The following is a 57,671-nucleotide window of genomic DNA, read 5'->3' as shown; positions in this document are numbered from 1 at the left end:
CTGCCACCACAGCGCAAGGAACGTCACCATGCCGATCACACCCAGCATCAGCCACGGCAGCTCCGGCTGGCCGCTGGCTTTACCGGCGTCATAAAACCAGCCGCCGCCGGTATAGCCCAGCGCGCCGCCAAAGGCCAGGCCGAGGCGGCTGAAGCCCATATAGCTGCCGCGCGCCCGGTAGTCGGCCAGCGCAGCGCTGAGGGTTTCCCGCGCTGGCTCAGCGATGATCGCCCCGAGATAGAACAGGCAGATCAGCATAAACAGCTGCTGCAGGGAGGTGGTTAGCCCCACCGGTAGCAGGCTAAGCGTCATCAGCAGCAGGCCCGCCATCAGACGGTGCTCCAGGCGAAAATGCTTTTCGGTCAGGCGCGCTATCGGGTAGAGCAGGGTCAGGGAGAGCGTCGCTTCGATGGCGTACATCCACTTCACCGCCGCCGGGGTGCCTGCCAGATCGTTGACCATAATGGGCAGCATCAGCATCACCTGCACCGCCAGCATGTAATAGCCGGTGAGCGTCAGCACGTAGGTGACGAAGCGGCGATCGTGCATTACGCGCCCCAACCCCTCGCGCACCGGGATCTTCACGGTCGAGAGCTTCCATGCCGGCAGGTAGATGGCATTAAACAGGGCGCACAGCACAAACACCGCTGCCCCCAGGGCGCACACCAGCCGGAAGTCGTACTGCAGAAGCCAGCTTCCCAGCAGCGCGCCGATCACCGCCCCCGCGCTGTCCTGCATCATCAGCAGCGAGAAAAAGCGCCCGCGCTGCGCGGCCGGCACCAGTTTCACCACCAGCGCCGAGCGCGGCGGATCGAACAGCGTGCCGCCCAGGGCAGAGAGAATGCAGGAGAACCACAGCATCCAGGGGTCCACCGCAATGGCCATGGTCGCGAACCCGGCCGCCCGCATCAGCATGCCGGTGACGATCATCGGCTTGGCGCCGAAGCGGTCGGCAATGGCGCCGCCGAAGATACCGAGGCCCTGCTGGATGAACTGGCGCAGCCCGAGCGCGATCCCCACCATCAGCGCCGCCCAGCCGAGCTGGTCGACAAAGCGGATGGAAATCAGCGGGAAAACCACGAAGAAACCGAGCACGACCAGCATATTGTCTACCAGCAGGAAATATTTACCCAGGCTCCGTGCCTGTGAAACGCTAGCCATTTCCCCTCCGGGAATGCGACGAAAAAGAGTTCTATTTTGCGGGGCCGCCGGTGCTTTTCCCACCCCGCGGGCCACAATATTTTTTATCAAAAAGGCGCTTTGATAGACGCCTTTCATCGAACCCGGTCACGTCCGCTAAAAAAATGACAGGTTACTGTTTTCCTTGTTCTCTTTCCGGCAGGTATAGTTAGCGAATAAACACGAGAAGCGCGCAGGGTTCAGCTGAAGAAAGGAGCAGTAAACGATGTTTGGCTACCGCAGTAATGTGCCGAAAGTAAGACTGACCACCGACCGGCTGGTGGTTCGCCTGGTGTACGACCGCGATGCGTGGCGCCTGGCGGAATACTACGCTGAAAACCGCCAGTTTCTGAAGCCCTGGGAGCCGGTGCGCGACGACAGCCACTGTTATCCTTCGGGCTGGCAGGCGCGCCTGAGCATGATCAATGAGCTGCACAAGCAGGGCAGCGCGTTCTACTTTGCGCTGCTCGACCCGGACGAAACGGAGATCCGCGGGGTGGCCAATTTTTCCAACGTGGTGCGCGGCTCGTTTCACGCCTGCTATCTCGGCTACTCCCTGGGGCAAAAATGGCAGGGGCAGGGGTTAATGTTTGAAGCCCTGACCAGCGCGATTCGCTACATGCAGCGCACCCAACATATTCACCGCATCATGGCGAACTATATGCCGCACAACCAACGCAGCGGGGATCTGCTGGCGCGCCTCGGCTTTGAAAAAGAGGGCTACGCCAAAGACTATCTGCTGATCGACGGCGAATGGCGCGATCATGTCCTCACCGCGTTGACCACCCGCCAGTGGACGCAGGGGCGATAAGGAGAACGGATGAAACATCAGCTGTCAGCTTACGAAACGCGCGTCATCGGCGTGCTGCTGGAAAAACAGGTTACGACCCCGGAGCAGTATCCACTGTCGCTTAATGCAGTGGTAACCGGCTGCAATCAGAAAACTAACCGTGAGCCGGTGCTCAATCTCGACGACGGGCAGGTCCAGGAGGTGCTGGATGCGCTGGTGAAGCGGCACTATCTGCGCACCGTCAGCGGCTTTGGTAATCGGGTCACCAAATATGAGCAGCGCTTCTGCAACTCGGAGTTCGGCAACCTGAAGCTTAGCCCGGCAGAAGTAGCGCTCCTGACCACGCTGCTGCTGCGTGGCCCCCAGACGCCGGGCGAGCTGCGCTTTCGCGCCGCGCGAATGCATGAGTTTGCGGATCTGAACGAGGTGGAAACCTGCCTTGAAGGCCTCGCCGCCCGCGAGGACGGCCCGTTTGTCGCCCGGCTTGAGCGGGAGCCGGGTAAACGTGAGAGCCGCTATATGCACCTGTTCAGCGGCGACGCGGTGCCGGTTGGGGATCAGACCGCGGAAAGTGAGGCGACACACGCCACGCCGGACGTGGGTCTGGAAGCGCGCGTTGCGGCGCTGGAACTGGAGGTGGCCGAGCTGAAAGCGCGGCTGGACTCTCTGCTCGGTCACCTGGGAGAATAAGCATGACGACATTACGCATTGGGGTAGTAGGGCTCGGCGGCATCGCGCAGAAAGCCTGGCTGCCGGTACTGACTCACGCCAGCGGCTGGACGCTGGAAGGGGCATTCTCACCGACCCGTGAAAAAGCGCTGCCGATCTGCGCCGCCTGGCGGATACCCTACGTCGACTCGCTGCAAAACCTGGCGGCGCGCTGCGATGCGGTGTTCGTCCACAGCGCAACGCAAAGCCATTACGAGGTGGTGAGTGCGCTGCTCAACGCCGGGGTTCACGTCTGCGTGGATAAGCCGCTGGCAGATAACCTTGCGGACGCCGAACGGCTGGTGGAGCTGGCCGCGCGCCGCAACCTGACGCTGATGGTGGGCTTTAACCGTCGCTTTGCGCCGCGCTATCAGGCGCTGAAAGCGGTGGTGGGCAACGCCGCTTCGCTGCGCATGGATAAACACCGCAGCGACAGCGTTGGCCCGCACGATCTGCGCTTCACCCTGCTGGATGACTATCTGCACGTGGTGGACACCGCGCTGTGGCTGGCGGGCGACAATGCCCGGCTCGCCAGCGGCGTGCTGCGTACCAACGACCAGGGGCAGATGCTCTACGCCGAGCACCATTTCGCCACCGACGCGGGGCAAATCACCACCAGTATGCACCGCCGCGCGGGAAGCCAGCGCGAGTGGGTGCAGGCGGTGACCGACGGCGGCCTCTATGAGGTGACCGATATGCGCGAGTGGCGCGAGGAGCGGGGCGCAGGAGTGGTCACCGCACCGGTGCCCGGCTGGCAAAGCACCCTTGAGCAGCGCGGTTTTGTTGGCTGCGCCCATCACTTTATTGAGTGCGTGACAAATCAGACGGTTCCGCAAACCGCCGGCGAGCAGGCGCTGATGGCGCAGCGCATCGTGGAAAAGCTCTGGCGCGCGGCGATGAACGAATAAGGCGTGTAGTAATTCCGCTGGACTTGAGTAGACTAGGCGCTTCGCTGATGACCGACGCCTGCTTTTGCCGGCGTCTGCCCGCCTTTTTCGATCGCTACGCGTAGCGCAGCTGGCCTGCAAGGCCAGTCTCTATCCGGGCGGGCATGTGTGTTTATGGATCCTGACACTGATGAACCTGTTAAAATCGCTGGCCGCCGTCAGCTCGATGACCCTGTTTTCGCGCGTGCTGGGTTTTGCACGCGACGCCATTGTGGCGCGGGTGTTTGGCGCCGGAGTGGCGACCGACGCCTTCTTCGTGGCGTTCAAGCTGCCCAACCTGCTGCGCCGCATCTTTGCCGAAGGCGCCTTTTCCCAGGCGTTCGTGCCGATCCTCGCAGAGTACAAAAATAAACAGGGCGAAGACGCCACCCGGGTGTTTATCGCCTATGTATCGGGCCTGCTGACCCTTGCGCTTGCGATTGTCACCGTGGCCGGGATGTTGGCTGCGCCCTGGGTGATCCTGGTCACCGCGCCGGGCTTTGCCGACACCCCGGACAAGTTCGCGCTCACCTCCCAACTGCTGCGCATCACCTTTCCCTATATTCTGCTGATTTCCCTGGCGTCGCTGGTGGGGGCCATCCTCAATACCTGGAACCGGTTTTCAGTCCCGGCCTTCGCGCCGACGTTTTTAAACGTCAGCATGATCGGCTTTGCGCTGTTTGCCGCGCCGTACTTTAACCCGCCGGTGCTGGCCCTGGCCTGGGCGGTGACCGTGGGCGGCATCCTGCAGCTGGTGTATCAGCTTCCGCATCTGAAAAAGATCGGCATGCTGGTGCTGCCGCGCATTAACCTGCGCGATGCCGGGGCGATGCGCGTGGTCAGGCAGATGGGGCCGGCGATTTTGGGCGTCTCCGTTGGTCAGATTTCACTGATCATCAACACCATCTTCGCCTCGTTCCTCGCCTCCGGCTCCGTCTCCTGGATGTACTACGCCGACCGTCTGATGGAGTTCCCGTCCGGCGTGCTGGGTGTGGCGCTGGGTACCATCCTGCTGCCGTCGCTGGCGAAAACCGTCTCCAGCGGCAACCAGGATGAATACTGCCGCCTGATGGACTGGGGGCTGCGCCTGTGCTTCCTGCTGGCGCTGCCGTGCGCCGTGGCGCTGGCGATCCTCGCCGGGCCGCTGACGGTTTCCCTGTTCCAGTACGGTAAGTTCACCGCCCATGATGCGGCGATGACCGAGCGGGCGCTGATCGCCTACTGCGTCGGGCTGATGGGCATCATTATGGTGAAGGTGCTGGCGCCGGGCTTCTACGCCCGCCAGGACATTAAAACGCCGGTGCGGATTGCTATCGTTACGCTGATCATGACCCAGCTGATGAACCTGGCGTTTATCGGCCCGCTGAAGCATGCCGGTCTGGCGCTGTCGATTGGTCTGGCGGCCTGCCTGAATGCCAGCCTGCTTTACTGGCAGCTGCGCAAGCGTGATATTTTCACCCCGCTGCCGGGCTGGCGCGGTTTTCTGCTGCGTCTGATCGTTGCGGTACTGGTGATGGCCGCCGTGCTGTTCGGCGTACTCCACCTGATGCCTGCGTGGGGCGAGGGCACGATGCTCTGGCGGCTGCTGCGCCTGATGGCGGTGGTGGTTATTGGGGCAGGGAGCTACTTCGCGACGCTGGCGCTGCTCGGTTTCCGACCGCGGGACTTCGCCCGCCGCACGGTGTAGCGCACGCGCAATGGATTTACGCCGTCACGCTGTGGCGGCGTCGTCTTCGCAACGTCTCCGCGTTGATGAAAGCGGCACAGCACCGCCAAAAAAAGCCAACAACAAAGCCCGGCATATCCGGGCTTTGTTATGTCCGATCGGCAGCGTCCGGGCAGGACGTCGGGTCAGATAGAGATCTTCTTGCCGCCGCGACTGAGGGTCGAGGCGTGACCGTCTGCACCATAGAGCCCTGGCTCCTGGTGCGGCTTAAGCACTTCAAGGGCGCGCTGATTGAGTGCGATCTGCCCTTCAAGCAGCCAGCCGTTGTGTTGGTTCAGCTCCCGCAGATGCTGGGTCTTACGGGTAATCATCTGCCAGCGATCCGCGATGTCATCGCCACGATTAACGCTCTGCTCCGCGCGCCGCTGCTGCTCGAGATAGTCGAGCGTCGCCAGCAGCGAGCTTTTTTCTTCGGTAATACGCTGGAGCGTACTGCTGTTAATCTGTCCGGCGGATAAGTGTAGCTGCTCGGCGTCCATCACCTCTTTGAGTGAATTCAGGACGGTGGTCATTTGGTCCAACACTTCTGACAGACGGCTCATACCATTAATTATCCTGCAGGTAACTCTGTGCTTCGGAAATCAGTGCGTCAGCGATCTTACCGGTATCCATTTTCAACTCACCGTTACGGATAGCGGTTTTCAGCGCTTCAACTTTTTCCATGTTGATATCGCTTGCGCCCGGCTGCATCAGGCTGGACTGCGCCGTGCTGAGGGTCACATTGGCACTGCTGGCGGTCAGCGCTTTTTCAAGACGCGTTTTCTGCGGCAGGGCTTCGTTTGGTTCACGTGACTGTACGGTGCTAACCGGTTTTACAGGTGACGTACGATCAATGCTCATTCATTAGTCCTCATCGAGGGGGCTCAGGGGTCAACAGAGCCTGTCATCATCAGTTGTTGATTATCTATCGGCAGCATTCCTGAAACCTTTACGCTATTACAGGTTTATAAGAATATTCCCATCAGGATTGACCGTTCCGCTCACCACCTGACCCGATGCCATACGTACTCTGGCGTTCTGCGCCACGGCGGCATTGTTCAGCGCCTGGCCCTCGCTGTTGACGCTAAACCCGTCTCCGCTGGCGACCACCATCACGCGCTGACCCGCCTTCACGCGCCATGCCTGGCGCACCATCGACAGCATCACTGCCTGACCTGGCGCCAGATCGCGCAATGTTACCGCATCCTGTGCCTGAGTGATATCCAGCATGGCGCGCGGCGGCAGCTGATCGAGCCGCCCACGCGTCAGGATCACGCTGCGTTCGTTAAGCGTGGTCCCGCGCGGGATGGCTTCCGACGCCACCACGTAATTCCCTGTCGCCTGCACCGTCACCTGAATATAGCGTTTCTCGCCGGGGCAGCGCGCCACCACGTTGAGGTTGCCCCACAGCCGCGCGTTGCCAGGCATGCTCAGCGCCGGTTGCTCACAGGAGGGCAGCAGATTGTCGGGCGTACGCACCGTAACGTTAATTTCATCGCTGATACCGGCGAGACGCGTCGCGAAAAACTGTGTGAGCTGCGGCTCAATAGCAGACGCAAACGCTACCTGACTTAACAGTAGAAAGGTTGCGGCAGTAAGGCGGAGCAGGTTTTTCATCGTGGCCCTCCGGTAATGAATGACGAAGAGTGTACAAGGTTGGTCAAACCTTCAACGCAATAAATAGCGACGCATTTTGCGCTTATTCCGTCGATAACGCGCGCGCCATGAGAATTAAGCTGTCGGCCATAACTTTGCAATCAGCGGAGGAACCATGATCGACAAACTCGACGCTACGCTGCGTTTTGAACAAGAGGCGCTCAACCTGCGTGCTCAGCGTCAGGAGATCCTGTCAGCCAATATCGCGAACGCGGATACCCCCGGGTATCAGGCGCGCGATATTGATTTTTCCAGCGAGCTCAAAAAAGTAATGGAGCGGGGACGTGCCGACGGCAGCGGTGTGGCGTTGTCGATGACCTCCGCGCGCCATATTCCTGCCCAGACGCATACGGCACCGTCGCTTGACCTGAAGTACCGCATTCCCGATCAGCCGTCGATGGATGGCAACACCGTCGATATGGATCGCGAGCGTACCCAGTTCGCCGACAACAGCCTGAAGTATCAGTCTGACCTCCAGTTCATCGGTGGGCAGATCAAAAGCATGATGTCCGTCCTCTCCAATGGTGGGTAACCGATGGCTTTACTGAACATTTTTGATATTGCCGGTTCGGCGATGACCGCGCAGTCCAAGCGCATGAACGTGGCGGCCAGTAACCTGGCGAACGCCGACAGCGTCACCGGCCCGGACGGTCAGCCGTACCGCGCTAAGCAGGTGGTGTTTCAGGTTGATGCCCCGGCAGGCGCTGCCACCGGCGGTGTGAAGGTCAGCAGCGTGGTGGAAAGCCAGGCGCCGGACAAGCTGGTGTACGAGCCGGGTAATCCGCTGGCCGACGGCAACGGCTATGTGCGTATGCCGAACGTCGATGTGGTCGGCGAAATGGTGAACTCCATGTCAGCGTCCCGCAGCTATCAGGCCAACGTTGAAGTGCTGAACACCGTCAAAACCATGATGCTTAAGACGCTGACCATCGGTCAATAAGGGGCGATAAATGGCCATTGAACCAACCATGAACACGACCTCCGGCGTTAGCAACACCAGCGCAACGACCTCAGGCAGCAGCATTACCGGCAGCAATGCCAACGACCTACAGAGCAGCTTTCTGACGCTGTTGGTGGCCCAGTTGAAAAACCAGGACCCCACCAACCCGATGGAAAACAACGAACTGACCACACAGCTGGCGCAGATCAGCACCGTGAGCGGTATCGAAAAACTGAACACCACGCTGGGTTCAATCTCAGGCCAGATCGATAACAGCCAGTCTCTGGCGGCCAGCGCGCTTATCGGTCACGGCGTGATGATCCCGGGTTCCACCATCCTTGCTGGCAACAAGACCACGACGCCGTTTGGCGTGGAGCTGGTGCAGAGCGCGGATAAAGTCACCGCCACCGTTACCGATAAGAGCGGGGCAGTGGTGCGCACGATTGACGTCGGCGCACTGACGGCGGGTGTTCATACCTTTAGCTGGGACGGCACGCTGGCCGACGGCTCTGCCGCACCGGACGGATCCTACAACGTATCCATCAGTGCCAGCAGCGGTGGCACTCAGCTGGTTGCGCAGCCTCTGCACTTTGCACTGGTGAACGGAATTACCCGCAGTAACGGAGAGAACCTGTTGGACCTGGGTACCTACGGGACCACGTCTCTCGACAAGGTTCGTCAAATTATTTAAGCCTTTTATCTTATCAGGAGTAAGACATGGCCTTTTCACAAGCGGTCAGCGGCCTGAATGCTGCGAGCACCAACCTCGACGTAATTGGCAACAACATTGCCAACTCCGCGACCTATGGCTTCAAATCCGGTTCCGTCTCGTTTGCCGACATGTTTGCCGGCTCTAAAGCGGGCCTCGGCGTAAAAGTTGCCGGGATCACCCAGGACTTCGGCGACGGCGTTACCACCAACACCGGCCGTAAGCTGGACGTGGCGGTAAGCCAGAATGGTTTCTTCCGCCTGGTAGATACCAACGGTTCCGTCTACTACAGCCGTAACGGCCAGTTCAAAGTAGACCAGAACAGCAACCTGGTGAACATGCAGGGCATGTCCGTGACCGGTTACCCGGCTGCCGGTACGCCGCCGACCATCCAGCAGGGCGCTGACCCGATTGCGCTGACCATCCCGACCGGCCAGATGCCGGCCCGCGCGACCAATACCGCGCAGCTGGTAATGAACCTGAACTCGTCTGACGATGTGACCACGTTGACCGCCGCTAACCCGTTCGACCCGGCTAACTCCGACACCTATAACAAAAGCGTACCGCTGACCGTCTATGACAGCCTCGGTAACGACCACAACGTGAAGCTGTACTACGTGAAGACCGGCGCGAACACCTGGGACGTCTATAACATGGACACCAGCGTGACCACCGCCGCGCCGGCTACGCCGCTGACCACCCTGACCTTCACGCAGAGCGGCGCGCTGGAGTCCGTGGGCGGTGTTGCAGGCGCAACCCAGGTGAACATTCCTATGGCCAGCCTCAACGGCTCCGCTGCCGGTAACTTCACCCTGAGCTTTGCGGGTTCTACCCAGCAGAATACCGGTGCTAACACCCTGTTGAGCTCCAACCAGAACGGCTACAAGCCGGGCGACCTGGTGGGCTATGACATCAATGACGACGGCACCATCGTAGGTAACTACTCCAACGATCAGAAACAGCTGCTTGGTCAGATCGTACTGGCGGGCTTCGCTAACCCGGAAGGCCTGACCTCTCAGGGCGACAACGTCTGGTCTGCGACCACCGCATCCGGCGTTGAACTGCTGGGCGCAGCCGGTACCGGTAACCTCGGTAAGCTGACCAGCGGTGCACTGGAAGCCTCAAACGTGGATCTGAGTAAAGAACTGGTGAACATGATCGTCGCGCAGCGTAACTATCAGTCGAACGCGCAGACCATCAAAACCCAGGACTCGATCCTCAACACCCTGGTTAACCTGCGCTAAGCGACTAACGGGACGGCTTAATGGATCACGCAATATATACCGCCATGGGCGCGGCCAGTCAGACCCTGAACCAACAGGCGGTGACGGCCAGCAACCTGGCCAACGCCTCCACCCCAGGCTTCCGTGCGCAGCTCAACGCGCTGCGCGCCGTGCCGGTAGAGGGGCTGTCGCTGCCAACCCGTACGCTGGTGACGGCGTCAACTCCTGGCGCCAACATGACGCCCGGGGATCTGGACTACACCACGCGTCCGCTGGACGTGGCGCTGCAGCAGGACGGCTGGCTGGCGGTGCAGGGTGCTGACGGTGCGGAAGCCTATACCCGCAACGGTAACATCCAGGTGAACGCCACCGGACAGCTGACCATCATGGGTCGTCCGGTTATGGGCGACGGCGGCCCGATCGTGGTGCCGGAAGGCGCTCAGGTCACTATCGCCGCGGACGGTACCATTTCGGCGCTCAATCCGGGCGATGCCCCGAATACCGTGGCACCGGTGGGACGTCTGAAGCTGGTGAAAGCGGAAGGCAACGAGGTAGTGCGCGGCGATGACGGGCTGTTCCGTCTCAATGCCCAGGCGCGTCAGGCGCGTGGCGCGGTGCTCCAGCCGGACCCGACCATTCGCGTAATGGCCGGCGTGCTTGAGGGGAGTAACGTGAAGCCCGTCGAAGCGATGACCGACATGATTGCCAACGCGCGTCGCTTTGAGATGCAGATGAAAATCATCTCCAGCGTCGATGAAAACGAGCAGCGAGCCAACCAGCTCCTGTCGATGAGCTAATAAACAGGACTTACTATGATCAGTTCATTATGGATCGCCAAAACCGGTCTGGACGCGCAGCAAACCAACATGGATGTCATCGCCAACAACCTGGCGAACGTGAGCACCAACGGTTTTAAACGCCAGCGCGCGGTATTTGAAGATCTGCTGTACCAGACCATCCGCCAGCCGGGAGCGCAGTCCTCCGAGCAGACCACGCTGCCGTCCGGTTTACAGATCGGTACCGGTGTGCGTCCGGTGGCTACCGAGCGTCTTCACAGCCAGGGTAACCTGGCGCAGACCAACAACAGCAAAGACGTCGCGGTAAAAGGGCAGGGCTTCTTCCAGATCCTGCTGCCGGACGGCACCTCGGCTTACACCCGTGACGGTTCGTTCCAGGTTGACCAGAACGGCCAGCTGGTGACCGCCGGTGGTTTCCAGGTTCAGCCTGCGATCACCATCCCGGCGAACGCCCTGAGCATCACCGTCGGTCGTGACGGTGTGGTCAGCGTGACCCAGCAGGGTACCGCGGCACCGGTTCAGGTGGGTCAGATCAACCTCACCACCTTTATGAACGACAGCGGTCTGGAAAGTATTGGTGAAAACCTCTACACCGAAACCCTGGCGTCCGGGGCGCCGAACGAGAGCACCCCAGGCCTCAACGGCGCGGGCCTGCTGTATCAGGGGTATGTGGAAACCTCTAACGTTAACGTCGCAGAAGAGCTGGTGAATATGATCCAGGTTCAGCGCGCTTACGAAATCAACAGTAAAGCGGTCTCTACCACAGACCAGATGCTGCAAAAACTGACGCAACTCTAAGGTCGGACTCAGCGTGGCGGCTTGTCGCCACGCTGACCACCTAAACTGAAGATGAAAGCAATGCAAAAAACCGGTGCGCAATTCAACCCTTTAGTGATGACTCTGGCGCTTGCCCTGACAGGCTGCGCATGGGTGCCTTCAACACCATTGGTTCAAGGGGCGACAACCGCTCAGCCCGTACCTGCGCCCGCGCCGGTCGTTAACGGATCCATTTTCCAGTCGGTACAGCCGATCAACTACGGCTACCAGCCGCTGTTTGAAGACCGCCGTCCACGTAACGTCGGCGACACGCTGACTATCCAGCTGCAGGAAAACGTCAGCGCGAGCAAAAGCTCGTCAGCGAACGCCAGCCGCAGCAGCTCCAGCAAATTTGGCTTCGACGCCGTACCGCGTTATCTCGAAGGGCTGTTTGGCAACGCGCGTGCCGACATGAGCGCCTCGGGCGACAACGGCTTTAACGGTAAAGGCGGCGCCAACGCAAACAACACCTTCAGCGGCACGCTGACCGTGACCGTCGATCAGGTGCTGGCAAACGGCAACCTGCACGTGGTGGGTGAGAAACAGATCGCCATCAATCAGGGCACAGAATTTATTCGCTTCTCGGGCGTAGTTAACCCGCGCACGATTAGCGGCACGAATACGGTTCCGTCCACACAGGTGGCGGATGCCCGTATCGAATATGTCGGCAACGGCTATATCAACGAAGCGCAGAACATGGGTTGGCTGCAGCGCTTCTTCCTTAATTTATCGCCGATGTAAGCGGGGTGAAACATGCTTAAATCACTGCTCGGAATGGTTCTGCTGCTGGTGACTACGGTCAGCCAGGCAGAGCGCATTCGCGACCTTACCAGCGTGCAGGGCGTGCGCCAGAACTCCCTTATCGGCTACGGCCTGGTGGTGGGGCTGGACGGTACCGGTGACCAGACGACGCAAACGCCGTTTACCACCCAGACCCTGAACAACATGCTCTCCCAGCTCGGCATCACCGTGCCGACCGGCACTAACATGCAGCTGAAAAACGTGGCGGCGGTAATGGTCACGGCGAACTTCCCGGCCTTCGGTCGCCAGGGGCAGGCCATCGACGTGGTGGTCTCCTCCATGGGTAACGCCAAAAGCCTGCGCGGCGGTACGCTGCTGATGACCCCGCTGAAAGGCGTGGATAATCAGGTGTACGCCCTGGCGCAGGGGAACATCCTGGTCGGCGGTGCCGGCGCTTCCGCCGGCGGCAGCAGCGTGCAGGTGAACCAGCTTAACGGCGGGCGTATCACCGGCGGGGCGATGATTGAGCGTGAACTGCCGAGCCAGTTTGGTTCCGGCAACACCATCAACCTGCAGCTGAACAACGAAGACTTCACCCTGGCGCAGCAGATCACCGACACCATCAACCGCGCCCGCGGCTACGGCAGCGCCACCGCACTGGATGCGCGTACCGTACAGATCCGCGTGCCGACCGGTGGCAGTTCACAGGTGCGGATGCTGGCTGATATCCAGAACCTGCAGGTTAACGTAGCGACACAGGATGCGAAGATCATCATTAACTCCCGCACGGGCTCGGTGGTGATGAACCGCGAAGTGACGCTCGACAGCTGCGCCGTGGCGCAGGGCAACCTCTCTGTTACCGTCAACCAGAACCTGAACGTCAGCCAGCCGGATACCCCGTTTGGTGGCGGCCAGACCGTGGTGACGCCGCAGACCCAGATCGATCTGCGTCAGGAAGGCGGCTCGCTGCAGAGCGTACGCGCCAGCGCCAACCTGAACAGCGTTATCCGTGCGCTCAACGCGCTGGGTGCCACGCCGATGGAGCTGATGTCCGTTATTCAGGCGATGGAAAGTGCAGGCTGTCTGCGTGCCAAAGTGGAAATTATCTGATGCTGACCGATAGCAAGCTGCTGGCCAGCGCGGCGTTCGACGCCCGCTCGCTCAACGACCTGAAATCCCAGGCGGGCAAAGACCCGCAGGGCAACCTCAAGCAGGTTGCCCGCCAGGTGGAAGGGATGTTTGTCCAGATGATGCTGAAAAGCATGCGTGAGGCGCTGCCGAAAGACGGCATGTTCAGCAGCGACCAGACGCGGCTTTATACCAGCATGTACGACCAGCAGATTGCGCAGCATATGACCGCGGGGAAAGGACTGGGCCTTGCGGATCAGATGGTCAAGCAGATGGGCGGCGAGGTGCAGGCACCGGTCGAAGACGCCGCCCAGGTGCCGATGAAGTTCCCGCTGGAAACGGTGACCAGTTATCAAAATCAGACGCTGACCCAGATGGTGCGCAGCGCGGTGCCGAAGCCACCGTCCAGTGATGAACCGCTGAGCGGCGACAGCAAAGACTTCCTGGCGCAGCTTGCGCTTCCGGCACGTCTTGCCAGCCAGCAGAGCGGTATTCCGCACCACCTGATCCTCGCCCAGGCGGCGCTGGAGTCAGGCTGGGGTCAGCGGCAGATCAAAACCGAAAGCGGCGAGCCGAGCTTCAACCTGTTTGGCGTGAAGGCGTCCGGCAGCTGGAAGGGGCCGGTCACCGAGATCACCACCACCGAATTCGAGAACGGCGAAGCGAAGAAAGTGAAGGCGAAGTTCCGCGTCTACGGCTCCTATCTGGAAGCGCTCTCCGACTACGTCGGGCTGCTGACCCGCAACCCACGCTATGCGGCGGTGACTACCGCGGCCACGCCGGAGCAGGGCGCACAGGCGCTGCAAAGCGCGGGCTACGCCACGGATCCGAACTACGCGCGCAAGCTCAACGGCATGATTCAGCAGCTGAAAGCCATGAGTGAGAAAGTAAGCAAAACCTACAGCAACGATCTGTCGAATCTGTTCTGAAATTTCTCAAGTTTGCGGTGGTCCTGCCGATAAATTTCATCAGGACTACTGTCTGATTGTTCATAAGGAACCTCCATGTCTAGCTTGATTAATAGTGCGATGAGTGGCCTGGGTGCGGCTCAAAACGCACTCAATACGGTGAGTAATAATATTTCTAACTATAACGTTGCCGGTTACACCCGTCAGACCACGGTTCTGGGGCAAACAAACAGCACCCTGAGTTCCGGTGGCTGGGTTGGAAACGGCGTTTACGTTTCCGGCGTGCAGCGCGAATATGACACCTTTGTCACCAACCAGCTGCGCGCGGCCGAAAACCAGGGCAGCGGTCTGACCTCGCGCTATCAGCAGATGTCTAAAATCAACGACATGCTCTCCGGTACCACCAATAACATCTCCACCACCATGCAGGATTTCTTTAAATCCATGCAGACCCTGGTGAGCAACGCCGAAGATCCGGCGGCGCGTCAGACCCTGCTCGGCAAAGCCGATGGCGTGGTCAGCCAGTTAAAAGTGGTGGACAACTACCTGCGCGAGCAGGGTACGCAGATCAATACCGCGATTACCGCAAGCGTTGAGCAGATCAATAACTACTCGACCCAGATCGCCAATCTGAACAACCAGATCACCCGTATGACCGCGATGGGCAGCGGCCAGACCCCGAACGACCTGCTCGATCAGCGCGATCAGCTGATCAACCAGCTTAACCGCGTGGTGGGCGTGGACGTCTCTATTCAGGATGGCGGCACCGTCAACCTGACCATGGCAAACGGCTACACCCTGGTACAGGGCACCACCGCTAACCAGCTGGCAGCCGTTCCGTCTAACGGGGATCCATCCCGTATGGCCGTCGCCTACGTCGACAAAATCGCCGGCAATATTGAGATCCCGGAAAAGCTCATCACCACCGGCTCGCTTGGCGGCCTGATGACCTTCCGCGCACAGGATCTGGACCAGGCACGCAACAGCCTCGGCCAGCTGGCGGTCTCCTTCGCCGATTCGTTCAACAAGCAGCATCAGTTGGGCTTTGACGCAGAAGGCAACGCGGGCCAGAAATTCTTCAACTTCGGCGGCTCCACCACGCTCGCTAACGCCCGTAACACCGGGACGGCCGCGCTGACCACCAGCATGACCGACAGCGGCGCGATGAAGGCCACGGATTACAAACTGGCGTTCAACGGCACCGACTGGACCGTAACCCGTCTGTCTGATAACACCACCGCCACTGCGACCGTGACCGACGATGGCGCGGGCAACATCACCGGGCTGGAGTTTGACGGCCTGAAGGTGGATATCACCGGTGCGGCGGCGAGCAAAGACAGCTTTGTGATCAAGCCTTACGACGGGGCCATAATCGAAATGGACGTTAACGTCCACGAAGAGAAAGACATTGCCATGGCGGCCGACCCGACCGCGGGCGAGAGCGACAACCGTAACGGCCAGGCGCTGCTCGATCTGCAAAACCGCAAAACCGTTGGCGGCAATAAAACCTTCAACGATGCCTACGCGGCGATGGTCAGCACCGTGGGTAACACCACCAATACCCTGAAGACGTCCAGCACGACGCAGGGCAACGTGGTGACGCAGCTTACCAACCAGCAGCAGTCGGTCTCCGGGGTTAACCTCGATGAAGAGTACGGCAACCTGCAGCGCTACCAGCAGTACTACCTGGCGAACGCGCAGGTACTGCAAACCGCATCAGCACTGTTTGATGCCATTCTCCAGATTCGTTAACAGGGAACAGCACGATGCGTATTAGCACCCAAATGATGTATCAGCAGAGCATGCGCGGCATCAGCGATGCCCAGAGCACCTGGCTGAACTACGGTGAGCAGATGTCCACCGGCAAACGCGTTAACCGCCCGTCTGACGATCCGATCGCCGCCGCCCAGGCCGTGGTGCTCTCGCAGGCCCAGGCGCAGAACAGCCAGTATGCGGTGGCACGCGACTTTGCGAACCAGAAAATTTCGCTGGAAACCACCGTTCTGAGCCAGGCGACGACGGTTATTACCTCGGCGCAGGAGAAGGTGGTGTATGCCGCGAACGGCACCCTGAGCGACGACGACCGTGCTTCACTCGGTACGGAACTGCAGGGGTTACGCGATCAGCTGCTGAACCTGGCGAACAGCACCGACGGTAACGGCCGCTTTATCTTCGCCGGCTACCAGACCCAGAGCGCACCGTTCACCGGTGCGGCGGGCAGCGTCACCTACGGCGGCGGCACCGAGAGCATCACTCAGAACGTTGACAGCTCGCGTACCATGGTTGTTGGTCATATCGGCAGCGATGTGTTCGACCGCGTTACCAGCAACGCTATTCCTGAGCCGGACGGTTCCCCGAGCGAAACCAACGTGTTCAACATGCTGGATACCGCGATTGCGGCACTGAATACACCGATGGAAGGGCTGAGCGATGCAGACCAGCAGGCGCTGCGTGACGTCGTGGCGAAAACCTCGCGCGGTCTGAAAAACTCCCTGAACAACGTTTCGACCGTGCAGGCCGAACTGGGTACGCAGCTTAACGAGCTGGATAACCTGGATTCACTCGGTGCGGACCGCAAGCTGATTCAGACCTCGCAGATGAGTTCGCTGGTGGACGTGGACTGGAACGAAACCATCTCCAACTACACCATGCAGCAGGCTGCACTGCAGGCATCCTATAAGTCGTTCACCGATATGCAGGGTATGTCGCTCTTCCAGCTGAACAGATAAACGTTTTACCTCTTTGGCATGTCTGGAAACTGGGCATGTTTTTTACGCCCGCTCCCTTCACCCCGGAGCGGGCTTTTTTTTCGCTATGACTGACGCGCTAGCGAGGCGGCACGCGAGACGCGGGCGGCGTCCAGCAGACGGATGCTCAGCGCGATTACCGCCACCAGCGTGGCAAGTCCGGTTACCGCAGACCAGCCGGCAAGCGCCCAGGCCTGCGCCCCCAGCACCGATCCCAACGCCATACCCACGAACACCACGGTAAACAGCAGGGCGTTCAGACGACCGCGCGCCGCAGGTTCAAGGCTGTAGACCAGCGTCTGATGCGACACCAGCGACGCCTGTAAACCAAAGTCAAAGCCCACGGCGCTGATCGCGATAATCACCAGCTGCCAGTGCGGAGAGAGCAGCGGCAGGGTAAACATCAGGGCAAACGAGATGATCACCAGCCCCGAACCGAGCTGCGTAACCCGCGCCGGGCCGGTGCGGTCGGCGAGTGCCCCGGCCAGCGGTGCGGCCAGCGCGCCCGCGGCACCGGCAATACCAAATCCGCCCGCCACTGCGCTGCCCAGGTGGTGGGTTTCCAGCAGCATCAGGGCCAGCGTCGACCAGAACGCGCTAAAGGCGATGGAGAGACAACCCTGGGCCAGCGCGGCGCTGCGCAGTTCCGGGTAACGCATCCACAGGTGCGCCATGGATTTCATCAGTGCCGGATAGCTCAGGGTCGAGTGTGCAGCAAAGCGCGGCAGCACGGCCCACAGCAGCACCCCGACAAACGCGATGCTGGCCGCTGCAAGCTGATACATCACGCGCCAGCCAAAGGCCTCGCCAATCAGCCCGCTCACGGTACGCGACAGCAGGATCCCCAGCAGCAGGCCGGTCATGACCGTGCCGACGGTTTTCCCCTGTTTACCTTCTGGTGCCAGCATTGCGGCCGCCGGGACGATATCCTGCGCCATGGTTGCCATCATGCCAATCAGCAGGCTGATCGCCAGCAGCGCGTTCAGGCCGCCCGAGAAGCTGCACAGCGCCAGCAGTAGCGCCAGTGCGCTACTTTTTATCAGGATCAAGGTACGACGGTCGTGGCGATCGCCGAGCGGCAGCAGAAACAGAATGCCGAGCGCGTAGCCGACCTGAGTCAGGGTCGGGATCAACCCCATGCCGCTGACGCTCAGCTGCAGGTCACTGCCTATCAGCGGCAAAATGGGCTGGGCGTAGTAGATAGACGCTACGCTAAGGCCGGCGGCCATGGCCAGAATCACAATAACCAGCCCGGAAGGGGCGGTGGTGGGAGTGGTGTTCATCAGGATGTCCTCATCAGGTCTGTGACGGCATTTTTACCTGTTACGGGTTGGCCTGGTAGACCGGCTGATGGTAAAACAGTTATACGTGCAATGTATAAGCAGAGAGATTATGAAGCGGCAAGAACGTATAGACAGGCTGGAGCTGATGATGACCTTTGTGCGGATCGTCGAAAGCGGATCGCTCTCTGCGGCGGCGCTGCTGCTCGGCACCACCCAGGCCACGGTGAGTCGGCGTCTGCAAACCCTCGAAACGCTGCTCGGCGCAAAGCTTCTGCTGCGTTCAACCCATGCCATGAAGCTCACCGATGACGGCGAGCGCTGCTTCCATCACAGCCAGGCGCTGCTTGCCGGTTGGCAAAGCCTGGAAGACGAGTTGAAAAACGCCGATGAGGAACCGGTAGGGGTGCTGCGCGTGCGGGCCCCGCATGCCTTCGGTCAGGAGCAGCTGCTGGTGCCGCTGACCGAATTTCTGATGGCGCACAGCAAGCTCTCGGTGGAGTGGATGCTCAACGACAAATCGGTGGACTTTCTTGCCGAGAACATCGACTGCGCCATTCAGGTGGGGACGGAAACCGATCCCGCCAACGTATCGGTGCTGCTGGCAGAGGTTCCCCGCATCGTTATCGCCTCGCCGGAACTCCTGGCGCGCTATCCGGCGGTCAAAGAGGTAAAGGATCTGGCCGCGCTGCCCTGGGTGGCGCTGAGCACGTTCTATCAGCATGAAGTGACCCTGACGCACGCCGCCACCGCCGAGGTGTATCGGCTGCCGATAGCGCCACGCCTCAGCTCAGACAGTCTCTATGCGGTGAAGGGGGCGGCGTTGACCGGGCTGGGTGCGGCGGTGGTGTCGGCATGGGTGGTGCGGGATGAGCTGGCGCAGGGCCGGCTGGTTAACCTGCTGCCGGACTGGCAGGCGGCCATGCTGCCGGTGCGGTTGGTGTATCCGCATGCGCGCTATCAGCCTGCACGGCTGTGCAAGTTCCTGGCGCTGATGCGTGAGGTGATGCCCGGCCTGTCGGGCGTGCAGGCGCCAAAAAAAAGCCGACCCTGAGGTCGGCTTTTTCAGCGGCAGAAAGTTACTCTGCTGCCGGTGGACGCGTTGCCGGGGCAGCGGCCTGGTGAGTCGCGCTATGGCCACCCGCCGAACCTTTGCCGTCGAACGCATACGTCGGGCGAACCCAGTCGCTGTGACGCGGCGCTTCCGGTACGTATTCCGGTGCCGGTGCGCGGGTCATCGGCGCGGCAGCGTGACGGGTTACCGCCGGCGCTGACTCGGTACGAGCCGGAGAGACCACCGCTGGTGCTGCGTCAGCGGCCTGAGTCGGCGCTTCAGCAACCTGCGGTGCTTCGGTCACGGCCGGTGCGTCTGCAACCTGCGGCGCCTCGGTCACGGTCGCGGCCTCTGCAACGTCAGGCGCGTCGGTGACTGCCGGAACATCAGCCTTCACCTCTTCAGCCTCAACGGTTTCCGCGGAAGCCGTCTGCTGCGGGGCGTCAACGGTGGCGTCTTCCAGTGCCGGTGCGGTCTGGGCGATATCCGCAGCAATCTCAGCGCGACGGTCGGTTTCAGTTTCAGCCGGGGTGGCCTCTTCGACAACGGCCTGCGCTACGGCTTCATCTTCTGGTGCGATGATCTGCGGCTGCTCGTCAACGGCGCTGGCAATCGCTTCCGGATGACGGGTTTCCACCACCGGTGCCTGCGGCTCTGCCGCCGGGGCTTCAGGTTCCACCGTCAGCGCCTGAGCGGCTACCTCAACGGTGTTTTCGATTGCCGGAACGGTGCTGAAGGTTTCGTTAGAAGTATCAACCTGCTCTTCAACAGGGTTCGCCACCGGGTAACGGATCCAGACCTTGCCCGATGCCATTTCCGGCGAGGCGCAGGCCACGGTCAGCGGCATCGGCGAGATGGTCGGATAGCGTTCGTCACGGTAGCGACGACGACGTTGACCGCTCACGCGCAGGTGGCGCGGAGAGCGACGTGAACGACGCGGCATACCTGCACCGTCGCTACGGCCTTCACCGTTATCATCCTGCTCAATATTGTCGACAACCGCAGGCAGAGGACGTGTTGCAACCTCGGTGCTGGCGGTATCCACGGCGGCCTGCTGCTCAGCGTCTGCTGCAGCCGCTGCTGCGCGATCCGCCTCAGAGGTGAAACGTACTTTCTGGTTAAGCTGACGCTGTTTGCGGCGCGGCATCACCTGAACGCGATCGTCCTGCTCGACGTCAGTTTCGACCTGCGGCTGTGGCTGTGGCTCTTCACGCTGCAGGGATTTAACCTCCTGCTGCGCCTGACGTTTGTCATCAGAACGGCGACGGTTGCGCTCGCGACGCGGCTGGTCATCACGCTTCGGCTTTTCGCTTTCATCGGCGACCGGCTGACGCGCTTCACGGGTTTCGCCGTTCTGCTGCTGCGCCTGACGACGGTTGCGGCGGTTCTCATCACGCGCTTCACGACCTTCGGTGCTGTCATCACGGTTATCGCGCGCGTCACGATTATTGCGGTTGTCACGACCTTCGCGACCCTCACGACCTTCGCGGCTGTCACGATTGCGATCGCGACGGTTGTTGTTACGCGGCTTGCGACGATCCTGCTGTTTTCCGTCGGTGGCGGCTTTTTTCTCTTCGCTGGCAGGCTTTTCTTCCACTGCCGGCTCTGAGGCGAACAGGGATTTCAGCGCGCGCATCATGCGGCCAATCAGCCCGGTCTCGCTGCCAGCAGCGCCGGTTTTCTCAGCGGCTTTGGCGGCTGGCGCAGCCGGTGCGGCTTTGGTCTCGACCGGCGGCGCAGGCGGAACGTCAGGCATCACGAAGGTGGCCAGGGCTGGCTGCTCAGGGCGCTTACGCTCGGCATACTCTTCATCTGACGGCAGCGCCATCGCTTCTTCATGCAGCTTCGGCAGCATGTAGCTCAGGGTGTGGGTCTCTTCGCCTTTGCGCACGCGCAGTACGGAGTAGTGCGGGGTCTGCATCTGATCGTTTGGCACGATGATGCAGCGCACGCCGCCCTGGCGCGTTTCGATGGCGGAGATCGCTTCACGTTTTTCGTTCAGCAGGTAGGAGGCCACCGGAACCGGCACGATAGCGTGCACTTCCTGGGTGTTCTCTTTCAGCGCTTCTTCTTCGATAAGACGCAGAATGGAGAGTGCCAGCGATTCGTTATCACGGATGGTGCCGGTGCCGCTACAGCGCGGGCAGACGTGATGGCTGGACTCGCCGAGAGACGGGCTCAGGCGCTGGCGGGACATCTCCAGCAGGCCGAAACGCGAAATGTGGCTGATCTGGATACGGGCGCGATCCTGGCGTACGGCTTCGCGCAGACGGTTTTCTACCGCGCGCTGGTGGCGTACCGGGGTCATGTCGATAAAGTCGATAACGATCAGGCCGCCGAGGTCACGCAGACGCAGCTGGCGCGCGATTTCGTCCGCGGCTTCCAGGTTGGTGTTGAACGCGGTCTCTTCGATGTCGCCGCCGCGGGTTGCACGTGCGGAGTTGATATCGATCGCGGTCAGCGCTTCGGTGGAGTCGATAACGATCGAGCCGCCGGACGGCAGACGCACTTCACGCTGGAAGGCCGACTCAATCTGGGATTCAATCTGATAGTGGCTGAACAGCGGAATTTCACCGGTGTAGAGCTTAATTTTGCTGCTGAAATCCGGACGGCCCAGCGCGGAGATGTGCTGACGAGCAAGCTCCAGTACCTTCGGGTTATCGATAAGGATCTCACCGATATCCTGACGCAGGTAGTCGCGGAACGCGCGCACGATAACGTTGCTTTCCTGATGGATCAGGAACGGAGCAGGGCGGTTTTCCGCGGCTTTCTGAATGGCTTCCCAGTGCTTCATGCGGAAGCTCAGGTCCCACTGCAGCGCTTCGGCAGATTTGCCTACGCCTGCGGTGCGCACGATGAGCCCCATGCCGTCCGGGAGTTCGAGGCTGGAAAGCGCCTCTTTCAGTTCGGTACGATCGTCACCTTCGATGCGGCGGGAAATCCCCCCGGCGCGCGGGTTATTCGGCATCAGTACCAGATAGCTACCCGCAAGGCTGATAAAGGTGGTCAGCGCGGCGCCTTTATTGCCACGCTCTTCTTTATCAATCTGAACAATAACTTCCTGACCTTCGCGCAGCACGTCTTTGATGTTTGGACGGCCGTGTGACGAGTAGTTTGAGGGGAAGTATTCGCGGGCGATTTCTTTAAGAGGAAGGAAACCGTGTCTTTCAGCGCCGTAATCAACAAACGCGGCTTCAAGACTGGGTTCGATACGGGTAATTTTACCTTTGTAGATGTTCGCTTTTTTCTGCTCGTGTCCTGGGCTTTCGATATCCAGATCGTACAGACGCTGCCCATCAACAAGGGCGACACGCAACTCTTCTTGCTGAGTTGCGTTGATCAACATTCTTTTCATCGTAACTTACTCATTATTCTTGCATTGACGACTAAGCTGCGGGCATGGTGACGCCTTTCCGGGGGTGAACCGATGGCCTCGTGACTATTCGCGTCGTCAACCTCACGGTTATCGCTCGCTTAAGAGGCGCAAAGTGTCGGTAGCCTGTTTTTCATAAGGAAAAACAGCGCAATTATCAGGGGAATAGCCTGGGAAAATATCGCCAGAGATGATTCCATTTACCGGTAAGGACTGCAACCCGCAGCCCGCTAACTGCCTGAAAGTTCACAACGTCTTACGCCATTGCTGCGTGAGTGAACGGCCGGGCAAAATGGGTAATTCCGCAAAACATCTTGTTTTAACAAGTTTTAACACGGAAAACGATAACATTATTCACTGCTAACCTTGTTATAGCAAGATGACTTTTGCCATTTATCACCTGCTTACTCACAGTTTTTCAACCTGCTAACTGCGGCTGTTCTATTAACAACCAGCCGCGAGAAATGACAGGTTATGAGAGCAGATTGTAAATATAAGCACAGAAAAATGAGTGGCGCTATGCCAGCGGGGTCAATTAGAATCGCCGACCATGAAAACAGAGAGTCCATCCGTCAAAATCGTTGCCATTTCTGATGAAGAAGCCGGGCAGCGTATCGATAACTTTTTGCGCACCCAGCTTAAGGGCGTGCCGAAAAGCATGATCTATCGCATCATCCGTAAAGGTGAAGTGCGGGTTAACAAAAAGCGCATCAAGCCTGAATATAAGCTGGAAAACGGCGATGAAGTGCGCGTGCCGCCCGTGAGAGTGGCCGAGCGCGAAGAGGACGCCGTGTCGCCGCACCTGAATAAGGTGGCGAAACTGAGCGAAGTTATCCTCTATGAAGATGATCATATTCTGGTGCTGAACAAGCCTTCAGGTACCGCGGTACACGGTGGCAGCGGGCTGAGCTTTGGCGTGATTGAAGGGCTGCGCGCATTGCGCCCCGATGCACGCTTCCTTGAGCTGGTGCACCGTCTGGACCGGGATACCTCCGGCGTACTGCTGGTCGCCAAGAAACGGTCGGCGCTGCGTTCGCTTCACGAACAGCTGCGTAATAAAGGTATGCAGAAAGATTACCTGGCGCTGGTGCGCGGCCAGTGGCAGTCGCACGTGAAAGTAGTGCAGGCCCCGCTGCTGAAAAATATTCTGCAAAGTGGGGAGCGTATCGTGCGGGTTAACAGCGAAGGGAAACCGTCTGAGACGCGCTTCAAGGTGGAAGAGCGCTACGCGCAGGCCACGCTGGTGCGTTGCAGCCCGGTTACCGGACGTACCCACCAGATTCGCGTGCATACGCTGCATGCCGGTCACCCGATTGCCTTCGATGACCGCTACGGCGACCGCGAGTTTGACAAGCAGCTTGCCGGTACCGGCCTTGATCGGCTGTTCCTGCACGCGGCGGCGCTGAAGTTTGAGCATCCCGCCAGCGGGGAGACCATCCGCATTGAAGCCCCGCTTGATGACAAGCTGAAGCGCTGTCTCACCGTGCTGCGCAATCAAAAGTAAGCGTCAAAAGCTCCGCAGTGCGGAGCTTTTTTGTTCAGGCCTGCAGCGGATTCACGCCCTCGTTGCGCAGCATCTCGCAAAGCGCGATAAGCGGCAGCCCAACCAGGGTATTGGGATCGCGCCCTTCCAGTCTGTCGAACAGCGTAATGCCAAGCCCCTCGCTTTTAAAACTGCCGGCGCAGTGCAGCGGCTGCTCTTTATCAACATACGCATGGATCTCCTGCGCCTGCAGCTGCCGAAAATGCACCTGGAAGGGCTCGCACAGCGTCTGCTGCCGTCCGGTTGCGGTATTGAGCAGGGCAAGTCCGGTGTAAAAGGTAATGCTATTTCCGCTCGCCTGCGTAAGCTGAGCAATCGCATTTTCACGGGTATGGGGTTTGCCGGTAATGACGCCGTTAAGTACGCACACCTGATCGGAGCCAATAATTAAATGCTGCGGATAACGCGCCGCCAGCGCCTGCGCTTTGGCACCCGCGAGCCGCTGTACCAGTTGTGGCGCCGATTCATGTGGATAGGGTGTTTCATCGGCATCAGGCGCGTCGGTGATAAAGGGAAGATCCAGTTTTTCCAGCAGCGCGCGGCGAAACGGCGACGTGGAAGCAAGAACAATTGCGGTCATTTTTTTATTGCCAGATATAGCGAATCAGTGAAAGCCATCTTAAACTGTGCGCCGCAATTGTGTGCGAATAAATAGTAAAAGGCGCTGATGGCTGCCTTTTCCTTTGACTCTATGACATTACAAAGTTAATATGCGCGCCCTATGCAAAAGGTAAAATTACCCCTGACTCTTGATCCGGTTCGCACCGCTCAAAAACGCCTCGATTACCAGGGTATCTATACCCCGGAACAGGCGGAGCGTGTCGCCGCATCTGTAGTCAGTGTGGACAGTGATGTGGAATGCTCCATGTCGTTTGCTATCGATAACCAACGTCTTGCGGTGTTAACCGGCGATGCGAAGGTATCGGTAACGCTCGAGTGTCAGCGTTGCGGTAAAACGTTCCCATATCATGTCCACACAACGTATTGTTTTAGTCCGATCGCGAAAAGCGAGCAGGCTGAAGCACTCCCGGAAGCGTATGAACCGATTGAGGTTAACGAATTCGGTGAAATCGATCTGCTTGCTTTGGTTGAGGATGAAATCATTCTCTCCATCCCAGTAGTTCCGGTGCATGATTCTGAACACTGTGAAGTGTCCGACGCGGACATGGTATTTGGTGAACTGCCTGAAGAAGCGCAAAAGCCGAATCCCTTTGCCGTATTAGCCAGTTTAAAGCGTAAGTAATTGAGGAGTAAGGTCCATGGCCGTACAACAGAATAAACCAACCCGTTCCAAACGCGGCATGCGTCGTTCTCATGACGCTCTGACCGCTGTTACCAGCCTGTCTGTAGACAAGACTTCTGGTGAGACCCACCTGCGTCATCACGTAACCGCTGACGGTTACTATCGCGGTCGTAAGGTTATCACTAAGTAATCACGCGCAAGCGTGGTGCTTAGGGTATTTCCCGCGCAAGCGGGGATAACCGGACATCGACGATACCTTGACACGTCTAACCTTAGCGTTAGATGCCATGGGGGGCGATTTTGGCCCATCCGTGACAGTGCCTGCATCCTTGCAGGCACTGAATTCTAATTCGCAGCTTCACCTTCTTTTAGTCGGCGATCCCGACGCTATAACACCATTACTCGCTAAAGCTGACTTCGAACAACGTTCACGTTTGCAGATTATCCCTGCGCAGTCGGTTATCGCCAGTGATGCTCGCCCGTCTCAGGCAGTCCGCAACAGTCGCGGCACCTCGATGCGGATAGCGTTAGAGCTTGTTAAAGAGGGGCGCGCTCAGGCGTGCGTCAGCGCCGGTAACACCGGTGCGTTGATGGGGCTTGCCAAACTGCTGCTCAAACCGATTGCCGGTATTGAGCGTCCTGCGCTGGTGACGGTTTTGCCCCATCAGCAGAAAGGAAAAACCGTGGTGCTGGATTTAGGCGCCAACGTTGATTGCGACAGCACAATGCTGGTGCAGTTTGCCATTATGGGATCGGTGATGGCCGAAGATGTGTTCGGCATCGACAATCCCCGCGTAGCGCTTCTGAATATTGGTGAAGAAGAGACGAAAGGCCTTGATAGCATCCGTGATGCCTCGGCATTATTAAAAACCTTGCCGTCAATCAACTATATTGGCTATCTCGAAGCGAACGAATTATTAACCGGCAAAACCGATGTGCTGGTCTGTGACGGATTTGTAGGAAACGTCACATTAAAAACGATGGAAGGTGTGGTCAGAATGTTCCTTTCGCTGCTGAAATCGCAAAGCGAAGGGAAAAAAAGGTCGTGGTGGCTGATTTTATTAAAGCATTGGTTACAAAAAAGCCTCTCAAGGCGATTCAGTCACCTCAACCCCGACCAGTATAATGGCGCCTGTCTGTTAGGATTGCGCGGCACTGTGATTAAGAGTCACGGTGCGGCCAATCAGCGAGCGTTTGCGGTCGCGATCGAACAGGCGGTGCAGGCGGTGCAGCGGCAACTTCCCCAGCGGATTGCCTCTCGCCTGGAATGTTTATACCCTGCCGGATTTGCGTTGCAGGACGATGAGAACGCCAGTGAATCTGATCCACACCCCTGAGGTGGCGAGTCAGACGGGTTATCAGCGTCAGGGCAAATGAAAGAGGCGGGTATATTACCCAAGAGTGACAGAGCGTACATGTATACGAAGATTATTGGCACCGGCAGCTATCTGCCCGAGCACGTGCGGACCAACGCCGATTTGGAAAAAATGGTGGATACTTCTGACGAGTGGATTGTCACCCGTACAGGTATCCGCGAACGCCGCATTGCAGCACCGAACGAAACCGTCTCCACCATGGGGTACGAAGCGTCGGTACGTGCGCTCGATATGGCGGGTATCAACAAAGATGATATTGGCCTGATTATTGTCGCTACCACGTCTGCCAGCAACGCCTTCCCAAGCGCTGCCTGCGAAATCCAGAATATGCTGGGGATCAAAGGTTGCCCGGCGTTTGACGTGGCCGCAGCCTGTGCGGGCTTTACCTACGCGCTGAGCATCGCCGATCAATACATCAAAAGCGGCGCGGTGAAAAACGCGCTGGTGGTAGGTTCAGACGTTCTGTCGCGCACTCTCGATCCTGAAGATCGCGGTACCATTATTCTGTTTGGCGATGCGGCGGGCGCGGCGGTGCTTGGCGCATCCGAAGAGCCGGGCATTTTGTCCACGCACCTGCATGCCGATGGCCGCTATGGCGCGCTGCTGGCGCTGCCGAATAAAGATCGCGTTGATAGCGAAAGCCCGGCCTATCTGACCATGACCGGTAACGAAGTCTTTAAAGTTGCGGTAACAGAGCTTGCGCACATCGTTGATGAAACGCTGGAAGCGAATAATCTGGACCGCTCTGCGCTGGACTGGCTGGTTCCGCATCAGGCGAACCTGCGTATTATCAGCGCTACCGCGAAGAAACTGAGTATGTCCATGGATAACGTGGTCGTGACCCTTGACCGACATGGCAACACCTCCGCAGCCTCTGTGCCTGCGGCGCTGGATGAAGCCGTACGTGATGGGCGTATTCAGCGCGGTCAACTGGTGCTGCTCGAAGCCTTCGGTGGTGGTTTCACCTGGGGCTCAGCGCTGGTTCGTTTTTGATTAACAAGGATTAAAAACATGACGCAATTTGCATTCGTATTTCCTGGGCAGGGCTCGCAGACTGTCGGTATGCTGTCCGGGATGGCTGCGCAGTATCCGGTTATCGAGGAAACCTTCCGCGAAGCCTCTGCGGTACTGGGCTACGATCTCTGGGCGCTGGTTCAACAGGGCCCGGCTGAAGAGCTGAATAAAACCTGGCAAACGCAGCCTGCATTGCTGACCGCTTCGGTCGCACTGTGGCGTGTCTGGCAGCAGCAGGGCGGTAAAACCCCTGCGCTGATGGCCGGGCACAGCCTTGGCGAATACTCAGCGCTGGTGTGTGCGGGCGTGATCGCCTTTGCCGATGCGGTTAAGCTGGTAGAGCTGCGTGGTAAGCTGATGCAGGACGCGGTACCGGAAGGCACCGGCGCCATGTCAGCGATCATTGGTCTTGACGATGCTGCCATCGCTAAAGCCTGTGAAGAAGCGGCGCAGGGTGAAGTGGTTTCCCCGGTAAACTTCAACTCGCCGGGTCAGGTTGTGATCGCCGGTAACAAAGACGCCGTTGAGCGTGCTGGCGCTGCGTGTAAAGCCGCAGGTGCGAAACGCGCGCTGCCGCTACCGGTAAGCGTGCCGTCTCACTGCGCACTGATGAAGCCCGCCGCCGAGAAAATGGCCGTTGAACTGCAGAACATTACCTTTAATGCCCCTGCCATCCCGGTCGTGAATAACGTTGATGTGAAGTGCGAAACCGCGCCGGATGCCATCCGCGACGCGCTGGTACGCCAGCTTTACAGCCCGGTGCAGTGGACGAAGAGTGTAGAATTTATGGCTTCTCAGGGCGTAACACAGCTCTATGAAGTAGGGCCGGGCAAAGTACTGACCGGTCTGACGAAACGTATTGTTGACACCCTGAGCGCGGCGGCGATTAACGAGCCCGACGCGATGTCGGCGGCGCTTGAGCAATAAACGAGGAAAACCATGAGTTTTGAAGGAAAAGTGGCACTGGTTACCGGTGCAAGTCGTGGTATTGGCCGCGCAATTGCCGAAACCCTGGTCGCCCGCGGCGCGAAGGTAGTAGGTACAGCGACCAGCGAAAGCGGCGCTAAAGCCATTAGCGATTATCTGGGTGATAACGGTAAAGGTCTGGTGCTGAACGTGACCGATGCAGCATCTATCGAATCTGTCTTGGAAAATATTCGTGCAGAGTTTGGCGAAGTAGATATTCTGGTTAATAACGCCGGTATCACTCGCGACAATCTTCTGATGCGGATGAAAGATGATGAGTGGAACGATATTATCGAAACCAACCTTACATCGGTCTTCCGTCTGTCAAAAGCGGTAATGCGCGCTATGATGAAAAAGCGTCATGGTCGTATTATCACTATCGGTTCTGTGGTCGGTACCATGGGAAATGCTGGTCAGGCCAACTACGCTGCGGCGAAAGCGGGTCTTATCGGTTTCAGTAAATCGCTGGCGCGTGAAGTCGCGTCGCGCGGTATTACTGTAAACGTTGTTGCTCCGGGCTTTATTGAAACGGACATGACGCGTGCGCTGTCTGAAGATCAGCGTGCGGGTATTCTGGCGCAGGTTCCTGCGGGTCGTTTAGGCGACGCAAAAGAAATCGCCAGCGCGGTAGCATTTTTAGCCTCTGACGAAGCGGGTTACATCTCTGGTGAGACTCTGCACGTCAACGGCGGAATGTACATGGTTTAACCACCAGGTCCCGATAAAACAAAAGACAAAGCGTGGTGATATTTGAGACAATCCTCAGCCGCAAAGTGTTATAAGCGACTGAAATCTGTCTTAACAAGCACTTAAGCTAAAATTTTTGCAGTCGTCGGGAGTAAAATGATTTGCGTTATTGGGGTGATTGCCCGCAAAATAGCGTAAAATCGTGGTTCGACCAGCCGGGATTTAGTTGCATCTTTTTCAACATTTTATACACTACGAAAACCATCGCGAAAGCGAGTTTTGATAGGAAATTTAAGAGTATGAGCACTATCGAAGAACGCGTTAAGAAAATCATCGGCGAACAGCTGGGCGTTAAGCAGGAAGAAGTTACTAACGGTGCTTCTTTTGTCGAAGACCTGGGCGCTGATTCTCTTGACACCGTTGAGCTGGTAATGGCTCTGGAAGAAGAGTTTGATACTGAGATTCCGGACGAAGAAGCTGAGAAAATCACCACCGTTCAGGCTGCCATTGATTACATCAACGGTCACCAGGCGTAAGTGAACATCTCCAGGCGGTCATTCGACCGCCTGAGTTTTATCTTTTTTTGTCCCACAAGTATTTTTTTTCCCTCCCTGGAGGACAACCGTGTCTAAGCGTCGTGTAGTTGTGACCGGACTGGGCATGTTGTCTCCTGTCGGCAATACCGTAGAGTCTACCTGGAAAGCTCTCCTTGCCGGTCAGAGCGGCATCAGCCTAATCGACCATTTCGATACTAGCGCCTATGCAACGAAATTTGCTGGCTTAGTAAAGGATTTTAACTGTGACGACTTCATCTCGCGTAAAGATCAACGCAAGATGGATGCCTTCATACAATATGGAATTGTCGCCGGCATTCAGGCCATGCAGGATTCAGGCCTTGAAATAACCGAAGAGAATGCAACCCGTATTGGGGCGGCAATCGGCTCCGGTATCGGTGGCCTGGGTCTTATCGAAGAGAACCATACTGCGCTTACGCATGGCGGTCCTCGTAAGATCAGTCCGTTTTTCGTTCCGTCCACGATCGTGAACATGGTAGCCGGTCATCTGACCATCATGTACGGTCTGCGTGGGCCGAGCATCTCTATTGCGACCGCTTGTACGTCTGGCGTGCATAACATTGGCCAGGCGGCGCGTATGATTGCATACGGCGATGCCGATGCAATGGTCGCCGGCGGTGCAGAAAAAGCCAGTACGCCGCTTGGCGTAGGCGGTTTTGGCGCTGCCCGTGCGCTCTCTACCCGCAACGATAACCCTCAGGCGGCAAGCCGTCCGTGGGATAAAGATCGTGACGGTTTTGTACTGGGCGACGGCGCCGGTATGATCGTGCTGGAAGAGTACGATCACGCGAAAAAACGCGGCGCGAAAATTTACTGTGAAATCGTGGGCTTTGGTATGAGCAGCGATGCTTACCACATGACTTCACCGCCGGAAAACGGCGCAGGCGCTGCGCTGGCGATGACGAATGCTCTTAACGATGCGGGCATTACCCCGGGTCAGATTGGCTACGTTAACGCTCACGGCACATCCACCCCTGCGGGCGATGTGGCCGAAGCTCAGGCTGTGAAATCGGTATTTGGCGCTGACGCAAAACGTGTTCTGGTCAGCTCAACCAAATCCATGACGGGCCACCTGTTAGGTGCCGCCGGTGCAGTAGAGTCCATCTACTCCATCCTGGCGCTGCGCGATCAGGTTGTACCGCCAACCATCAACCTGGACAACCCGGATGAGGGTTGCGATCTGGACTTCGTGCCGCACGAAGCTCGCCAGGTAAGCGGTCTGGAGTACACGCTGTGTAACTCCTTCGGCTTCGGTGGTACCAACGGCTCGCTGATCTTTAAAAAGGTCTGATTCCTGCCTGCGAAGGCCCGCATCTGCGGGCCTTTTTCTTGCGCGTTATGCGCTTGCTCCCCCTCAGTCATCCTGCGACACTGTTTCGCTTACCGAAAGGAGCGACGATGTTCTTAATCAATGGTGCATGGCAGGAGAAGCTTCCCGCAAACGACAGGGCTATCCAGTTTGGCGACGGCTGTTTCACCACGGCTCGCATTCGCGACGGCGAGGTGTGTCTGCTTGTGGCACATCTGGAACGCCTGAAGCAGGCCTGCGAACGCCTGTTGATTCCCTTTAGCGCGTGGGCTGAGCTGAACACCGAGATGGTGGCGTTAGCGGAGGAGCATCGCGAAGGGGTGCTGAAAGTCATTATCAGCCGTGGAAGCGGCGGGCGTGGCTATAGTACCGCGAGCTGTACGGCACCAACGCGGCTGCTGAGCGTCTCCCCGTTACCGACTCATTACGCGCAGTGGCGCGAGCGTGGCATTACCCTGACACTCAGCCCGATTCGACTTGGCCGCAACCCCTCTCTGGCCGGGCTCAAGCACCTCAATCGCCTTGAACAGGTGCTGATTCGCTCTCATCTTGACCAGTCCGGTGCAGACGAAGCGCTGGTGCTTGACAGCGACGGGTGGCTTACGGAATGCTGTGCGGCTAATTTATTCTGGCGCAAGGGCAGGGTGGTGTTCACGCCCCGACTCGATCAGGCAGGCGTCAACGGCCTGATGCGCCAGCGTATTTTATCCTGCCTGCAGCACAGCGCATGGCAGGTCAATGAGGTAAGCGAAACTGTCGCGACGCTTGATACGGCCGATGAGGTGATCCTGTGTAACGCCCTGATGCCGCTGGTGCCGGTCGGCGCGTTTGAAAACAGAACCTGGGTCTCGCGCGAGCTTTACCAATTTTTAGCCCCACACTGTGAGTGACCGATACCGTCATGAAGAAGATGTTACGTTTCGCTTTGCTCTTACTGGTTGTCCTTGGGATCGCGGCCGGCGTTGGTCTGTGGAAAGTGCACCAGCTTGCTGACAGCAAGGTTGCGATAAAAGAAGAGCACATTTTCACCCTGAAACCGGGCACCGGACGTATCGCGCTTGGCGCGCAGCTCTACGATGAGAAAGTGATAACCCGTCCGCGCGTGTTTCAGTGGCTGCTGCGGGTCGAGCCAGAGCTGGCAAAATTCAAGGCCGGGACGTACCGATTCACGCCCGATATGACGGTGCGGGATGCCCTGCGCCTGTTGGCCAGCGGCAAAGAGGCACAGTTCCCGCTGCGCCTGGTGGAAGGCATGCGCCTGAGCGACTGGCTCAAGCAGCTGCACGACGCGCCCTATATTCAGCACACGCTGAAAGACAACAGCTACCAGACCGTCGCCAGCGCGGTGGGAATTGAGAACCCGGAGTGGGTAGAGGGCTGGTTCTGGCCAGATACCTGGTCTTACACCGCCCATACCACCGATGTGACCATCCTTAAACGCGCCCATGAAAAAATGGTCAACGCGGTGGATGAGGCCTGGGAAGGGCGGGCGAAGGATCTGCCGTACCAGGATAAAAATCAGCTGGTGACCATGGCATCGATCATTGAAAAAGAAACCGCGGTCGCCAGCGAGCGCGATCAGGTGGCGTCGGTCTTTATTAACCGCCTGCGTATCGGCATGCGCCTGCAAACCGATCCGACGGTGATCTACGGCATGGGCGAGAACTATACCGGGAACATCACGCGGAAGGATCTTGAGACGCCGACCCCGTACAATACCTATATCATCTCTGGTTTACCGCCGGGTGCGATCGCCATGCCGGGCCAGGCATCCCTGAACGCCGCCGCGCACCCGGCAAAAACCTCGTATCTCTATTTCGTCGCTGACGGGAAGGGCGGTCACGCGTTTACCACCAACCTCGCGAGCCATAACCAGGCCGTGCAGGCCTATCTGAAAGCGCTTAAGGGCAAGAATGAGAAGTAAATTTATCGTTATCGAAGGGCTGGAGGGCGCCGGGAAAACCACGGCCCGCAACCTGGTGATCGAAACGTTGCAGGCGCACGGAGTCACCGACCTGGTGTTTACCCGTGAACCGGGTGGGACGGTGCTGGCAGAAAAACTGCGCAGTCTGGTGCTCGATATCAAATCCGTCGGGGATGAGACCATCACCGAGCGCGCGGAAGTGCTGCTGTTTTATGCCGCACGCGTGCAGCTGGTGGAGACGGTCATTAAGCCCGCCCTGGCGCGCGGCGCGTGCGTCATCGGCGATCGTCACGATCTGTCGACCCAGGCCTATCAGGGCGGCGGACGTGGTATTGATGCCGATATGCTTGCCACCCTGCGCCAGGCGGTGCTGGGCGACTTTGCCCCGGATCTGACGCTCTATCTGGACGTTACGCCGGAAGTCGGGTTGAAGCGCGCCCGCGCCCGTGGCGAGCTGGATCGCATCGAGCAGGAGTCGCTCGACTTCTTCAACCGTACCCGCGCCCGCTATCTGGCGCTGGCGGCCTCCACGCCGTCGATCAAAACCATCGACGCCACCCGTTCTCTGGAGCAGGTCTCGCAGGACATTCGCGATACGGTGGTGCGCTGGATGGAGGCGCAGGGCTGATGAAATGCTATCCGTGGTTGCGCCCGTCGTTTGAGCATCTGATCTCCCAGCATCAGGCCGGGCGCGGACACCATGCGTTACTGATCCACGCCCAGCCCGGTATGGGCGACGATGCGCTGATTTACGCTCTCGGACGCTGGCTGATGTGTCAGCAGCCGGATGGGTTTAAAAGCTGTAACGTCTGCCGGAGCTGCCAGCTGATGCAGGCCGGTACCCATCCGGACCATTATCGTATCGAGCCGGAGAAGGGTAAGGCTAGCCTCGGCATCGACGCCGTGCGCGACGTCAGCGAAAAGCTTTATGAGCACGCCCGTCTCGGCGGCGCAAAGGTGGTGTGGATTGCGGATGCCGCGCTGCTTACCGAAGCGGCGGCCAATGCGCTGCTGAAAACCCTCGAAGAGCCGCCGGAAAACACCTGGTTTTTGCTGGGCTGCCACGCGCCGGAAAACCTGCTCCCTACGCTGCGCAGCCGCTGCTTCTACTGGCACATTCCGGTTCCGGAAGAGCGCTACGCCCAGGCCTGGCTGGCACGTGAGAAGTCCGCCACCCCGGACGAACTCAAAGCTGCGCTGCGCTTAAGCGGCGGCGCGCCGGCGGCGGCCCTAACGCTGCTTGAGGATGATGCCCGCGCGGCGCGTCAGCAGCTGTGCAGCGCCCTGGGCGACGCGTTATCACGGCGTGATTTCCTGGCGCTGCTCGCCGGGCTTAACCACGACAGCGCGCCGATGCGCCTCTACTGGCTCTCCACGCTGCTCCTTGACGCGCTGAAATGGCAGCAGGGTGCCGCGCGCTGGCTGGCGAACGCCGACCAACAACCGCTGGTTGAGCAGCTCGCCGCCGGCCTGTCGCTGCCCCAGCTGCAAAACTTTTTACACTCGCTGTTTCGCACCCGCGAGCAGCTGTTGCGGGTCGCGGGCGTAAACCGCGAACTCCTGTTGACCGATCTGCTGCTCTCCTGGGAGCAGATGCTTACGTCAGACGCTCCCCGACCCACCTATCATTTGTAGAGAGACATTATGTTTTTAGTCGACTCCCACTGCCATCTTGACGGCCTGGACTACCAGACACTGCACCACAGCGTGGACGATGTGCTGGCCAAGGCCGCCGCGCGCGACGTGAACTTTTTCCTGGCGGTAGCCACCACGCTGCCGGGCTACACCGCGATGCGCGAGCTGATTGGTCAGCGCGATAACGTGGCATTCTCCTGTGGCGTGCACCCGCTCAATCAGGATGAAGAGTACGATCCCGAGACGCTGCGCGAGCTTGCAGCCCATGAAGAAGTCGTAGCGCTGGGCGAAACCGGCCTTGATTACTTCTATACCCCGGAAACCAAAGAACGCCAGCAGCACTCCTTTCGTCACCACATCCGCATCGGTCGCGAACTGAACAAACCGGTCATCGTGCATACCCGCGACGCCCGGGAGGACACACTGTCGATTTTGCGTGAGGAAAAGGTGACGGATTGCGGGGGCGTACTACACTGTTTCACTGAAGACAGGGAAACCGCCGGGAAACTGCTGGATATGGGTTTTTACATCTCGTTTTCGGGGATTGTCACCTTCAGGAACGCGGAACAGCTGCGCGACGCCGCACGTTATGTGCCGCTTGATCGCCTACTGGTGGAGACGGATTCGCCATATCTGGCGCCGGTCCCGCATCGCGGAAAAGAGAATCAGCCGGCTTACGTGCGCGATGTGGCTGAGTACATGGCGGTGCTGAAGGGCGTTTCGGTTGATGAACTGGCGGCCGCGACTACCGAGAATTTCGCGACGCTGTTCCATATCGATCCCTCCCGCCTGCAGAAGTCGTGATCCTGGTAATTATTTTATGGCTCGTAATTAAACGGTAAAGCGCGTAGAGTTCACCGCCGAAATCCTGGCCGCGAGCCCATTTCTGACGTGAATTCAGCGTTCTAAATGTAAAGAAATATAAGTTTTTCTGACGGTGCTTGCGGAAACGTGATTGCCGTCAAACAAAAAAAACGCGATTTATTTTACTCTGCGTAATAAATAAAGGGCGCTCAGATGCCCCGTTTTTATGGCCTGTATCTCCCCGCAGGCGATGCGTGATAAGCGTAAAAAAGCACAAATACTCAGGAGCACTCTCAATTATGTTTAAGAATGCATTTGCTAACCTGCAAAAGGTGGGTAAATCGCTGATGCTGCCGGTCTCCGTACTGCCTATCGCAGGTATCCTGCTGGGCGTCGGTTCCGCAAACTTCAGCTGGCTGCCAGCCGTGGTTTCCCACGTTATGGCGGAAGCGGGCGGTTCTGTCTTCGCCAACATGCCGCTTATCTTCGCAATCGGCGTGGCGCTGGGCTTTACCAATAACGACGGCGTTTCTGCGCTGGCCGCGGTAGTCGCCTACGGCATAATGGTGAAAACCATGGCGGTCGTGGCACCGCTGGTTCTGCACCTTCCACCCGAGCAGATTGCGTCGGAACACCTGGCTGATACCGGTGTACTGGGCGGGATCATCTCCGGTGCGATTGCAGCCTACATGTTCAACCGTTTCTACCGCATTAAGCTTCCTGAATATCTGGGCTTCTTCGCGGGTAAACGCTTCGTACCGATCATCTCTGGTCTGGCGGCGATCTTCACCGGCGTTATCCTGTCCTTCATCTGGCCACCGATTGGTTCCGCTATCCAGGCGTTCTCCCAGTGGGCCGCCTATCAGAACCCGGTAGTTGCCTTTGGCATCTACGGTTTCGTAGAGCGCTGTCTGGTGCCGTTTGGTCTGCATCACATCTGGAACGTGCCTTTCCAGATGCAGATCGGCGAATACACCAACGCAGCAGGTCAGGTGTTCCACGGCGATATCCCGCGCTACATGGCGGGCGACCCGACTGCGGGCATGCTCTCTGGCGGCTTCCTGTTCAAAATGTACGGCCTGCCGGCTGCCGCGATTGCCATCTGGCACTCAGCGAAGCCGGAAAACCGCGCTAAAGTCGGCGGTATCATGATCTCCGCGGCGCTGACCTCGTTCCTGACCGGTATTACCGAGCCGATCGAGTTCTCCTTCATGTTCGTGGCGCCGATCCTGTACGTTATCCACGCGATTCTGGCAGGTCTGGCCTTCCCGATCTGTATCCTGCTGGGTATGCGTGACGGTACCTCCTTCTCCCACGGTCTGATCGACTTCATCGTGCTGTCTGGTAACAGCAGCAAGCTGTGGCTGTTCCCGATTGTGGGTGCAGGCTACGCCGTGGTGTACTACACCATCTTCCGCGTGCTGATCAAAGCGCTGGACCTGAAAACCCCGGGTCGTGAAGATGCAACCGAAGACACCAAAGCAACAGGGACCAGCGAAATGGCACCGGCTCTGGTGGCAGCCTTCGGCGGTAAAGAAAACATCACTAACCTTGATGCGTGCATCACCCGTCTGCGCGTCAGCGTGGCCGACGTGTCTAAAGTTGACCAGTCTGGCCTGAAAAAGCTGGGCGCGGCAGGGGTAGTGGTTGCGGGTTCTGGTGTGCAGGCTATCTTCGGCACCAAATCCGATAACCTGAAAACTGAAATGGATGAGTACATCCGTAACAGTTAAGCCATAAAGGTTGGGGAGACTAAGGGAGGCCACTGGCCTCCCTTTTTTATGGGCGCAATATGGCGCGCGCTGGCGCGTCAAGCCATACGGTATCGCATGGTCATAACCGACGCCGCGCTTCCCGGCATGAAGACGGCGCTGTCAGAAGAATGCACCGCACTCTGCAGGCATAAAAAAAGGGAGCCGGAAGGCTCCCTGAATTCGTTAAGCGGAACGATCAGAAGCTGTAGTTTGCGGTAAGTGAGACGTTACGCGGAGCACCGTAGATGTACGACTGTTCAACGTTGGTGTCGTACTCTTTATCAAGCAGGTTGTTGATGTTTGCCTGAACCGAGAGTTCCTTTGTGACCTGATAACGACCGAACAGATTGACCAGCGCGTAGCTGCCCTGATCGGCGCGGAAGGTGCCGAAGCCCGTGTTCACGTAGGTGTAGGTATGATTCTGCCAGTTCACGCCGCCGCCCAGCGTCAGGTCCTGCAGCATCGGCAGGCGGTAGCTGGTAAAGAGCTTGAGGCTGGTACGAGGCAGGTTGGCGTTGACCGCATTGCCTTCGCTGTCGGTGGCGACGTAGCGGGTAGCCCCGAAGGTCATCTGCCAGTTATCGGTCAAGGCGCCGTTAACTTCCAGCTCCACGCCCTTACTCACCGTTCCGTCCTCACCCCGGTAAGCCGTTTCGCCCGCGGTGCCTGGGATCGGCTGACCGGTGCTGACGCCCAGGTTGTCCTGCTCAATACGGAACACCGCCAGAGAGGTGGTCAGACGGCTGTTCATCCAGTCCGATTTCACGCCCAGCTCATAGTTTTTACCGGTGATCGGTGCCAGATATTTGCCGCTGATGTCACGCACCGTCTGCGGCTGGAAGATGGAAGTGTAGCTGGCGTAGGTCGACCAGTTATCGTCGAGATCCAGCACCAGGCCCGCGTACGGCGTAGTATTGTTCTTCTCCATGTGCTGCGTCAGGGTATCGGTGCTCCATTTGGTGTAGCGAGCGCCCACAATGAGATGCAGCGGATCGGCGAGGGAAATACGCGTCGCGGTATAGGCCGATTTGATGTGAATCTTATCTTCCTGGGCCAGCGCCAGATCGCCCCAGTTGGTCTCAGGGATAGTGCCGTTGTAATTGCCAAAATTGCCCACTTCATCGGCATAGAGGTTAGCCCAGGAGTTGAGGTAACGGTTATGCTGCTTGCTGTAGTTCGCGCCCACCATCAGCTGATGCTCGCGGCCCAGAAGCTCGTAAGGCCCGCTGGCATAGAGATCCAGCGCATCAACTTTACGCTTACCGGTGTTGTACCCGGTGCCGCCGACCATGAAGCCTGGCCCATAGATACTTTCAAGTCTGCCGGTGGACTGATCCACCACCGAGTCGATGTAGGCCGTGCGCCCGTCGAGTTTGGTTTCCGTGTGCGTGCCGTTAAGCGTGGCTTCCCAGTTGTTGTCGAAACGCTGCTTCAGCGTCACGAACACTTTATCCATGTCTTTATCATTGTACGCCCAGTCCGGCGCGGTACTGCGGCTGCGATCGAAACGAATCGGGTTACCTGTGGTGCTCCAGCGCGGCAGGCCGCCCCAGGTCGGGCTGTTAACATTGATCTGCTGGTACTCGTAACCCACTGAGAGGCTGGTTGCCTCGGTCAGATCGGCATCCAGCACGCCGTAGAAGAATTTTTTCTGCTGGTTGTAACGGTCAAGCCAGCTGTCGTTATCCTGATAACCGGTAACCACACGGCCACGAATGCGCCCGTCTTCGGTCAACGGCGACTGTACGTCTACCACGTAGCGTTGCTTATTCCAGCTGCCGTATTCAGCAGAGACGTTACCTTTGAATTCGCGGCTGTCGGCATGCTTGCGCACCATGTTAATGGAGGCCGACGGGTTACCCGTGCCGCTCATCAGGCCGGTTGCGCCGCGTACCACTTCCACGCGCTCCAGCAGGGCGGTATCAGACTGCGCATCGCCCAGATTCCAGCGTGATTCAAAATAGGTAGGAATACCGTCAACCATGTAGTTGTCGATTTCGAAGCCGCGAGAATAGTAAGAAACACGGTCAGAGTCGGCCTGGCTTGCGGTGATACCGGTGGTATTCGCGAGGACATCCCCCAGCGTATCCAGCTGCTGATCCTGCATGCGCTGCTCGCTGATGATGCTCACCGACTGCGGAATATCGCGCTGAATCATCATCATTTTCGTACCGGCAGCGGTGGCTTTCACGCTGTAGTCGTGCGACTCGTCCGCTGCCGCGTTCGCCGAGGAGGCATCCACCACGATGGTGTCATTGGGCGCCGCAAACGCAGCAGGTGCGGCCAGCGCGCTGGCAATGCTCAACGCGAGCAGGGAAGGAAGATGCGACACCGGCGAGAAGCCCCGGGCGCGAGTTGCATTAAAAGCCATGTTTAACCCTTAAGAAGAAGGATGCTGTGCGCATCTGGTTATTGTCTACGTATCTCTTCCGAGGCATCCGCTGCTGATGAATAGATATCGCGAATTACTGAATGAACTTTCCGGTGTCAATAAAAATGAGAACTATAATCATTAGTCTTACCGCTGTAAACAAATGTAAGAGCTGTAACAGTCACTTCGGGTCTCATCCTCTTACATCACGTGATAAAGAAAGCCAGACGGCGAGCACAGGGCGTAACTAACCACTGGCGATATAAAGAAAAACCGGTCAAAGGTTGAAAGGATGCGAGACTGTCGCTCATACTCTATGAACGATAAAAGAGGGACTACACATGACCGAAGAAACGATTTTTAGTAAAATTATCCGCCGCGAGATTCCAGCGGATGTCATTTTTCAGGATGAGCTTGTCACCGCGTTCCGCGATATCTCTCCTCAGGCACCTACGCATATTCTGATCGTTCCCAACGTGCTGATACCAACCGTGAATGACGTTAGCGCCGAGCACGAGCAGGCGCTTGGCCGGATGTTTACCGTGGCGGCAAAAATCGCACGTCAGGAAGGCATCGCGGAAGATGGCTATCGTCTGATCGTCAACTGCAATCGTCACGGCGGGCAGGAGGTGTACCACATTCATATGCATCTGGTGGGCGGCCACGCGCTGGGGCCGATGCTCTCGCATAAGGGTCACTAAGATGACGGGCGGACGCATCGTTCCGTTGCTGCTTGCCTTTGCGCTGGTGGGCTGCGGCTCGTCGCCGCAAATTCCGGTGAATGACGATCAGACGCTGGTGATGGAGTCATCGGTGCTGGCGGCGGGGATTACCGCGCAAAAACCGGAGTATTCTATTGAAAATATTACGCCCTCCGCGTCCTCCACACTTTACAATGAAAGGGACAAACCGGTGACGGTGAACTACCGTTTCTACTGGTATGACGCGAAAGGGCTCGAAATGCACCCGCTTGAAGCGCCCCGCAGCGTAACCGTTCCGGCGCATTCGAGTGTTGCCATCTTTGCCAGCTCCCACTATCTGGGCGCACGGAAAGTCCGTCTCTATTTGTATCTCTAAGAGGTGAAACTTGATTAGGGAAATTTGTCGTTATGCGCTACTGACGTCGGTAGCGGTGATTTTATCGGGCTGTGTGATGCAGGGCGAGCAGAAGCCAGCGCCGGTTGATGAGGCCAAACCTGGCACCACCCAGCCGCAGCCAGGTCAGCCAACCTTGCCAGGCGTGCCTGAGATCCCACCGGTGCCGTCACAGCCGGGTCCGATTACCGAACAGCCGCAGCCTGCCACGCCAGAGCCGAAAGTCCGTCACTACGACTGGAACGGCGCCATGCAGCCGATGGTCGGTAAGATGTTGCAGGCCGACGGCGTCAATGCCGGCAGCGTGCTGCTGGTGGACAGCGTGAACAACCGCACTAACGGTTCGCTGCAAAGCGGCCCGGCGACCGAAGCGCTGCACGGCGCCCTCGGCAACAACGGGAAATTCACGCTGGTCTCGGCGCAGCAGCTGGCCCAGGCGAAACAGCAGCTTGGCCTGTCGTCGCAGGATAGTCTCGGATCGCGCAGTAAAGCAATTGGCATCGCCCGCAATGTCGGCGCGCAGTACGTGCTTTACAGCAATGCTACCGGCAACGTGAATGCGCCAACCCTGCAAATGCAGCTGATGCTGGTGCAAACCGGCGAAATTATCTGGTCAGGTAAAGGTGCCGTACAGCAGACCCAGTGACGTATCGCTGGATACGTTTTTAACCCGGCATTTTCCGGCGGCGCAAGCCGCCGGTTCGCTTTCTGCGCTCCAGGGATTGAGTGGTGGCAGCCTGCTGCTCGACACCCCACAGGGAAAACGCCTGCTGCGCCGCCGAAATCGCGACGCGGTGCCGCGCTATGCCTTCGCGCGTCTCTATCGGGCGCTGCGCCAGCTACCCGTGGATATCGCACCGCGCGTTCACTGTCTCGACGGCGACTGGCTGATGCTTAACTATCTGCCGGGCGAGGTAAAAAGCACGCTCCCCCCAATGCCGCAACTGGCGGCCTTGCTGTATCATCTCCATGCCCAGCGACGTTTCGGCTGGCGCATCACGCTCCTGCCGCTGCTGCACCGCTACTGGCAACACAGCGCGCCGGGCCGGCGTACACCCTTCTGGCTGCGTCGGCTCAACAGGCTGACACGTCAGGGTGAACCGCAGCCGCTGCGGCTTGCGCCGTTGCATATGGATGTCCACCCGGGAAATCTGGTGTGGCAGGAGGAGACGCCGCGGCTCATCGACTGGGAGTACGCCGGGGACGGTGATATCGCGCTGGAGCTGGCCGCCGTCTGGTGCGACGACGCGACGCGGGCCGCGCTGGTTACCGCCTACGCCCGTCTGGCGGGCATCCGCGAAAGCACGCTGCGGCAGCAGGTTGCCCGCTGGCAGCCGTGGGTCGCCATGCTGATGGCCGGCTGGTATGAAGAGCGCTTTGCGCAAACGCAGCAACAACAATTTATCGCCCTTGCCGATGAGGCCTGGCGCCAGGTGCGGGCGACGTAACATAACGAGAGAGGTGGATGTGGGTCCGGTAATGTTGGATGTGGCAGGCTTTGAGCTGGATGCCGAAGAGCGCGAAATTTTACAGCATCCGCTGGTGGGCGGGCTTATCCTGTTTACCCGCAACTATCACGATCCCGAGCAGCTGCGCGAGCTGGTGCGTCAGATCCGCGCCGCGTCGCGTCATCGCCTGGTGGTGGCGGTGGATCAGGAGGGCGGGCGCGTACAGCGTTTTCGCGAAGGTTTTACCCGTCTGCCGGCCGCGCAGTCCTTCTTTGCGCTGCTGGGTGAAGAGCAGGGAGGTCAACTGGCTCAGGAGGCCGGCTGGCTGATGGCCTGCGAAATGATTGCGATGGACATTGATATCAGCTTCGCGCCGGTACTGGATGTCGGCCATATCAGCGCGGCCATCGGCGAGCGCGCCTGGCACGACGCGCCTGATCGGGCGCTGAGGATGGCCACGCGCTTTATCGACGGCATGCACGAGGCGGGCATGAAAACCACCGGCAAACATTTCCCCGGGCACGGTGCCGTGACGGCGGACTCTCACAAGGAGACGCCGGTCGATCCCCGTCCGCTTGAGACGCTTCGCCAACACGATATGTCGGTATTCAGCACGCTGATTACCCGCAACAAGCTCGATGCCATCATGCCGGCCCACGTGATTTATCCGCAAGCCGATCCGCGTCCGGCCAGCGGCTCACCTTACTGGCTGCAGACGGTGCTGCGTAACGAGCTGGGCTTCGACGGGGTAATCTTCTCTGACGATTTGTCTATGGAGGGCGCCGCGGTGATGGGAAGCTACGCCGAGCGCGGGCAGGCCTCGCTGGATGCAGGTTGCGATATGATCCTGGTCTGCAATAATCGTAAAGGCGCAGTGAGCGTGCTGGATAACCTGTCTCCGATCAATGCCGGACGTGTTACAAATTTGTATCATACCGGCTCTTTTACCCGTCAGGAGCTGATGGCATCCGCGCGCTGGAAAGCCGCCAATGCGGCGTTGACGCAGCTTCACGAGCGGTGGGAAGCGGCGAAAAGCGCCCGCTGAATCTGGCCCGACGGGCTGGCTGACATGGTGAGGATACGATGATTATCTATTTACACGGTTTCGATTCGAACAGCCCCGGTAACCACGAGAAAGTGCTGCAGCTGCAGTTCATCGATCCGGACGTCAGGCTCATCAGCTACAGTACCCGGCACCCGAAACACGACATGCAGCACTTGCTGCGTGAAGTGGATAAAATGCTGCAGCTGAGCGTCGATGAGCGTCCGCTTATCTGCGGCGTCGGGCTGGGGGGCTTCTGGGCCGAGCGGATCGGTTTCCTGTGCGACATGCGGCAGGTGATCTTCAACCCGAACCTGTTCCCGGAAGAGAACATGGAGGGCAAGATCGATCGCCCGGAAGAGTACATCGACATCGCCACCAAGTGCGTGGAAAACTTCCGGGAGAAGAACCGCGACCGCTGTCTGGCCATCCTCTCCCGTCAGGATGAAGCCCTGGACAGCCAGCGCTCCGCCGCGCTGCTGCACCACTACTATGAAATCGTCTGGGATGAAGAGCAGGGGCATAAGTTCAAGAATATCTCCCCGCACCTGCAGCGCATCAAGGCGTTCAAAACCCTCGGCTAAGTCGTTATCCGTGAAACAGGCCAGCGCAGCGCTGGCCTTTTTTTTCGTCTGCTAAACGCCATTCTCTAGGATTTGTCTATCTTTTAAGCATTAATAATTGATGTATGTCAAATTTGGTATGACCAATGCACCGATCGTGATATTCTCAGAGCTGTTAACAGATTTAAGGTATCTAAACCATTGTTAATTCAGGGTTATTTTTATAACTTTAACTTAACAATTGGTTAATATTTTAAGGGGGTCACGTTGACTACGCCATTAAGAAAGATCGTCATTGTCGGCGGCGGTGCAGGCGGGCTGGAACTGGCAACGCAGCTCGGTCATAAGCTTGGCCGCAGCAAAAAAGCCAAAGTTACGCTGGTGGATCGCAACCACAGTCACCTGTGGAAACCGCTGCTGCACGAAGTGGCTACCGGCTCACTGGATGAAGGCGTGGACGCGCTGAGCTATCTGGCGCACGCCCGTAACCATCACTTCCAGTTCCAGCTGGGTTCCGTGGTGGACATCAATCGCGAAAGCAAAACCCTGACCCTCGCCGAACTGCGCGACGAGAAGGGCGAGCTGCTGGTCGCCGAGCGCAAAATTCCCTATGACACGCTGGTGATGGCGCTGGGCAGTACCTCCAACGACTTCAACACCCCAGGCGTGAAGGATCACTGTATCTTCCTGGATAACCCGCATCAGGCGCGACGTTTCCATCAGGAGATGCTCAACCTGTTCCTGAAATATTCCGCCAACCTGGGCGCCAGCGGCAAAGTGAACATCGCTATCGTTGGCGGCGGGGCAACCGGCGTGGAGCTTTCCGCCGAGCTGCATAACGCGGTTAAACAGCTACACAGCTACGGGTATAAAGGGCTGACCAACGAAGCGCTGAACGTGACGCTGGTGGAAGCCGGGGAGCGTATTCTGCCGGCGTTGCCGCCGCGTATCTCCAGCGCAGCGCACAACGAGCTGACCAAGCTGGGCGTGCGCGTGCTGACCAATACCATGGTGACCAGCGCCGATGCGAACGGCCTGAACACCAAAGACGGCGAGTACATCAAGGCCGATCTGATGGTCTGGGCCGCTGGCATCAAAGCGCCGGACTTTATGAAGGAGATTGGCGGGCTGGAAACCAACCGCATCAATCAGCTGGTGGTTGAGCCGACGCTGCAAACCACCCGCGATCCTGATATTTTCGCCATCGGCGACTGCGCCTCGTGCGCTCGTCCGGAAGGGGGATTCGTCCCGCCGCGCGCCCAGGCCGCGCACCAGATGGCATCCTGCGCCCAGCATAACATTCTGGCGCAGCTCAAGGGCAAGCCGTTGAAGGCCTATGTCTATAAGGATCACGGGTCGCTGGTGTCGCTGTCGAAGTTCTCCACCGTGGGCAGCCTGATGGGTAACCTGATGCGCGGCTCGATGATGGTTGAAGGGCGCATGGCGCGTCTGGTGTACATCTCGCTCTACCGTATGCATCAGATCGCGCTGCATGGTTACATGAAGACCGGCCTGATGATGCTGGTGGGCAGTATCAACCGCGTTATTCGCCCGCGTCTCAAGCTGCACTAAGCCCCGCGCCCTGTCCTGCAAAGGACAGGGCATTAAGCACAAAATCCCGCCATACGGCGCTCAGCGCCTCAGAGTTCTCCTAAACACGCCCCGCTGCAATAAATTCCGCTATTTTGCGTCTGATTCTGATATGCCGTTACACCTTTTCAGTTGCAATATGATGACCATTAGCGCAGCGAGGAGGTTCTACTGTGAATAAATCAATGTTAGCGGGTATCGGCATCGGCGTAGCGGCCGCACTCGGTGTGGCTGCGGTCGCAAGCCTCAATGTATTCGATCGTTCGCCGCAGTATGCGCAGGTGGTCTCCGCCACACCGATCAAAGAGACGGTGAAAACGCCGCGTCAGGAGTGCCGTAACGTCACGGTGACGCATCGTCGCCCGGTGCAGGATGAACACCGCATTGCCGGCTCGGTGCTGGGCGCCGTCGCGGGCGGGGTGATTGGTCATCAGTTCGGAGGCGGGCGTGGTAAAGACGTGGCGACGGTGGTCGGTGCGCTGGGCGGCGGCTATGCCGGTAACCAGGTGCAGGGCTCGCTGCAGGAAGGCGATACCTATACCAGCACACAGCAGCGCTGCAAAACCGTCTACGACAAATCAGAGAAAATGCTGGGCTATGACGTGACCTACCGCATCGGCGAACAGCAAGGCAAAATCCGTATGGACAGCGATCCGGGTACCCAGATCCCGCTCGACAGCAACGGTCAGCTGATACTGAATAATAAAGCATAACAAGCGTTATGTGCGTTCGCCCCTCTTGCGCTCAGGCAGAGGGGCGCTTTTTTGAATAATAAAAAACCTTACGCCGTCAAACGTAAGGTTTTTTGTTATTCAGCGGCCAGATGCGTGCCGTTAAATCAGGCTGTGTGGGCGGATAAGCAAGCACCCAGTGATCAAAATTGAGATAAAAGCGAAAATCACAGAACCACCACAAACCAACCACAGGCCAAATAATAATGTTATTACTATTAACACCTTAAATAATGGTAATAGCATAATCATTTCCATCATCCTTCTGCATGTGAATAGCCAAACTGCAAACCTTGTTGTCCGTAATAAAGGCTTAAATACCGCCAGAGCCGAACGTTAAGGCATCCTTAGCTGCGGTTAATGTCATCATCCGGATGCGTTTTTCTGACTTCGTCCTGAGTAATGATTCATTAGCAGTGAAATAATCATCACAATGTCTAAAAGCATAGTTAACTCAAAAGATATATTTAATAGATTTTAGCAATAGCTGAGATAGCCTGTACCTATCATAATGCTGATGGGCTTACAGATGGGACGTGAGAAGGGCAGGAGACGGCGGCAGAAAAAAATCGCGCCCTGATAACAGTACGCGATTAATCATTTTATATAATGTATTCCCGCAATCTTGCTGTGGAATTTAGCGAGGGCGATAGGCGGCAATCAGCTCCGGCAGAATGCGCAGCGTGGTGTCCGCCACGCCGCTTAGCGCCGCGAAGCAGGCCCCTTCACGCGCGCTGACGGACATCCCCTGCAGCAGGCAGCACAGGTAGCGCGCCAGCCCGGTGGTGTCACAGTCTGCCGGCAGTTCGCCCTTATCACGACGGTCATCGAGGAAACGCACCAGCGTCTGCTCCTGCATGGCGTGCCGCGCTTTGATGGTACAGGCGACCTGTTCCGACGAGGCGGCCAGCGCAGAGGAGGTGGTAATGATAAAGCAGCCAGCCGGCGTATCAGCGCTGGTAAAGCAGGCAGCGACCGCGGAGAAGTAGTCCGACAGCGCCTGCTCCAGCGTTTTGTCATCGCAGAACAGCTGAGCTTCCTGCTTAGCGGCGAACTGGGTGATATAGCGATCCAGTACCGCGCGGAACAGCCCCTCTTTATTCGTGAACTCGGCGTACAGCGTAGGCGCCTTCGCCCCGGTGGCTTCCACCAGATCGGCGAGGGAGGTTGCTTCATAGCCGTGCTGCCAGAAGAGTGTCATGGCCTTATCAAGCGCCGCTTCCCTGTCGAACACTTTAGGTCGGCCACGGCTTTTTTTTGCGCAGTTCGGTGCGTCGGTTGTCATAGTGCCGTTAACCCCTGGTTGTGATGTGTTATTCATTATAAAAAGTTTACCCTGTCGGTACCAGCCCTGGTTACGAAAAATAATTTCAGGCTATCTATCTGAATTATCTCGTCTTTATAAATTAATTAACGATCATTATAAATAAGGGTTGACCTGTGACCGGGATCGCATCTATCATTTGTTTATCGATCGTTAAGTTAATTAATTAACGACATTCATTCACCTGCGATAGGGCTACAAATATGAAAACCATTACTGCTTTGTTTACTGCTGCGCTGTTAAGTTCACTTTCTTTCGCAAGCCTCGCTGCGGTAGAAGTTCAGTCCACCCCCGCTAACCAGCAGGCGGTAGGCACAATTTCCGCCACTGCCGGCACCAACCTGGGGTCGCTGGAAGACCAGCTGGCACAGAAAGCGGAAGAGATGGGCGCCAGCTCCTTCCGTATCACCTCAGTGACCGGTCCGAACACCCTGCACGGTACCGCGGTTATCTATAAATAATCCGCGAATCGCTGTGACGAAAAAGCCCTGCTATGCAGGGCTTTTTTTATGGCTGGCGTATGGCTCAGATAGCGTTGGCGAGGGCCGGAACGTGGGCCGAAACATCAACCGGCATCCCGGAGCGTACGTCCATCGCATGCTCCATGGTCACCGCATCGGTGCTGGCATCGGCTTTAAAGCTGCTCATCGCCGCGTTCAGCACGATAGGCAGCGTTTTAGGATCGTCCTCGAGACGTTTAGACAGCGGCTGATGTACTTCCACCAGGCGTCTGCCGTCCGGCTCCACCGAGGCCTTGATCGGCGTATTAATGATATTCACTTTGGTACCCGGCTTCACGGCGTTGAACAGCGCCAGAATGTCGGCATCGCGCAGGCGGATACACCCGGAGCTGACGCGCATTCCGATACCGAAGTCCGCATTGGTACCGTGCAGCAGATAAACGCCGCCGTAGGCCGCCAGACGAATGGCATGGTGGCCCATCGGGTTATCTGGCCCGGCCGGAACGACCGCCGGCAGATCGATCCCTTTGGCCTTATAGCGGGCACGAATATTCGCGGTCGGGGTCCAGGTCGGGTTGGCGCGTTTGTCAGACACCGTGGTGACCATGGTCGGCGTCAGGGTGTTGCTGTCCAGCTGACCAATGCCGATGGGATAGACGGTGACGCTGTTGGTGCCCGGCGGGTAGTAGTAGAGGCGCAGCTCGGCGAGGTTGATCACGATGCCCTCGCGCGGCGCATCTGGCAGCAGGGTTTGCAGCGGAATGGTCAGCACACTCCCGGCGCGCGGAACGTAAGGGTCTACGCCTGGGTTGGCCTGCAGCAGCGCGAGGAAGCCGACGTTATATTTTTTCGCAATGGCTTCCAGCGACCCGCCGTCGTTCTCCACGACGTGAAACGCGTTTTCGCCCACCAGACGGCTCCCCGCCGCGGGCAGTGGCCAGGTGTTTGCCTGTGCGGGCAGGGCGCTTAACAGCGCCGCGAGCGTCAGCGACGCCAACCAGTATGACGTTCGCAATGTTTTGATCATGACCCTTATCTCCCGACAATTGGGCATAGCGTGTTTATTTGGGGACAAAGTATGGGGGAGGGGCGTGTAGGGAAGTGCCTGCGCTTTGAAATATTTTGTAAAGATTAGCGAAAGCCACCCGCGGGCGCGGGTGGCGTGACCATCAGGCGGCGCGGTTCTCCGCCAGCTGGTTCATAAAGTTACGCACCCACTCCATGCGGGTTTTGCGCTCGCTGAGATCTTCCATAAAGCGCAGGCGGGTAGGGCCATCGAGGCGGAAATGCTGCGGCTGCTTTTGCAGCAGACCGATAAGCCATACCGGATCGACATGGTTCTTCTCGGCGAACTCAATGATGCCGCCTTTCTCATTCCCCTCGATTTTACGCACCCCAAGCTGCTGGGCCTGCAACCGCAGATGGGCAATATCCATCAGGTTGCGCGCCGGGTCGGGCAGCAGACCGAAGCGGTCAATCAGCTCAACCTTCAGCTCCTCCAGCTCCTGCGGTTTTTTGGCGCTGGCGATGCGCTTGTAGAACGACAGACGCGTGTTGACGTCAGGAATGAACGCTTCCGGCAGCAGGGCAGGCATGCGCAGCTCCACTTCGGTCTGGCTGCTGGTGAGATCCTCAAGCGACGGCTCGCGCCCCGCTTTCAGGGCATCGACCGCGTTCTCAAGCAGTTCCATATAGAGCGAGAAACCAATCGTCTCCATCTGCCCGCTCTGGTCTTCACCCAGCAGTTCACCGGCCCCGCGGATCTCCAGATCGTGCGTCGCCAGCGCAAAGCCCGCCCCCAGGTCTTCCAGCGAGGCGATGGCTTCCAGACGCTTCTTCGCATCGGCGGTCATCGCCTTCGGCGGCGGCGTCAGCAGCCAGGCATAGGCCTGATGATGCGAGCGTCCGACGCGACCGCGCAGCTGGTGAAGCTGCGCCAGCCCGAAGTGGTCAGCGCGTTCGATAATAATGGTATTGGCGGTGGGGATGTCGATCCCGGTTTCAATGATGGTGGTACACACCAGCACGTTGAAACGCTGATGATGGAAGTCGTTCATCACCCGCTCAAGCTCGCGCTCGCGCATCTGCCCGTGACCGACGGCGATGCGCGCCTCCGGCACCAGCGTTGCCAGACGCTCCGCCGCTTTCTGGATGTTCTCCACGTCGTTGTACAGGTAGTACACCTGGCCGCCGCGCAGAATTTCACGCAGCATCGCTTCGCGCACCACCATGTTGTCGTACTCGCGCACGAAGGTTTTCACCGCCAGACGGCGTGCAGGCGGCGTAGCGATAATCGACAGATCGCGCATGCCGCTCATCGCCATGTTAAGGGTACGCGGGATCGGCGTGGCGGTGAGGGTGAGAATATCGACGTCGGCACGCATCGCTTTGATGCGCTCTTTGTGACGCACTCCGAAACGGTGCTCTTCATCGACGATCAGCAGTCCCAGATCCTTCATCTTCACGTCGCTTTGCAGCAGCTTATGGGTGCCGATAAGAATATCGACTTTGCCCTCGGCGGCCTGCGCCAGCACGTCGGCCTGCTCTTTGGCACTGCGAAAACGCGACAGCAGCTCAATGCGCACCGGCCAGTTGGCGAAGCGGTCGCGGAAATTGTCGAAGTGCTGCTGCGCCAGCAGGGTGGTCGGCACCAGCACCGCGACCTGCTTGTTGTTCTCCACGGCCAGAAACGCCGCGCGCATCGCCACTTCGGTTTTGCCGAAGCCCACATCGCCACACACCAGACGATCCATCGCCAGCGGCTGGCACATGTCGCTCAGCACGGCGTTGATCGCCTGCGCCTGATCGGGAGTGGTTTCGAACGGGAAGCCCTCGCAGAACAGACGGTACTGCTCTTTATCATGCTTAAAGGCAAAGCCCACTTTGGCGGCGCGCTGGGCATAGATATCCAGCAGTTCAGCCGCCACATCGCGCACTTTTTCCGCCGCCTTCTGGCGCGCCCGTGACCAGGCATCGCTGCCAAGCTTGTGCAGCGGGGCGTTATCTTCCGCACCGCCGGCGTAGCGGCTGATCAGATGCAGGGAAGAGACCGGCACGTAGAGCTTCGCGTCGTTGGCGTAGGTCAGCATCAGGTACTCGGCGGTGATGCCGCCCGCTTCAAGGGTGGTCAGCCCGGCGTAGCGTCCGACCCCGTGCTCCAGATGCACCACCGGCTGGCCGGGGTGCAGCTCCGCGAGGTTGCGGATCAGGGTATCGGGGTTGATGGTCCGGCGGCTGTCCTGACGGCGGCGCGTCACACGCTCACCCAGTAGATCGCCCTCGCAGATCAGCGCCCGGTTGCGCAGGGTATCGACATAGCCGCGCTCGGCCGCGCCGATAATCAGATAGCGCCCGCTCTCCTGCGCCTCATCAAGACGGTAGATGCGCTTCGGTGCCACCTTAATGCGCGCCAGCAGTTCGCCCAGCGCTTCGCGGCGCCCCTCGCTCTCCACCGAGAACACCACCGGGCCGGTAAACGACTCCAGGAACTGGCGCAGGGCGTCGAGGGGGGATTTTTGCTGGGCCTGCACCGCGATATCCGGCAGGGCCTGGTAGCCAAGATTGGTATGGGCGCTTTTGGCCGCCAGCGTCTCACCGGCGAGCTGCATACGCGGCCATTTTTTAAGTTCGGCAAACAGCTCGTCGGTGCGCAGCCACAGCATCTCCGGCGGCAGAAGCGGGCGCATCGGGTCCACGCCGCGGTTTTCATAGCGCGCCTGGGCATCGCTCTGGAAACGTTCCGCGCTGGCTTCCAGCGCGCCGGTGCTGAGGATCAGGGTGTTCTTCGGCAGATAGCTGAACAGGGCAGGGAGCGGCTCGGTAAAGAACAGCGGCTGCCAGTACTCAATCCCGGCGGGCAGCGTCCCTTTGCTGACCTGCTGATAGATGTGCTCCGCGTCGCGCTTAACCTCGAAGCGGTCGCGCCACTGGCTGCGGAACAGCTCAATGGCCGCTTTGTCAGTGGGAAACTCGTGTGCTGGCAGCAGGTTGATCGCCTCGACTTCCTCCAGCGTGCGCTGGCTGTCGACATCAAACAGGCGCAGGCTGTCGATCTCATCATCAAAAAAGTCGATGCGGTAGGGCTGCTCGCTGCCCATCGGGTAGAGATCGAGCAGCGCGCCGCGCGTGGCGTACTCCCCGTGGGCCATTACCTGATCGACATGACGGTATCCCGCGCCGTCAAGCTGCTCGCGCAGCCCATCGCGGGAGAGGCGCTGCCCCTTTTTCATCACCAGCGCATGCCCGTGCAGGAAGCTGTGCGGGCAGACGCGCTGCATCAGGGTATTTACCGGCATGATCAGCACGCCGCGCTGCATCGAGGGCAGCTGGTAGAGCGTCGAGAGCCGCGAGGAGATGATCTCCTGATGCGGGGAGAAGCTGTCGTAGGGCAGCGTTTCCCAGTCCGCCAGGTTCATCACCAGGCTGTCGGTAAACTGCTGGATTTCGTCGTGCAGGCGCAGGGCGTTTTGCATATCCGGGGCGATAAGCACCACCGGCCCGGTATGGCGTTCGGCGATCTCGGCTACTTCCGTCGCGCAGGCCGCGCCAGTCAGTTCTCCCAGCTGGCGGACGTCGCCTGCTTTTACAGGCAGGGAATAACGATATTGTTCAGGCATAGAGGATGTCAGGTTCTCGCTTGTTGGTTCGCGTAACGGTGCGCGTGCGATGCTCGAAAAGCAGCGTGCCCATTATTATCCGTCATCGCCTTACATTAGCAAATCAGAAAGCAATAACGGCAACAGTGTAGCGGGAATAATGAAAGTGAGCCCCGCGAGCGCGGGGCATCCGGTTAGCGCGCGTCGGAATTTACCATCAGCGGCTTTGGGGGAGAGAACAGCGCATCGTTGACAAACAGAGTGGAGAACTTGCGCACTCCCAGTCCCACCAGCGTACAGAGCGCCAGGCTGATAAACGGATAGACCAGCAGCAGCGCCAGCAGGAGCGTATCGCTGAACGCGTCGCGGTTGATCTGCGCCACCAGCACCAGGCTCATCGCTTCAATCAGAATGCGGTGGGTGGTGTAGACCGCGATGGTGTTGGAGCCAATCACGTTGAACAGCGAGTTCTCATTGGCGCCGCGCCACTGTTCGTAGAGATAGAACAGCTTCATTATCGCCACAATCGACAGCAGGGAGATAAACAGCGGCACGTTGAGGAAGTAGAACGGTACCGAGGCCACCACCAGCAGGGCGAAAATCGGCAGGCGACGCGGACGCCAGGCCTTGATGCTGTCGATAAGCGGCCCGCCAAAGAAGGCGCCCAGACTGTAATACGGCATATTGCGGATCACGCTGTTCAATCCCCACCACGGCGTCGGCAGGAAGTTAATGATAATGCTCAGGCCGACCAGCACCACGAACAGCGCCACGCGGAAGCGGTAGAACGCTTTGAAAATCACAAAGTAGACGATGAGCGCGTAGAGGTACCACAGGCTGGTGCTGGCGGTGATCATGCCATACAGGAACTCGCCCAGCGATTCGGCGTAGGCAGCGTTGCTGATGTCGCTGATGTCGCGCTCCGGGGCGAGCCACTCGTTAAGCTGGCGTAGCCCCAGCCACTGCACCGCGCCCCACAGGACCAGCACATAGAGAATGCTCAGCACGCGTTTATCCAGGCACTGCTTCCACGGCACATCGCTGATGTAGCGGCGAATCAGGTATCCGGAGATAAAAAAGAAGACCGGCATACGGAAGGGTGCCAGATAGAGATTGAAATAGACCCAGGCTTTGGACACCAGCACCGCCAGATGATTATCAAGGCCGGTCAGGTTAGGGTAAAACGTAATCACCGAGTGGTAGATAACGACCAGGCAAATACACATTCCTTTGATTTGATTGATCCACAGCTGCTTCTGTTTCATGCCAAAGCACACGCCCATTTTAAAAGAAAGATATAGCGTATAGCCTGGCGGCTCAGGTGCTTCAGGTCATCAGAATCAGTCTGCATTTGCCCAGATCGGGCCATTTCAGGATAAACCGCAGGCTGTCGGACAGTTCCTGGACTATGCCTTCGCACAGGGGGAAAGGATGGTTATTGGGTTGATTTTTCGGGTTTTTCCGGGCCGGGCGGCGAATTAAAAGGCGTTGTGTTTCATTTACTTAATCCGGTTACGCTTATATACTTGCCAGTCACTTTGCACAAGGTTCAAGACGACTTTCATGTACCAACCTGTCGCTTTATTCATTGGCTTACGCTACATGCGGGGCCGCGCAGCAGACCGCTTCGGTCGTTTCGTTTCATGGCTTTCCACCATTGGCATCACGCTTGGCGTGCTGGCGCTGGTCACCGTCCTGTCGGTGATGAACGGCTTTGAGCGTGAACTGCAAAACAATATTCTCGGCCTGATGCCTCAGGCGCTCATCACCACGCCATCCGGCTCCGTTAATCCGCAACAGCATCCTGCCAGCGCGCTTCATCTCCAGGGCGTCAGCCGCGTGGCGCCGCTGACCACCGGCGATGTGGTGCTGCAAAGCGCGCGCAACGTCTCGGTAGGGGTGATGCTCGGTATTGACCCGGCCGAGCGCGATCCGCTCTCGGCGTATCTCTCCAACGTGAAGCAGGACGTGCTGGCTCCCGGCAAGTACAACGTGATCCTCGGAGAGCAGCTTGCGGGCCAGCTCGGCGTCAATCGCGGGGATCAAATCCGCGTTATGGTGCCGTCTGCCAGCCAGTTTACGCCGATGGGCCGCCTGCCGAGCCAGCGTCTGTTTACCGTGGCCGGCACCTTTGCCGCCAACAGCGAAGTGGACGGCTACCAGATGCTGGTCAACATTCAGGACGCCTCGCGCCTGATGCGTTACCCGGCGGGCAACATCACCGGCTGGCGTCTGTGGCTGAACGAGCCGCTGAAAGTGGACGAACTGGCGCAGCAAACCATGCCGGAGGGGATGGTGTGGAAGGACTGGCGCGAGCGCAAAGGCGAGCTGTTCCAGGCCGTGCGCATGGAAAAGAACATGATGGGCCTGCTGCTGAGCCTCATCATCGCCGTCGCCGCGTTTAACATCATCACCTCGCTCGGGCTGATGGTGATGGAGAAGCAGGGCGAAGTCGCCATTCTGCAAACCCAGGGGCTTAATCGTCGCCAGATCATGGCGGTGTTTATGATTCAGGGGGCCAGCGCCGGGATCGTCGGCGCGCTGCTGGGTGCCGTGCTGGGCGCACTGCTGGCCAGCCAGCTTAATAACCTGATGCCGATTATCGGCGCTCTGCTCGACGGCGCGGCGCTGCCGGTCGCCATTGAACCTTTGCAGGTAGTGGGGATCGCCCTGGCAGCGATGGCCATTGCCCTGTTGTCCACGCTTTACCCGTCATGGCGCGCTGCCGCCACCCAACCCGCTGAGGCTTTACGTTATGAGTAATTCTGTGCTGTTACAGTGCGATAACCTGTGCAAACGCTACCAGGAAGGTAAGGTGCAGACCGACGTATTGCACAACGTCAGCTTCAGCGTAGCCCCCGGCGAAATGATGGCGATTGTCGGCAGCTCCGGCTCAGGGAAAAGTACCCTGCTGCATCTGCTTGGCGGCCTGGATACGCCCACCTCGGGCGATGTGATTTTTAACGGCAAGGCGATGAGCGGCATGTCGGCGGCGGCGAAAGCCGAGCTGCGCAACCGCGAGCTGGGGTTTATCTACCAGTTCCACCACCTGCTGCCGGACTTTACCGCGCTGGAAAACGTGGCGATGCCGCTGCTCATCGGCAAGCACAAGCAGCCGCAGGAGCGAGCCATCGAGATGCTGCGCGCGGTCGGGCTGGATCACCGCAGCAATCACCGTCCTTCTGAGCTCTCCGGCGGCGAGCGTCAGCGCGTGGCCATCGCCCGTGCGCTGGTCAACAATCCGCGACTGGTGCTGGCGGATGAGCCTACCGGTAACCTTGATGCCCGCAATGCCGACAGCATTTTCGAACTGCTCGGCGAGCTGAACCGCACCCAGGGCACCGCGTTTCTGGTGGTGACCCACGACCTGCAGCTGGCGAAGCGGATGCACCGTCAGCTGGAGATGCGCGACGGCCACCTCAATCCTGAACTGACCCTGATGGGGGCGCAGTAATGGCGTCTCCGCTCTCTCTTCTGATTGGCCTGCGCTTTAGCCGCGGGCGTCGGCGCAGCGGCATGGTGTCGCTTATCTCGGTGATCTCCACCATCGGCATTGCGTTGGGCGTGGCGGTGCTGATTGTCGGCCTGAGCGCGATGAACGGGTTTGAGCGCGAGCTGAACAACCGTATCCTGGCCGTGGTGCCGCACGGGCAGATTGAACCGGTGAACCAGCCCTTTACCGGCTGGCAGGACGTCCTGAGCCGGGTGGAAAAGGTGAAGGGTATTGAGGCCGCCGCCCCCTACGTAAACTTTACCGGGCTGGTGGAGAGCGGCGTTAACCTGAGGGCGATTCAGGTTAAGGGCGTCGATCCGGCTCAGGAGAGTCGCCTGAGCGCGCTGCCGTCGTTTGTCCAGAACAACGCCTGGGCCAGCTTCAGGCCGGGCGAGCAGCAGATTATCATCGGTAAAGGCGTGGCCGACGCGCTGAAGGTGAAGCAGGGGGACTGGATCTCCATCATGATCCCCAACGCCAACGCCGACCACAAGCTGCTCCAGCCTAAGCGCGTGCGCCTGCACGTGACCGGCATTCTGCAGCTCAGCGGCCAGCTTGATCACAGCTTCGCCATGGTGCCGTTGGCCGATGCCCAGCAGTATCTGGAGCTTGGCGGCAGCGTCACCGGTATCGCTATTAAAGTGCAGGATGTATTTAACGCCAACAAGCTGGTGCGCGACGCGGGCGAAGTGACCGATGCCTACGTGTACATCAAGAGCTGGATCGGCACCTACGGCTATATGTATCGCGATATTCAGATGATCCGCGCCATTATGTATCTGGCAATGGTGCTGGTGATTGGCGTAGCCTGCTTCAATATCGTCTCCACGCTGGTGATGGCGGTAAAAGATAAGAGCAGCGATATCGCGGTGCTGCGCACCCTCGGGGCCAAAGATGGTCTGATCCGCGCGATTTTCGTCTGGTACGGTCTGCTGGCCGGGCTGCTGGGCAGCGTGACCGGGGTGATTATCGGCGTGCTGGCCTCGTGGAACCTGACGGCGATTATCAGCGCTATCCAGACCGCCACCGGGCACCAGTTCCTCTCCGGGGACATCTACTTTATCGATTTCCTGCCGTCCGAGCTGCACTGGCTGGATGTGGTTTACGTACTGCTGACCGCCCTGGTGCTGAGCCTGCTGGCGAGCTGGTATCCGGCGCGGCGCGCCAGCCGTATCGATCCGGCGCGGGTGCTGAGCGGCGGGCAGTAAAGGACAGGAGTGGCGATGTACTACGGCTTCGACATCGGCGGGAGTAAAATTGCGCTTGGCGTGTATGACGCCGGGCGCCGTTTACAGTGGCAGCAGCGCATCGCCACGCCCCACGACGACTATCACGCCTTTCTCAACGCCATTGCCGGGCTGGTGGCCGAGGCCGACCGCCGCACGGGTGAGCCGGGCAGCGTTGGCGTTGGCATCCCGGGTATGCCGCAGACCGATGACGGCACGCTC

General features: G+C 58.7%; 56 protein-coding genes (2 of these 56 cut by a window edge). 44 read left to right on the top strand and 12 right to left on the bottom strand.

Annotated elements, in window-relative coordinates; genetic code table 11:
- Window positions 1-1,161, bottom strand: the 5' portion of a protein-coding gene (gene mdtH / locus DW58_RS06545) for a multidrug efflux MFS transporter MdtH (RefSeq protein WP_024549136.1). Its footprint begins 48 nt before the window's first position; 1,161 of the gene's 1,209 nt are visible here — the first part of the coding sequence; it begins with the start codon at window positions 1,159-1,161; its stop codon lies beyond the left edge, outside the window.
- 244 nt (window positions 1,162-1,405) lie between these two features.
- Between mdtH and rimJ the strand changes: the two genes are divergently transcribed.
- The 4 genes from rimJ (at window position 1,406) to murJ (ending at window position 5,290) form a co-directional block, all read left to right on the top strand.
- Complete coding sequence (rimJ, locus tag DW58_RS06540; protein ID WP_024549135.1) at window positions 1,406-1,990, top strand: ribosomal protein S5-alanine N-acetyltransferase; 585 nt, start codon at window positions 1,406-1,408, stop codon at window positions 1,988-1,990.
- A 9-nt stretch (window positions 1,991-1,999) separates the two neighbouring features.
- On the top strand, window positions 2,000-2,659 hold the full coding sequence (locus DW58_RS06535) for a YceH family protein (protein ID WP_024549134.1): 660 nt from the start codon (window positions 2,000-2,002) through the stop codon (window positions 2,657-2,659).
- Between the two features lie 2 nt (window positions 2,660-2,661).
- A complete protein-coding gene (locus DW58_RS06530) occupies window positions 2,662-3,585 on the top strand; it encodes a Gfo/Idh/MocA family protein (protein ID WP_024549133.1) in 924 nt (307 codons plus the stop codon).
- Between the two features lie 169 nt (window positions 3,586-3,754).
- Complete coding sequence (murJ, locus tag DW58_RS06525; protein ID WP_024549132.1) at window positions 3,755-5,290, top strand: murein biosynthesis integral membrane protein MurJ; 1,536 nt, start codon at window positions 3,755-3,757, stop codon at window positions 5,288-5,290.
- 164 nt (window positions 5,291-5,454) lie between these two features.
- Here murJ and flgN read toward each other — a convergent pair whose 3' ends face one another.
- The 3 genes from flgN to flgA form a co-directional block, all read right to left on the bottom strand.
- Window positions 5,455-5,871 (bottom strand): flagella biosynthesis chaperone FlgN, encoded by a 417-nt coding sequence (flgN, locus tag DW58_RS06520; RefSeq protein WP_024549131.1) that lies wholly within the window; start codon window positions 5,869-5,871, stop codon window positions 5,455-5,457.
- 4 nt (window positions 5,872-5,875) lie between these two features.
- Complete coding sequence (gene flgM / locus DW58_RS06515; protein WP_024549130.1) at window positions 5,876-6,169, bottom strand: flagellar biosynthesis anti-sigma factor FlgM; 294 nt, start codon at window positions 6,167-6,169, stop codon at window positions 5,876-5,878.
- A gap of 96 nt (window positions 6,170-6,265) precedes the next feature.
- Entirely contained in the window at window positions 6,266-6,925 is a 660-nt protein-coding gene (flgA, locus tag DW58_RS06510; RefSeq protein ID WP_024549129.1) for a flagellar basal body P-ring formation chaperone FlgA, read from the bottom strand.
- Between the two features lie 154 nt (window positions 6,926-7,079).
- On the opposite strand from flgA, the gene flgB reads away from it, so the two are divergent.
- The 11 genes from flgB (at window position 7,080) to flgL (ending at window position 16,955) form a co-directional block, all read left to right on the top strand.
- Window positions 7,080-7,496: a flagellar basal body rod protein FlgB gene (gene flgB / locus DW58_RS06505; RefSeq protein ID WP_024549128.1), complete on the top strand. Its 417-nt coding sequence runs from the start codon at window positions 7,080-7,082 to the stop codon at window positions 7,494-7,496.
- Between the two features lie 3 nt (window positions 7,497-7,499).
- Window positions 7,500-7,904 (top strand): flagellar basal body rod protein FlgC, encoded by a 405-nt coding sequence (flgC, locus tag DW58_RS06500; RefSeq protein ID WP_024549127.1) that lies wholly within the window; start codon window positions 7,500-7,502, stop codon window positions 7,902-7,904.
- A 28-nt stretch (window positions 7,905-7,932) separates the two neighbouring features.
- Entirely contained in the window at window positions 7,933-8,595 is a 663-nt protein-coding gene (gene flgD / locus DW58_RS06495) for a flagellar hook assembly protein FlgD (RefSeq protein WP_409371867.1), read from the top strand.
- 26 nt (window positions 8,596-8,621) lie between these two features.
- Window positions 8,622-9,857: a flagellar hook protein FlgE gene (flgE, locus tag DW58_RS06490; RefSeq protein ID WP_024549125.1), complete on the top strand. Its 1,236-nt coding sequence runs from the start codon at window positions 8,622-8,624 to the stop codon at window positions 9,855-9,857.
- A gap of 20 nt (window positions 9,858-9,877) precedes the next feature.
- Window positions 9,878-10,633 carry a flagellar basal body rod protein FlgF gene (locus DW58_RS06485; protein ID WP_024549124.1) on the top strand — a complete coding sequence of 252 codons (756 nt, stop codon included), beginning with the start codon at window positions 9,878-9,880 and terminating at the stop codon, window positions 10,631-10,633.
- Between the two features lie 15 nt (window positions 10,634-10,648).
- A complete protein-coding gene (gene flgG, locus DW58_RS06480; protein ID WP_024549123.1) occupies window positions 10,649-11,431 on the top strand; it encodes a flagellar basal-body rod protein FlgG in 783 nt (260 codons plus the stop codon).
- A gap of 60 nt (window positions 11,432-11,491) precedes the next feature.
- Entirely contained in the window at window positions 11,492-12,190 is a 699-nt protein-coding gene (gene flgH / locus DW58_RS06475) for a flagellar basal body L-ring protein FlgH (RefSeq protein WP_173644476.1), read from the top strand.
- Between the two features lie 12 nt (window positions 12,191-12,202).
- Entirely contained in the window at window positions 12,203-13,300 is a 1,098-nt protein-coding gene (locus DW58_RS06470) for a flagellar basal body P-ring protein FlgI (protein ID WP_024549121.1), read from the top strand.
- Entirely contained in the window at window positions 13,300-14,247 is a 948-nt protein-coding gene (gene flgJ, locus DW58_RS06465) for a flagellar assembly peptidoglycan hydrolase FlgJ (RefSeq protein ID WP_024562409.1), read from the top strand. Before DW58_RS06470 ends, flgJ begins: the two co-directional genes overlap by 1 nt.
- Window positions 14,248-14,322: 75 nt before the next feature.
- The gene (flgK, locus tag DW58_RS06460; protein WP_024549472.1) at window positions 14,323-15,978 is read left to right on the top strand and encodes a flagellar hook-associated protein FlgK; all 1,656 of its coding nucleotides are present in this window, start codon (window positions 14,323-14,325) and stop codon (window positions 15,976-15,978) included.
- A gap of 14 nt (window positions 15,979-15,992) precedes the next feature.
- Entirely contained in the window at window positions 15,993-16,955 is a 963-nt protein-coding gene (gene flgL / locus DW58_RS06455; protein WP_024549473.1) for a flagellar hook-associated protein FlgL, read from the top strand.
- Window positions 16,956-17,038: 83 nt separating this feature from the next.
- Here the strand turns inward: flgL and DW58_RS06450 are convergent, their stop codons facing one another.
- Entirely contained in the window at window positions 17,039-18,256 is a 1,218-nt protein-coding gene (locus tag DW58_RS06450) for an MFS transporter (protein ID WP_024549474.1), read from the bottom strand.
- Window positions 18,257-18,323: 67 nt separating this feature from the next.
- Between DW58_RS06450 and DW58_RS06445 the strand changes: the two genes are divergently transcribed.
- Window positions 18,324-19,307, top strand: a complete 984-nt coding sequence (locus DW58_RS06445; RefSeq protein WP_071789268.1) for a LysR family transcriptional regulator — start codon at window positions 18,324-18,326, stop codon at window positions 19,305-19,307.
- A 25-nt stretch (window positions 19,308-19,332) separates the two neighbouring features.
- Here DW58_RS06445 and rne read toward each other — a convergent pair whose 3' ends face one another.
- Window positions 19,333-22,662: a ribonuclease E gene (rne, locus tag DW58_RS06440; RefSeq protein WP_024549476.1), complete on the bottom strand. Its 3,330-nt coding sequence runs from the start codon at window positions 22,660-22,662 to the stop codon at window positions 19,333-19,335.
- A gap of 568 nt (window positions 22,663-23,230) precedes the next feature.
- On the opposite strand from rne, the gene rluC reads away from it, so the two are divergent.
- A complete protein-coding gene (gene rluC / locus DW58_RS06435; protein ID WP_024549477.1) occupies window positions 23,231-24,184 on the top strand; it encodes a 23S rRNA pseudouridine(955/2504/2580) synthase RluC in 954 nt (317 codons plus the stop codon).
- Window positions 24,185-24,218: 34 nt separating this feature from the next.
- Here the strand turns inward: rluC and DW58_RS06430 are convergent, their stop codons facing one another.
- Entirely contained in the window at window positions 24,219-24,803 is a 585-nt protein-coding gene (locus DW58_RS06430) for a Maf family protein (RefSeq protein WP_024549478.1), read from the bottom strand.
- Window positions 24,804-24,944: 141 nt separating this feature from the next.
- Between DW58_RS06430 and yceD the strand changes: the two genes are divergently transcribed.
- The 14 genes from yceD to ptsG all read left to right on the top strand — a co-directional run bounded on the left by yceD (window position 24,945) and on the right by ptsG (window position 37,489).
- Window positions 24,945-25,466, top strand: coding sequence for a 23S rRNA accumulation protein YceD (gene yceD, locus DW58_RS06425; protein WP_024549479.1), 522 nt, complete (start codon window positions 24,945-24,947; stop codon window positions 25,464-25,466).
- A gap of 16 nt (window positions 25,467-25,482) precedes the next feature.
- Window positions 25,483-25,656: a 50S ribosomal protein L32 gene (gene rpmF / locus DW58_RS19975; RefSeq protein ID WP_024549480.1), complete on the top strand. Its 174-nt coding sequence runs from the start codon at window positions 25,483-25,485 to the stop codon at window positions 25,654-25,656.
- Between the two features lie 67 nt (window positions 25,657-25,723).
- Window positions 25,724-26,803: a phosphate acyltransferase PlsX gene (gene plsX, locus DW58_RS06420; protein ID WP_029592619.1), complete on the top strand. Its 1,080-nt coding sequence runs from the start codon at window positions 25,724-25,726 to the stop codon at window positions 26,801-26,803.
- A gap of 78 nt (window positions 26,804-26,881) precedes the next feature.
- Window positions 26,882-27,835, top strand: coding sequence for a beta-ketoacyl-ACP synthase III (locus DW58_RS06415; RefSeq protein WP_024549482.1), 954 nt, complete (start codon window positions 26,882-26,884; stop codon window positions 27,833-27,835).
- An 18-nt stretch (window positions 27,836-27,853) separates the two neighbouring features.
- Window positions 27,854-28,783: an ACP S-malonyltransferase gene (gene fabD / locus DW58_RS06410; RefSeq protein WP_024549483.1), complete on the top strand. Its 930-nt coding sequence runs from the start codon at window positions 27,854-27,856 to the stop codon at window positions 28,781-28,783.
- A 12-nt stretch (window positions 28,784-28,795) separates the two neighbouring features.
- Complete coding sequence (gene fabG / locus DW58_RS06405; RefSeq protein WP_024549484.1) at window positions 28,796-29,530, top strand: 3-oxoacyl-ACP reductase FabG; 735 nt, start codon at window positions 28,796-28,798, stop codon at window positions 29,528-29,530.
- A gap of 278 nt (window positions 29,531-29,808) precedes the next feature.
- Entirely contained in the window at window positions 29,809-30,045 is a 237-nt protein-coding gene (acpP, locus tag DW58_RS06400) for an acyl carrier protein (protein ID WP_024549485.1), read from the top strand.
- Between the two features lie 88 nt (window positions 30,046-30,133).
- Window positions 30,134-31,375, top strand: a complete 1,242-nt coding sequence (gene fabF, locus DW58_RS06395; protein WP_024549486.1) for a beta-ketoacyl-ACP synthase II — start codon at window positions 30,134-30,136, stop codon at window positions 31,373-31,375.
- A 107-nt stretch (window positions 31,376-31,482) separates the two neighbouring features.
- The gene (gene pabC, locus DW58_RS06390) at window positions 31,483-32,283 is read left to right on the top strand and encodes an aminodeoxychorismate lyase (RefSeq protein ID WP_024549487.1); all 801 of its coding nucleotides are present in this window, start codon (window positions 31,483-31,485) and stop codon (window positions 32,281-32,283) included.
- A gap of 11 nt (window positions 32,284-32,294) precedes the next feature.
- Window positions 32,295-33,317: a cell division protein YceG gene (gene yceG, locus DW58_RS06385; protein WP_024549488.1), complete on the top strand. Its 1,023-nt coding sequence runs from the start codon at window positions 32,295-32,297 to the stop codon at window positions 33,315-33,317.
- Entirely contained in the window at window positions 33,307-33,945 is a 639-nt protein-coding gene (gene tmk / locus DW58_RS06380; RefSeq protein ID WP_024549489.1) for a dTMP kinase, read from the top strand. Before yceG ends, tmk begins: the two co-directional genes overlap by 11 nt.
- The gene (holB, locus tag DW58_RS06375; protein ID WP_024549490.1) at window positions 33,945-34,952 is read left to right on the top strand and encodes a DNA polymerase III subunit delta'; all 1,008 of its coding nucleotides are present in this window, start codon (window positions 33,945-33,947) and stop codon (window positions 34,950-34,952) included. Before tmk ends, holB begins: the two co-directional genes overlap by 1 nt.
- 9 nt (window positions 34,953-34,961) lie before the next feature.
- Window positions 34,962-35,756, top strand: a complete 795-nt coding sequence (locus tag DW58_RS06370) for a metal-dependent hydrolase (protein WP_024549491.1) — start codon at window positions 34,962-34,964, stop codon at window positions 35,754-35,756.
- Window positions 35,757-36,055: 299 nt separating this feature from the next.
- Entirely contained in the window at window positions 36,056-37,489 is a 1,434-nt protein-coding gene (gene ptsG, locus DW58_RS06365) for a PTS glucose transporter subunit IIBC (RefSeq protein WP_024549492.1), read from the top strand.
- Between the two features lie 217 nt (window positions 37,490-37,706).
- Here ptsG and fhuE read toward each other — a convergent pair whose 3' ends face one another.
- Window positions 37,707-39,881 carry a ferric-rhodotorulic acid/ferric-coprogen receptor FhuE gene (gene fhuE, locus DW58_RS06360; RefSeq protein ID WP_029592617.1) on the bottom strand — a complete coding sequence of 725 codons (2,175 nt, stop codon included), beginning with the start codon at window positions 39,879-39,881 and terminating at the stop codon, window positions 37,707-37,709.
- A gap of 341 nt (window positions 39,882-40,222) precedes the next feature.
- Here fhuE and hinT point away from each other — a divergent pair, with 341 nt between their 5' ends.
- The 8 genes from hinT (at window position 40,223) to DW58_RS06320 (ending at window position 46,332) form a co-directional block, all read left to right on the top strand.
- Window positions 40,223-40,582: a purine nucleoside phosphoramidase gene (gene hinT, locus DW58_RS06355; protein ID WP_024548558.1), complete on the top strand. Its 360-nt coding sequence runs from the start codon at window positions 40,223-40,225 to the stop codon at window positions 40,580-40,582.
- A gap of 1 nt (window position 40,583) precedes the next feature.
- Window positions 40,584-40,958 (top strand): YcfL family protein, encoded by a 375-nt coding sequence (locus tag DW58_RS06350; RefSeq protein WP_029696414.1) that lies wholly within the window; start codon window positions 40,584-40,586, stop codon window positions 40,956-40,958.
- 13 nt (window positions 40,959-40,971) lie between these two features.
- Window positions 40,972-41,622 (top strand): penicillin-binding protein activator LpoB, encoded by a 651-nt coding sequence (lpoB, locus tag DW58_RS06345; protein ID WP_196811670.1) that lies wholly within the window; start codon window positions 40,972-40,974, stop codon window positions 41,620-41,622.
- Window positions 41,600-42,424 carry a thiamine kinase gene (gene thiK / locus DW58_RS06340; protein ID WP_024548555.1) on the top strand — a complete coding sequence of 275 codons (825 nt, stop codon included), beginning with the start codon at window positions 41,600-41,602 and terminating at the stop codon, window positions 42,422-42,424. The genes lpoB and thiK overlap by 23 nt, the downstream gene beginning before the upstream one ends.
- A 19-nt stretch (window positions 42,425-42,443) precedes the next feature.
- Window positions 42,444-43,469, top strand: coding sequence for a beta-N-acetylhexosaminidase (gene nagZ, locus DW58_RS06335; RefSeq protein WP_024548554.1), 1,026 nt, complete (start codon window positions 42,444-42,446; stop codon window positions 43,467-43,469).
- Between the two features lie 38 nt (window positions 43,470-43,507).
- Window positions 43,508-44,050, top strand: a complete 543-nt coding sequence (gene ycfP / locus DW58_RS06330) for an alpha/beta hydrolase YcfP (RefSeq protein ID WP_024548553.1) — start codon at window positions 43,508-43,510, stop codon at window positions 44,048-44,050.
- Between the two features lie 246 nt (window positions 44,051-44,296).
- Window positions 44,297-45,601, top strand: coding sequence for an NAD(P)/FAD-dependent oxidoreductase (locus DW58_RS06325; RefSeq protein ID WP_024548552.1), 1,305 nt, complete (start codon window positions 44,297-44,299; stop codon window positions 45,599-45,601).
- 191 nt (window positions 45,602-45,792) lie between these two features.
- The gene (locus DW58_RS06320; RefSeq protein WP_024548551.1) at window positions 45,793-46,332 is read left to right on the top strand and encodes a glycine zipper 2TM domain-containing protein; all 540 of its coding nucleotides are present in this window, start codon (window positions 45,793-45,795) and stop codon (window positions 46,330-46,332) included.
- 655 nt (window positions 46,333-46,987) lie between these two features.
- On the opposite strand, the gene DW58_RS06315 is transcribed toward DW58_RS06320, so the two are convergent.
- Window positions 46,988-47,635, bottom strand: a complete 648-nt coding sequence (locus tag DW58_RS06315) for a TetR/AcrR family transcriptional regulator (protein ID WP_024548550.1) — start codon at window positions 47,633-47,635, stop codon at window positions 46,988-46,990.
- A 242-nt stretch (window positions 47,636-47,877) separates the two neighbouring features.
- Between DW58_RS06315 and bhsA the strand changes: the two genes are divergently transcribed.
- A complete protein-coding gene (gene bhsA, locus DW58_RS06310; protein WP_024548549.1) occupies window positions 47,878-48,135 on the top strand; it encodes a multiple stress resistance protein BhsA in 258 nt (85 codons plus the stop codon).
- A gap of 64 nt (window positions 48,136-48,199) precedes the next feature.
- Here the strand turns inward: bhsA and ldtC are convergent, their stop codons facing one another.
- From ldtC to DW58_RS06295, 3 genes are all read right to left on the bottom strand, one after another.
- Window positions 48,200-49,162 carry a L,D-transpeptidase LdtC gene (ldtC, locus tag DW58_RS06305; protein ID WP_024548548.1) on the bottom strand — a complete coding sequence of 321 codons (963 nt, stop codon included), beginning with the start codon at window positions 49,160-49,162 and terminating at the stop codon, window positions 48,200-48,202.
- A gap of 142 nt (window positions 49,163-49,304) precedes the next feature.
- Complete coding sequence (mfd, locus tag DW58_RS06300) at window positions 49,305-52,751, bottom strand: transcription-repair coupling factor (protein WP_024548547.1); 3,447 nt, start codon at window positions 52,749-52,751, stop codon at window positions 49,305-49,307.
- Window positions 52,752-52,924: 173 nt separating this feature from the next.
- Window positions 52,925-53,995, bottom strand: a complete 1,071-nt coding sequence (locus tag DW58_RS06295; RefSeq protein WP_024548546.1) for an acyltransferase family protein — start codon at window positions 53,993-53,995, stop codon at window positions 52,925-52,927.
- 298 nt (window positions 53,996-54,293) lie between these two features.
- Here DW58_RS06295 and lolC point away from each other — a divergent pair, with 298 nt between their 5' ends.
- The 4 genes in view from lolC to nagK are tightly spaced (at most 15 nt apart) and all read left to right on the top strand, a layout consistent with a single transcriptional unit that may run on beyond the window.
- A complete protein-coding gene (lolC, locus tag DW58_RS06290) occupies window positions 54,294-55,493 on the top strand; it encodes a lipoprotein-releasing ABC transporter permease subunit LolC (protein WP_024548545.1) in 1,200 nt (399 codons plus the stop codon).
- Window positions 55,486-56,184, top strand: coding sequence for a lipoprotein-releasing ABC transporter ATP-binding protein LolD (gene lolD, locus DW58_RS06285; RefSeq protein ID WP_024548544.1), 699 nt, complete (start codon window positions 55,486-55,488; stop codon window positions 56,182-56,184). The genes lolC and lolD overlap by 8 nt, the downstream gene beginning before the upstream one ends.
- Window positions 56,184-57,431, top strand: coding sequence for a lipoprotein-releasing ABC transporter permease subunit LolE (lolE, locus tag DW58_RS06280; protein WP_024548543.1), 1,248 nt, complete (start codon window positions 56,184-56,186; stop codon window positions 57,429-57,431). The genes lolD and lolE overlap by 1 nt, the downstream gene beginning before the upstream one ends.
- Window positions 57,432-57,446: 15 nt before the next feature.
- Window positions 57,447-57,671, top strand: partial view of an N-acetylglucosamine kinase gene (gene nagK, locus DW58_RS06275; RefSeq protein WP_024548542.1) — the start only. Its footprint extends 687 nt past the window's final position; 225 of the gene's 912 nt are visible here — the first part of the coding sequence; the start codon lies at window positions 57,447-57,449; its stop codon lies beyond the right edge, outside the window.

This window comes from Siccibacter turicensis LMG 23730 (genome assembly GCF_000463155.2).
Taxonomy (GTDB): Bacteria; Pseudomonadota; Gammaproteobacteria; order Enterobacterales; family Enterobacteriaceae; genus Siccibacter; species Siccibacter turicensis.
Note: the sequence above shows the minus strand (reverse complement) of the source record. Positions and strands in the feature narration are given on the sequence as shown.

Coding starts and splice junctions, on each gene's coding strand:
- rimJ (WP_024549135.1), top strand. CDS start 1,406: ATGTTTGGCTACCGCAGTAATGTGCCGAAAGTAAGACTGACCACCGAC.
- DW58_RS06535 (WP_024549134.1), top strand. CDS start 2,000: ATGAAACATCAGCTGTCAGCTTACGAAACGCGCGTCATCGGCGTGCTG.
- DW58_RS06530 (WP_024549133.1), top strand. CDS start 2,662: ATGACGACATTACGCATTGGGGTAGTAGGGCTCGGCGGCATCGCGCAG.
- murJ (WP_024549132.1), top strand. CDS start 3,755: ATGAACCTGTTAAAATCGCTGGCCGCCGTCAGCTCGATGACCCTGTTT.
- flgN (WP_024549131.1), bottom strand. CDS start 5,871: ATGAGCCGTCTGTCAGAAGTGTTGGACCAAATGACCACCGTCCTGAAT.
- flgM (WP_024549130.1), bottom strand. CDS start 6,169: ATGAGCATTGATCGTACGTCACCTGTAAAACCGGTTAGCACCGTACAG.
- flgA (WP_024549129.1), bottom strand. CDS start 6,925: ATGAAAAACCTGCTCCGCCTTACTGCCGCAACCTTTCTACTGTTAAGT.
- flgB (WP_024549128.1), top strand. CDS start 7,080: ATGATCGACAAACTCGACGCTACGCTGCGTTTTGAACAAGAGGCGCTC.
- flgC (WP_024549127.1), top strand. CDS start 7,500: ATGGCTTTACTGAACATTTTTGATATTGCCGGTTCGGCGATGACCGCG.
- flgD (WP_409371867.1), top strand. CDS start 7,933: ATGAACACGACCTCCGGCGTTAGCAACACCAGCGCAACGACCTCAGGC.
- flgE (WP_024549125.1), top strand. CDS start 8,622: ATGGCCTTTTCACAAGCGGTCAGCGGCCTGAATGCTGCGAGCACCAAC.
- DW58_RS06485 (WP_024549124.1), top strand. CDS start 9,878: ATGGATCACGCAATATATACCGCCATGGGCGCGGCCAGTCAGACCCTG.
- flgG (WP_024549123.1), top strand. CDS start 10,649: ATGATCAGTTCATTATGGATCGCCAAAACCGGTCTGGACGCGCAGCAA.
- flgH (WP_173644476.1), top strand. CDS start 11,492: ATGCAAAAAACCGGTGCGCAATTCAACCCTTTAGTGATGACTCTGGCG.
- DW58_RS06470 (WP_024549121.1), top strand. CDS start 12,203: ATGCTTAAATCACTGCTCGGAATGGTTCTGCTGCTGGTGACTACGGTC.
- flgJ (WP_024562409.1), top strand. CDS start 13,300: ATGCTGACCGATAGCAAGCTGCTGGCCAGCGCGGCGTTCGACGCCCGC.
- flgK (WP_024549472.1), top strand. CDS start 14,323: ATGTCTAGCTTGATTAATAGTGCGATGAGTGGCCTGGGTGCGGCTCAA.
- flgL (WP_024549473.1), top strand. CDS start 15,993: ATGCGTATTAGCACCCAAATGATGTATCAGCAGAGCATGCGCGGCATC.
- DW58_RS06450 (WP_024549474.1), bottom strand. CDS start 18,256: ATGAACACCACTCCCACCACCGCCCCTTCCGGGCTGGTTATTGTGATT.
- DW58_RS06445 (WP_071789268.1), top strand. CDS start 18,324: ATGGTAAAACAGTTATACGTGCAATGTATAAGCAGAGAGATTATGAAG.
- rne (WP_024549476.1), bottom strand. CDS start 22,662: ATGAAAAGAATGTTGATCAACGCAACTCAGCAAGAAGAGTTGCGTGTC.
- rluC (WP_024549477.1), top strand. CDS start 23,231: ATGAAAACAGAGAGTCCATCCGTCAAAATCGTTGCCATTTCTGATGAA.
- DW58_RS06430 (WP_024549478.1), bottom strand. CDS start 24,803: ATGACCGCAATTGTTCTTGCTTCCACGTCGCCGTTTCGCCGCGCGCTG.
- yceD (WP_024549479.1), top strand. CDS start 24,945: ATGCAAAAGGTAAAATTACCCCTGACTCTTGATCCGGTTCGCACCGCT.
- rpmF (WP_024549480.1), top strand. CDS start 25,483: ATGGCCGTACAACAGAATAAACCAACCCGTTCCAAACGCGGCATGCGT.
- DW58_RS06415 (WP_024549482.1), top strand. CDS start 26,882: ATGTATACGAAGATTATTGGCACCGGCAGCTATCTGCCCGAGCACGTG.
- fabD (WP_024549483.1), top strand. CDS start 27,854: ATGACGCAATTTGCATTCGTATTTCCTGGGCAGGGCTCGCAGACTGTC.
- fabG (WP_024549484.1), top strand. CDS start 28,796: ATGAGTTTTGAAGGAAAAGTGGCACTGGTTACCGGTGCAAGTCGTGGT.
- acpP (WP_024549485.1), top strand. CDS start 29,809: ATGAGCACTATCGAAGAACGCGTTAAGAAAATCATCGGCGAACAGCTG.
- pabC (WP_024549487.1), top strand. CDS start 31,483: ATGTTCTTAATCAATGGTGCATGGCAGGAGAAGCTTCCCGCAAACGAC.
- yceG (WP_024549488.1), top strand. CDS start 32,295: ATGAAGAAGATGTTACGTTTCGCTTTGCTCTTACTGGTTGTCCTTGGG.
- tmk (WP_024549489.1), top strand. CDS start 33,307: ATGAGAAGTAAATTTATCGTTATCGAAGGGCTGGAGGGCGCCGGGAAA.
- holB (WP_024549490.1), top strand. CDS start 33,945: ATGAAATGCTATCCGTGGTTGCGCCCGTCGTTTGAGCATCTGATCTCC.
- DW58_RS06370 (WP_024549491.1), top strand. CDS start 34,962: ATGTTTTTAGTCGACTCCCACTGCCATCTTGACGGCCTGGACTACCAG.
- ptsG (WP_024549492.1), top strand. CDS start 36,056: ATGTTTAAGAATGCATTTGCTAACCTGCAAAAGGTGGGTAAATCGCTG.
- fhuE (WP_029592617.1), bottom strand. CDS start 39,881: ATGGCTTTTAATGCAACTCGCGCCCGGGGCTTCTCGCCGGTGTCGCAT.
- hinT (WP_024548558.1), top strand. CDS start 40,223: ATGACCGAAGAAACGATTTTTAGTAAAATTATCCGCCGCGAGATTCCA.
- DW58_RS06350 (WP_029696414.1), top strand. CDS start 40,584: ATGACGGGCGGACGCATCGTTCCGTTGCTGCTTGCCTTTGCGCTGGTG.
- ycfP (WP_024548553.1), top strand. CDS start 43,508: ATGATTATCTATTTACACGGTTTCGATTCGAACAGCCCCGGTAACCAC.
- DW58_RS06315 (WP_024548550.1), bottom strand. CDS start 47,635: ATGACAACCGACGCACCGAACTGCGCAAAAAAAAGCCGTGGCCGACCT.
- bhsA (WP_024548549.1), top strand. CDS start 47,878: ATGAAAACCATTACTGCTTTGTTTACTGCTGCGCTGTTAAGTTCACTT.
- ldtC (WP_024548548.1), bottom strand. CDS start 49,162: ATGATCAAAACATTGCGAACGTCATACTGGTTGGCGTCGCTGACGCTC.
- mfd (WP_024548547.1), bottom strand. CDS start 52,751: ATGCCTGAACAATATCGTTATTCCCTGCCTGTAAAAGCAGGCGACGTC.
- DW58_RS06295 (WP_024548546.1), bottom strand. CDS start 53,995: ATGAAACAGAAGCAGCTGTGGATCAATCAAATCAAAGGAATGTGTATT.
- lolC (WP_024548545.1), top strand. CDS start 54,294: ATGTACCAACCTGTCGCTTTATTCATTGGCTTACGCTACATGCGGGGC.
- lolD (WP_024548544.1), top strand. CDS start 55,486: ATGAGTAATTCTGTGCTGTTACAGTGCGATAACCTGTGCAAACGCTAC.
- lolE (WP_024548543.1), top strand. CDS start 56,184: ATGGCGTCTCCGCTCTCTCTTCTGATTGGCCTGCGCTTTAGCCGCGGG.